Source organism: Actinoplanes couchii (assembly GCF_016862075.1).
GTDB lineage: Bacteria > Actinomycetota > Actinomycetes > Mycobacteriales > Micromonosporaceae > Actinoplanes > Actinoplanes couchii.
Genome location: NZ_BOMG01000126.1, coordinates 1 through 48,636, shown reverse-complemented (window position 1 = coordinate 48,636; position 48,636 = coordinate 1). Strand labels below are relative to the sequence as shown.

General features: G+C 69.2%; 38 protein-coding genes. 28 read left to right on the top strand and 10 right to left on the bottom strand.

Annotated elements, in window-relative coordinates:
* From Aco03nite_RS48870 to Aco03nite_RS48840, 7 genes are all read left to right on the top strand, one after another.
* A partial coding sequence (locus Aco03nite_RS48870) for a hypothetical protein (protein WP_203809401.1) occupies positions 1-197 on the top strand: 197 nt, incomplete at its 5' end.
* A gap of 394 nt (positions 198-591) precedes the next feature.
* Entirely contained in the window at positions 592-2,112 is a 1,521-nt protein-coding gene (locus tag Aco03nite_RS48865; protein WP_203809399.1) for a PEP-utilizing enzyme, read from the top strand.
* A 2-nt stretch (positions 2,113-2,114) separates the two neighbouring features.
* Complete coding sequence (locus tag Aco03nite_RS48860) at positions 2,115-3,329, top strand: ATP-grasp domain-containing protein (RefSeq protein WP_203809397.1); 1,215 nt, start codon at positions 2,115-2,117, stop codon at positions 3,327-3,329.
* Between the two features lie 28 nt (positions 3,330-3,357).
* Positions 3,358-4,509, top strand: a complete 1,152-nt coding sequence (locus tag Aco03nite_RS48855) for an ATP-grasp domain-containing protein (RefSeq protein WP_203809395.1) — start codon at positions 3,358-3,360, stop codon at positions 4,507-4,509.
* Positions 4,510-4,550: 41 nt separating this feature from the next.
* Entirely contained in the window at positions 4,551-5,519 is a 969-nt protein-coding gene (locus Aco03nite_RS48850; RefSeq protein ID WP_239146058.1) for an ABC transporter ATP-binding protein, read from the top strand.
* Entirely contained in the window at positions 5,516-6,310 is a 795-nt protein-coding gene (locus Aco03nite_RS48845) for an ABC transporter permease (protein ID WP_275415996.1), read from the top strand. The genes Aco03nite_RS48850 and Aco03nite_RS48845 overlap by 4 nt, the downstream gene beginning before the upstream one ends.
* Positions 6,311-6,318: 8 nt before the next feature.
* Complete coding sequence (locus Aco03nite_RS48840) at positions 6,319-7,104, top strand: ABC transporter permease (protein ID WP_203809391.1); 786 nt, start codon at positions 6,319-6,321, stop codon at positions 7,102-7,104.
* A 43-nt stretch (positions 7,105-7,147) separates the two neighbouring features.
* Here Aco03nite_RS48840 and Aco03nite_RS48835 read toward each other — a convergent pair whose 3' ends face one another.
* Positions 7,148-7,951, bottom strand: a complete 804-nt coding sequence (locus tag Aco03nite_RS48835) for a cupin domain-containing protein (RefSeq protein WP_203809389.1) — start codon at positions 7,949-7,951, stop codon at positions 7,148-7,150.
* A gap of 139 nt (positions 7,952-8,090) precedes the next feature.
* Between Aco03nite_RS48835 and Aco03nite_RS48830 the strand changes: the two genes are divergently transcribed.
* The 6 genes from Aco03nite_RS48830 to Aco03nite_RS48805 all read left to right on the top strand — a co-directional run bounded on the left by Aco03nite_RS48830 (position 8,091) and on the right by Aco03nite_RS48805 (position 12,674).
* Positions 8,091-8,825: a methyltransferase domain-containing protein gene (locus Aco03nite_RS48830; protein WP_203809387.1), complete on the top strand. Its 735-nt coding sequence runs from the start codon at positions 8,091-8,093 to the stop codon at positions 8,823-8,825.
* Between the two features lie 122 nt (positions 8,826-8,947).
* Positions 8,948-9,988, top strand: coding sequence for a hypothetical protein (locus Aco03nite_RS48825; protein WP_203809385.1), 1,041 nt, complete (start codon positions 8,948-8,950; stop codon positions 9,986-9,988).
* A gap of 1 nt (position 9,989) precedes the next feature.
* Positions 9,990-10,991 (top strand): PEP/pyruvate-binding domain-containing protein, encoded by a 1,002-nt coding sequence (locus Aco03nite_RS48820; protein ID WP_203809383.1) that lies wholly within the window; start codon positions 9,990-9,992, stop codon positions 10,989-10,991.
* The gene (locus Aco03nite_RS48815) at positions 10,988-11,311 is read left to right on the top strand and encodes a PEP-utilizing enzyme (protein WP_203809381.1); all 324 of its coding nucleotides are present in this window, start codon (positions 10,988-10,990) and stop codon (positions 11,309-11,311) included. Before Aco03nite_RS48820 ends, Aco03nite_RS48815 begins: the two co-directional genes overlap by 4 nt.
* A 17-nt stretch (positions 11,312-11,328) precedes the next feature.
* Entirely contained in the window at positions 11,329-12,276 is a 948-nt protein-coding gene (locus Aco03nite_RS48810) for a phytanoyl-CoA dioxygenase family protein (protein ID WP_203809379.1), read from the top strand.
* Complete coding sequence (locus Aco03nite_RS48805; RefSeq protein ID WP_203809377.1) at positions 12,270-12,674, top strand: hypothetical protein; 405 nt, start codon at positions 12,270-12,272, stop codon at positions 12,672-12,674. Before Aco03nite_RS48810 ends, Aco03nite_RS48805 begins: the two co-directional genes overlap by 7 nt.
* A 32-nt stretch (positions 12,675-12,706) precedes the next feature.
* Here Aco03nite_RS48805 and Aco03nite_RS48800 read toward each other — a convergent pair whose 3' ends face one another.
* Complete coding sequence (locus tag Aco03nite_RS48800) at positions 12,707-13,675, bottom strand: pyruvate kinase (protein ID WP_203809374.1); 969 nt, start codon at positions 13,673-13,675, stop codon at positions 12,707-12,709.
* A 203-nt stretch (positions 13,676-13,878) separates the two neighbouring features.
* On the opposite strand from Aco03nite_RS48800, the gene Aco03nite_RS48795 reads away from it, so the two are divergent.
* From Aco03nite_RS48795 to Aco03nite_RS48750, 10 genes are read left to right on the top strand one after another with little or no spacing between them, the layout of a single operon-like run.
* Positions 13,879-14,844 (top strand): aminotransferase class I/II-fold pyridoxal phosphate-dependent enzyme, encoded by a 966-nt coding sequence (locus tag Aco03nite_RS48795; protein WP_203809372.1) that lies wholly within the window; start codon positions 13,879-13,881, stop codon positions 14,842-14,844.
* A gap of 3 nt (positions 14,845-14,847) precedes the next feature.
* On the top strand, positions 14,848-15,618 hold the full coding sequence (locus Aco03nite_RS48790; protein ID WP_203809370.1) for a phytanoyl-CoA dioxygenase family protein: 771 nt from the start codon (positions 14,848-14,850) through the stop codon (positions 15,616-15,618).
* Positions 15,615-16,655, top strand: a complete 1,041-nt coding sequence (locus Aco03nite_RS48785) for a lipase family alpha/beta hydrolase (protein ID WP_203809368.1) — start codon at positions 15,615-15,617, stop codon at positions 16,653-16,655. The genes Aco03nite_RS48790 and Aco03nite_RS48785 overlap by 4 nt, the downstream gene beginning before the upstream one ends.
* Positions 16,652-17,692, top strand: a complete 1,041-nt coding sequence (locus tag Aco03nite_RS48780; protein ID WP_203809366.1) for a phosphotransferase family protein — start codon at positions 16,652-16,654, stop codon at positions 17,690-17,692. Before Aco03nite_RS48785 ends, Aco03nite_RS48780 begins: the two co-directional genes overlap by 4 nt.
* Positions 17,689-19,536, top strand: coding sequence for a B12-binding domain-containing radical SAM protein (locus Aco03nite_RS48775; RefSeq protein WP_203809365.1), 1,848 nt, complete (start codon positions 17,689-17,691; stop codon positions 19,534-19,536). Before Aco03nite_RS48780 ends, Aco03nite_RS48775 begins: the two co-directional genes overlap by 4 nt.
* Entirely contained in the window at positions 19,533-20,675 is a 1,143-nt protein-coding gene (locus Aco03nite_RS48770) for a nucleotidyltransferase family protein (RefSeq protein ID WP_203809363.1), read from the top strand. The genes Aco03nite_RS48775 and Aco03nite_RS48770 overlap by 4 nt, the downstream gene beginning before the upstream one ends.
* 30 nt (positions 20,676-20,705) lie before the next feature.
* Positions 20,706-21,584: a hypothetical protein gene (locus Aco03nite_RS48765; protein WP_203809361.1), complete on the top strand. Its 879-nt coding sequence runs from the start codon at positions 20,706-20,708 to the stop codon at positions 21,582-21,584.
* Positions 21,581-23,200, top strand: coding sequence for a class I adenylate-forming enzyme family protein (locus tag Aco03nite_RS48760; RefSeq protein ID WP_203809360.1), 1,620 nt, complete (start codon positions 21,581-21,583; stop codon positions 23,198-23,200). Before Aco03nite_RS48765 ends, Aco03nite_RS48760 begins: the two co-directional genes overlap by 4 nt.
* Positions 23,201-23,473: an acyl carrier protein gene (locus Aco03nite_RS48755; protein WP_203809358.1), complete on the top strand. Its 273-nt coding sequence runs from the start codon at positions 23,201-23,203 to the stop codon at positions 23,471-23,473.
* The gene (locus Aco03nite_RS48750; RefSeq protein ID WP_203809356.1) at positions 23,470-25,866 is read left to right on the top strand and encodes a RiPP maturation radical SAM C-methyltransferase; all 2,397 of its coding nucleotides are present in this window, start codon (positions 23,470-23,472) and stop codon (positions 25,864-25,866) included. The genes Aco03nite_RS48755 and Aco03nite_RS48750 overlap by 4 nt, the downstream gene beginning before the upstream one ends.
* Positions 25,867-25,884: 18 nt before the next feature.
* On the opposite strand, the gene Aco03nite_RS48745 is transcribed toward Aco03nite_RS48750, so the two are convergent.
* The 8 genes from Aco03nite_RS48745 to Aco03nite_RS48710 form a co-directional block, all read right to left on the bottom strand.
* Positions 25,885-26,676 (bottom strand): class I SAM-dependent methyltransferase, encoded by a 792-nt coding sequence (locus Aco03nite_RS48745; RefSeq protein ID WP_203809354.1) that lies wholly within the window; start codon positions 26,674-26,676, stop codon positions 25,885-25,887.
* Positions 26,673-27,512, bottom strand: a complete 840-nt coding sequence (locus Aco03nite_RS48740) for a class I SAM-dependent methyltransferase (protein WP_203809351.1) — start codon at positions 27,510-27,512, stop codon at positions 26,673-26,675. Before Aco03nite_RS48740 ends, Aco03nite_RS48745 begins: the two co-directional genes overlap by 4 nt.
* 47 nt (positions 27,513-27,559) lie before the next feature.
* Positions 27,560-28,537, bottom strand: coding sequence for a class I SAM-dependent methyltransferase (locus tag Aco03nite_RS48735; protein WP_203809349.1), 978 nt, complete (start codon positions 28,535-28,537; stop codon positions 27,560-27,562).
* Between the two features lie 74 nt (positions 28,538-28,611).
* Positions 28,612-29,946, bottom strand: coding sequence for an aldehyde dehydrogenase family protein (locus Aco03nite_RS48730; RefSeq protein WP_275415997.1), 1,335 nt, complete (start codon positions 29,944-29,946; stop codon positions 28,612-28,614).
* Positions 29,947-30,000: 54 nt separating this feature from the next.
* Positions 30,001-30,183 carry an MbtH family protein gene (locus Aco03nite_RS48725; protein WP_203809345.1) on the bottom strand — a complete coding sequence of 61 codons (183 nt, stop codon included), beginning with the start codon at positions 30,181-30,183 and terminating at the stop codon, positions 30,001-30,003.
* 17 nt (positions 30,184-30,200) lie between these two features.
* Positions 30,201-31,532 carry a crotonyl-CoA carboxylase/reductase gene (gene ccrA, locus Aco03nite_RS48720; RefSeq protein ID WP_203809343.1) on the bottom strand — a complete coding sequence of 444 codons (1,332 nt, stop codon included), beginning with the start codon at positions 31,530-31,532 and terminating at the stop codon, positions 30,201-30,203.
* Positions 31,529-32,287 carry a thioesterase II family protein gene (locus Aco03nite_RS48715; RefSeq protein WP_203809341.1) on the bottom strand — a complete coding sequence of 253 codons (759 nt, stop codon included), beginning with the start codon at positions 32,285-32,287 and terminating at the stop codon, positions 31,529-31,531. Before Aco03nite_RS48715 ends, ccrA begins: the two co-directional genes overlap by 4 nt.
* Positions 32,288-32,292: 5 nt before the next feature.
* On the bottom strand, positions 32,293-33,120 hold the full coding sequence (locus Aco03nite_RS48710; RefSeq protein ID WP_203809338.1) for an SAM-dependent methyltransferase: 828 nt from the start codon (positions 33,118-33,120) through the stop codon (positions 32,293-32,295).
* Positions 33,121-33,903: 783 nt separating this feature from the next.
* On the opposite strand from Aco03nite_RS48710, the gene Aco03nite_RS48705 reads away from it, so the two are divergent.
* The 5 genes from Aco03nite_RS48705 to Aco03nite_RS48685 all read left to right on the top strand — a co-directional run.
* Positions 33,904-35,004: a cytochrome P450 gene (locus Aco03nite_RS48705; protein WP_203809336.1), complete on the top strand. Its 1,101-nt coding sequence runs from the start codon at positions 33,904-33,906 to the stop codon at positions 35,002-35,004.
* A gap of 49 nt (positions 35,005-35,053) precedes the next feature.
* Positions 35,054-35,704, top strand: coding sequence for a hypothetical protein (locus Aco03nite_RS48700; RefSeq protein WP_203809334.1), 651 nt, complete (start codon positions 35,054-35,056; stop codon positions 35,702-35,704).
* Between the two features lie 27 nt (positions 35,705-35,731).
* Positions 35,732-36,382: an FMN-binding negative transcriptional regulator gene (locus Aco03nite_RS48695; protein ID WP_203809332.1), complete on the top strand. Its 651-nt coding sequence runs from the start codon at positions 35,732-35,734 to the stop codon at positions 36,380-36,382.
* The gene (locus Aco03nite_RS48690; protein ID WP_203809330.1) at positions 36,372-47,162 is read left to right on the top strand and encodes a non-ribosomal peptide synthetase; all 10,791 of its coding nucleotides are present in this window, start codon (positions 36,372-36,374) and stop codon (positions 47,160-47,162) included. Before Aco03nite_RS48695 ends, Aco03nite_RS48690 begins: the two co-directional genes overlap by 11 nt.
* On the top strand, positions 47,159-48,636 hold a 1,478-nt coding region (locus tag Aco03nite_RS48685), incomplete at its 3' end, for a beta-ketoacyl synthase N-terminal-like domain-containing protein (protein WP_239146056.1). The genes Aco03nite_RS48690 and Aco03nite_RS48685, both read left to right, overlap by 4 nt.

Below are 48,636 nucleotides of genomic sequence, written 5' to 3'. Positions count from 1 at the left end.
CCACCGATGAACGATCGCTGGTCGGTGCCGGTGGTGTCCATGGTGTGCTGACCGAACCCGGTGGGGTGGCGGCCGGCGGGCGATCGCATGCCGAGTACTGCCGGGCAGTGCAGGTCACACTCGCTGATGCCGCCGCCCCCGGGACGGCCCGGGCGGGCTACGCCGCCGACCTTGCCGAACCGGTCCCGAGCACCTGATCTCGTGGCCGCCGGGAGGCTGTGTGACTTCGACGGGAAACAGTGGTTCACGGCCGCTCCCGGCGAGTTGTTCCAGCGGATGGACCGCAGCCGGTACACAGACGCGCTTCGGCCGCCCCCACCGGCATCCTGGGTACCTACCGGCGGTTCATGGCCTACCGGTTCGCGCTGCCCGGCGTGATCGAGTCCGTGTTCCGCCCGGCCGGCGGCGACATCAGCTCGACACCACCGCCCGGCGACGACAGGCACCGGCAATCGTGACGGCGGCAGGTTTCTATCGGATGCCGCGAGGCGGTTCTCTGTTAAGGTCCCCTCTGGATATGACATCTCGTCGATGTCTGACGGGAGCGTGTGCCGTGCTGTGGGCGCATTCCGGACAGCGGGGGGTGTATCTGTGCTCGACGGCTGGCAGGTTCAGCTGCGTGGCCGCTCACGGTTCCATCTGCTGGAGTGCTGGCTGGACAGTTTCGGTTCCCACCTCGTTCCCGGTCTGCCGTCGTCCCGAGTGCAAGAGGTGCTGTCGATCGGCCGGGAGGCGGAATGGACGGTGCTTCTCCGTGACGAGGACGTGGCGCGAATCGCGCATGATGGACAGAGGTTCGTGGCTGACCGGGATGCCGTCGGACGTCTCGTCGCGGCCACGGCCACGGCTGCTGAGGCATGTCTCGCTGCTGCGCGAGTGTGCCGTGCCGCGGCAGCCGATGTTCCGTCCCCGGTTGCGGTCGCTGCCCTGACCGACTTCTTCGCCACGTACACCCGCCTGCAGAGTCTCTACCAAGGCACGAGCCCTCTCGTCACCGCCGACGCAGAGAACGAACTGGCGGCGGTGTTGACGGCGCATCCGCAGGCGCCTCCCGACGCCCTTGTCGTCTTGACCTCCGGCGATTCGCGGCGACTTCGATCGTTCCAGGAATCGATCGAGTGGCTGCGGCTGCTGTTGCCGGGTGGGCGGGAGCCGATCGGTCCCGGCGAGCGCGACCGCATACTCCGTCAGCATGCCGAAGCGTTCGAGTATGTGGGCGCCCTCAGTGATCGGCTGGGGGTGGATTCGCTGGCGATCTGTCAGGAGCGATGGCAACGTGACAGTAGTCGCTCCGTCGATGAACTCGCCGACGAACTGCGCCGTATCACCTCTGCCGCGCAGAAGGGTCTACAGGCCCGTGATCGCTTGCTCGAAGGGCTCGACCTCACCGAGCGGGCACGAGGGCTGGCCGACAACCTCGCCCTGCTCGGGGTGACACGCCTGGCTGTCCGTGAGGAGTTCACGCGCGCGGCGCATACCGCCTATCCGGCCTTCCAAGCCGTCTTCGAGACGGTGGGGGACCGGCTCGACGTCCCGGACGGAGTCCGGCAACTGTCCCGTGCCGAGGTGGTGGCGTTGGCCGCTGGAGCCCCGGTGGACCTGCAACGTGTCCGCATGCGCCTGCGGTTCGGGGTGTGCAGCATTCGTCGCGGCGGCAAGGAGCTGTCGGAGGGAGCGGCCGCGCGGGAACTGGTCACCACGCTGGCTCCCCGTCGCGGAGGGATCGACGTGAGCGATCCGCCGGGCACGCTCCTGCCGGGATTGGGTGTCAGCGGAAGTGACCCGGTGGTCGGGAAGGTTCGGGTGCTCCCACCCGGGCAGAGCCGGGAGGAGCAACTGGCCGAGGCCGAGCGGCTGGGCCACGACGAGATCCTGGTGGTCGGCATGACCTATCCGGCACTCGTCCCGTCGTGTGCCAGGGTGGCCGGGATCATCACCGACTTCGGCGGGCTCACCTGCCATGCCGCTGTGATCGCCCGAGCTTCCGGAGTGCCCTGCATCGTTGGCACCCGGGTCGCCACCGACCGCCTTCGAACGGGCGATCTCGTAAGGCTCGACCCGGTCCGGTCCGTGGTGGAGCTTCTCTCGTCAGTTCGTCCAGGTGGGGAGTAAAGATGTACACCGTTGTCCTGGGTGCCAACTTCCAGACCATGACGACGCTACGGAACGTTCCCGCGCCGGTCGTTGTGGTCGGCTCCGGGCGGTTCCCGCGGCTGACCGAGGTGCCGGAGTCTGCTCAGTGGCACGTCCCGGTCGACGACCACACGTCGACGGAATCCGTGCTCATGGGTCTCGCTCGCCTGCCGTCCAGCGTGGCGATCGGCTCCGTCTATACCCAGGACGAGTACGCGATGGTGACGGCGGCTGCGGTGGCGAGCGCTTTGGGGGTACGCGGCCCGGATCCCGCCGTGGCCTGCCGATTCCGCGACAAGACTCTTCAGAAGGCCACGGTACGCGCGACGGGGCTGCCTGTTGCGGATTGGTGCGAGCTGGAGGGCGATCTCGAGGAGATGGTCGCGCAATGTGACGTGCTGGAGTACCCCCTCGTGATCAAGCCGGTGGCAGGTGCCGGCACGGTCGACACCGAGCTGGTGTCCACCTCCGTGGAGGCGCGATCGACGATCTCGCGGGTGTGCGCGAGCCGGCCGGGGGTCCGCATCATGGCGGAGGCCTTCCAGGACGCAGCGGAGGGGTCACTCGACGGGCTCGTGGTGGACGGCCGCATCGCGTTTCTCGGTGTCGAACGCTACCTGTTCAATCTGCTCAAGCGCGGCTCCCGGGGGATGGGCGGGGTGGTGGCGGATCCGAAGCTCTCGCCCGAGTTGTACGCGAGGGCCAATGATTTCGCCGCTCGTGTGGTGGCCGCCCTCGGCATGCGCCGGGGATCGTTTCACATGGAGGTGTTCGACGGCCCTGACGGCTTCATCCTCGGTGAATGCGCAGCACGTCTGGGAGGGCTCTATATCCCGCTGGCCTATCGCCACAAGTTCGGGGTCGATCTGCACAGTGAGGCGTTTCGGCTCCATCTCGCGGGCGAAGCCGATCACGTCGTCGTGCCCACGAGACGCGACGAGGCCGTCGGATGGGCGTTGCTCGCGTGTCCGCTCGGTGAGATCAAAGCCGTCCCATCGTCCGAGGAGATGCGAACGCTTCCTGGGGTGGTCGATTGCGGCGTGTACGTCCATCCCGGTGAGCGGGCGCCTGACATGAGTCTGAGCAGCACCACACGAGCTGGACAGATCCTCGTCGAAGGCCCGGACGAGGAAGCGGTTGAAGAACGGCTCGAGTACGTGGCTCGATATTTCACTGAGGCTTGCCGGGTGGCTTGAGCAGGACTTCTGCCGACGAGAGGAAGTCATGAGCGTGGCGTCGCGACGGGTATTGATCTTGCCGCCATTCCGGGAGCACGCGCGGCGCTCGCTGCGTGAGATTCCGGAGACCGAGGTCATCGAGGCTCCCCGGGTCGCCGGAGGGCCTGGATCGGCGGACGCGCTCTTCGCCGCTGCCAGTGACGCGATCACCCGGTACGGCTGCACCCATGTGGTCGCCACGGCAGAACGCAACATGGCATTGGCGGGCCGGCTCCGCGACGCCCACGGCCTGACGGGTCTGAACTGGATTCAGTCGCTGGGTGTCACCGACAAACGCTGCATGCGGCTCTGGGCTGCGCCGCTGGTCCCGATGGCGGCGGCTTGGCCCTCGAACGAGGTTCTGGCGAACCCCTCGGTCTTGGACGGGGTTCGTGAGGTCGTGGTCAAGCCGGCCATCGGCGCGGCATGCCGTGATGTCGAGCGTCTGCCGGTGGGCGCGGCGATGTCGCGACTGCGAGCAGCGGCGGGGCCGTGGCAGGTGGAGGAGGCTCTGGACGTCGACGTCGAGCTGCATTGCGATGGCTACTTCACCGACGATGGCGCACTCACGATGGTGGTCTCCGCCTACGACCGCCCGTTGCTCGTTTCGATCGGAACGACGCAGGCGAGCTTTCATCTGCCACCGGAACACTCGTTGTCACAGCGCGCCGGGCAGCTCATGAATACCCTTCTGGCAGGAATACCGGTGTCGGGCGCAGTCTTCCACGCCGAACTGCTCGTGGTCGGTGAACGCACGCTGTTGGGCGAGATCGCGCTGCGCCCGGCCTCAGCGGGCATTCCCGAGTCGCTCCTCCTGCATCACGGTGTTGACATCTGGGGTGCTTTCGTCCGTCTGCAACTCGGATCGAGCCCACCTCCGGTGGTGCCGGCGCCCGCGAGCTGGTCCGGATTGGCCGGGGTGGTGTCCGACGAGGCCGGTGACCTCCGGTGGCAGGAGAGAAGGCTGTCCGGATTGGCCGGGGTGGAGAGAGTGGAGCGCGCCGGCGTGCGGTGGTCGGATCGGCCCGGCACCTCGTCAGCCTTCATGTGGCACATCTACTTCCGGGCCGTCTCGGAGGCCGAGGCAAGGGCGTTGCTCGGCAGGATCGCCGCGGTGTCCGCTGAGCTGCGTCACCAGGATGAGGCGTCACAAGCCTAAGAGGGGTATCAGTATGGCGACTTATTGTCTATTGTGTATATATGTCAGCAGTTGAGGCGATCGATCTCCGGCGCAGCTTCTCGTCACGGACCAGCGTGCTGCGCAGGGCGAAGGAGACGGTCGAGGCCGTGCGCGGAGTCAGCTTCGTGATCGAGCGCGGCGAGATCTTCGGGCTTCTCGGACCCAATGGTGCCGGCAAGACGACCACGATCAAGATGCTGATCACTCTGCTGCTGCCGTCCTCGGGTTCGGCGAAGGTGCTGGGATACGACGTCGCGCGCGACGCGGTGAAGGTGCGGCGGCGAATCGGTTACGCCTTCGGCGGCGATCGCGGGCTCTACGACCGTCTGTCCGCGCAGGACAACCTGCGCTACTTCGCGGAGCTTTACGCCGTCCCACCTCGTACGCAGCGAGCTCGCATCGGCGAACTACTCGAGTTGGTCGGCCTGCGCGGTCGTGAGAAGGAACGCGTGGAGGGCTATTCGCGCGGAATGAGACAGCGTCTGCATATCGCTCGAGCGCTGCTGCACGACCCGGCGGTCCTGTTCCTCGACGAACCGTCGATCGGCATCGATCCCGTTGGTGCCCGTGAACTGCGTGCCACCGTCGCGGCGTTGGCCGGCCAGGGTAAGACCATCCTCTTGACCACGCATTACATGTTCGAGGCCGACGAACTCTGCGACCGCATCGCGGTCATAGGTTCGGGTCGCATCCTCGCGGAGGGGACTCCGGCCGATCTGAAGAGCCGGGTGAGGGGCGGCCGGGTGCTCGAGGTGGAGACGTTCGGGGTCCTGGATGAGTCGGTCGACGACGTGCGGCGCCTCGACGGGGTTCGTTCGGTGACGGTCGAGGCACGTACGCAATCTCAAGTGCTGCACGTCAGCATGGACTCGGAAGCCGAACTCACCGCTGCGGTTCTGGGGCGGATCGGAGACGTCCGAGTAGGTCGGGTAGCGTCCCGCGAGCCGACGCTCGAGGATGCGTACGTCGAACTGATCGGTGAACGATGAGCCGATGGGGGCGGACTGCCCGCCGTATCCCCAGGCAATTTGCCGTTGTCTGGTGGTTGCAGTTGAAGATGTTGGCCGCGGACGCCTTCTCCGGCATCCTGCAGATAGTCTGGCCGCTGTTCTTCGCCACCACGGCGTTTCTCATGTTCCGTATCTCCGGTGACCATGAACTGGTGTTCTACGCCGGACTGGGAGCGACCGTGATGGGCATCTGGTCGTCGGTTGCGGCCAGTTCCAGCAGTGCGTTGCAGCGGGAGCGATGGCTGGGCACGCTGGAGCTGATCGTCTCCGCACCGATGCCGTTCGCCTTGGTGTTGTCATCGATCACCACGGCGATGGCCACGATCGGGCTCTACAGCATGGTGGCGACCTTGATCTGGGGATGGCTGGTCTTCGGGATGAGCCTGCACATCGTGCAGCCGATCGCCTTCGGCTGCGCGGTTGTCGTGCTGGTGTTCGCCATCGCGATGATCGGTTTCCTGCTCTCGGTCACGGTGGTCCGATATCGGTCGGCCTGGGCGATAGGTTCGCTACTGGAGTGCCCGGTCTGGTTGTTATGTGGCCTGCTGGTTCCCGTCGCGTTGCTCCCCGTCTGGGTTCGCCCGCTCTCGTACGTCCTACCGCCCACCTGGGGCGTGCGGGCCATGCGGGAGGCCGCCTCGGGCACGTCACCCTGGGTCTCGCTGCTCGTGTGCGCCGTACTCGGTGGCGCGTATGCCCTGATGGCAGCCCTCATCGGCCGATCGTTGCTGAAGTCGGCCCGCCGTCAGGCCACGCTCGCATTGACGTAGGAGGGTAGTTGTCGGCGATTCGCATCTTCTGGATCGGCGGGCTGATCAGTTTCCGCGCGCTGTTCCACTGGCTCAATCCATGGATCTATGTTCCCACGCTGCTGGTCGCGCCGCTCTTCCAGATTCTTCTCTTCGTCTATGTGGGACGTGCCGCTCGTATCGAATCGGACAGCTTCTTCCTCATCGGCAACGCATTGCAAGGTGCTGCGGTCCCGTGCCTGTTCGCGATGGGGCACACGATCGCAGGCGAGCGTTTCACGCAGACGCTGGGACTGCTCCTGACGACACCGGCGTCTCGCGTCCCGCTGTTCCTCGGGCGTGCTGCGCCGGTTGTGGCCAATGGCTGGATCGTCTCCATGTTCGGTCTGGGGGTGGGCGGTGTTCTGGTCGGCGTCGATATCCCGCCGGACCGATGGGTGCCGCTGGCCTTGGTCGTCGCACTGGCGTCGGCCTCGTGCACCGGCCTCGGGCTGATCAACGCGGCGCTCGGGCTGAAGGTTCGGCAGACGGCGACGTTCTCCAACATCATTGTCGGGATCCTGCTGGTCGTCTGTGGTGTGAACGTCCCGTTGGCTGCTCTGCCCACCTGGCTGCGGGCGGTGAGCGAATGGCTGCCCCTGACGCACGCGGTCGAAGCGGCCCGACTGCTCGCGGACGGCGATACCCTGCGTTCGGTTGTTCCGCTCCTCGGCCGTGAAGCCGGCCTCGCCGCCGGATTCATCGTCGTGGGACTGGTCATCCTCCGAGCGTTCGAACGCTCGAGCCGCCGGACGGCCAGTCTGGAGCGCCAATGAACCCATCGAGCGCTTGGCGGCGTACCGGCACCGAATCCGCAGATCACATGAAGCGGCTGGGGCAATGCGGGCAGCCCAGGTCGCCCAGTCTCTCCGGGGCTTCCGCCTTGATGCCGCAGATCTCGCACCGCAGTGAACCGAATTCGGCCAGGACGGACTCGTACTCACGGATAGTCTGCCGGTCGTCCGCGTCCACAGCTCGATGTGGGGTGCCGATTGACAGCAGCACGTGGTCGGTGATCGCTCCGACCGCATGGGGTACCGCGCCTTCCACGAAGTAGACCTGACCCGGGTTCGTGGGGTAGACGCGGCCGTCGTAGGTGATCGTGCCCTTGCCCGAGACGACGAAGAGCAAGTGATCGCCGATGTGGGTGTGTGGCGCGAAGCCTCCGCCGGCGGCGCAGCGGATGACGTCGGCGCCGAGATGGCCGTTTCCGACCAGCGGCTCGCCGGAAGCCAGGTGCCCCTGCATGGTCAGCGCGCGCGCTGAGGCCGGAACCCGCAGCGTCTCGTCGCCGGTCTGCTCGGCCCAGTTCACGATGCGGAGCGTTCCGTCCGGATCCAGGAAACCGGACCGGTGCGGATTCGGGCTGGAGGCCAGCATTCGGTTGGTCAACAGATCTCTGAGGCGTAGTGCCTCCTGGACATTCAGGTCGCCGGCGGCGATGCGCTCACGGAGCGCCTCGGCCGCCTCAAGCACCTCGGACTTCAGTTTCGCGTCGACCGACTCGGACCCGGAGACGGGCACCGGAGGGTCGTCGGATGGCATGGGACTCCCCGAAGACGCACGCATGACCGTTGAGGCTAGCTGCTTTCTCCGGAATGTGAAGAGATAGATCGAGATCATTTGTGTGGTTGCGAACCCATCCCGTGGATGCATATCATGGTCCATCGAATGCTGTAGATCGACTAGCTCGTGGGGTTTTTTGGCCTTCGAGTCGGTTCGGGTACCACCTGACGGGGCGTTTCTAGCGAAAAGGTGGCGGATGACTACTGGAGCTGAGCAAGATTTGACGGCGGTTGGCGACGGCATACATGCGCTGAACGCGGCCTGGTCCTTCGCGGGCGAGTCGAGCGTCAACTTCGATGATCACGTCTCCAAGAGCGTCCCGTTCTACCAGGCCGGACATGATCTGGTCGAGAAGCTGTCCGACTTCTTCGTCGGTCCCGCCAGCACCGTTTATGACCTCGGGTGCTCAACCGGTGCGCTGACTGAGCGCCTGGCCCGCCGCCACCAGGGCCGTGACGTGCGCATGGTGGGCGTGGATCGGGAGCCTGACATGGTGGGGCTGGCGCGGGACCGCTGCGGTGGCCTGCCGGGCGTGGAGATCGTGCAGGCTGACCTCCGGGACATGAAGTGGGAGAAGGCCGACCTGATCGTCATGTACTACGCGATGCAGTTCGTGCCGCCGCGATGGCGTCAGGAGGTTCTCGACCAGATCTACGAAGCGCTCAACTGGGGTGGCGCGTTGATCATATTCGAGAAGGTGCGCGGACCCGATGCGCGTTTCCAGGACGTCATGACTCAGTTGTATACCGAATACAAGCTCAGTCAGGGCTACACCCCGGACGATATTGTCGCCAAGAGCAGAAGTCTGAAGAATGTTCTGGAACCGTTTTCGACGCGGGGCAACATCGACCTTCTCTCCCGCGCCGGTTTCGTTGACTACATGACGGTTCAAAAGTATGTCTGCTTCGAAGGCTTCCTGGCTATCAAATGATGTTTTCAGTGCCTGCGAATGAGTGGGAGATTCAATTCCGCGGATCCCTTCGATTCCATATGTTGCAGTGCTGGATGGACAGTTTTCAGTCCGCGCACACTCGTGAGCTGCCGGGCTGCGGGGTGACCGACGCGTTCGCCGAGGGGCGCGACGCGGTCTGGACCATCTATGTGAGCCGAACCGACGCTGCCAGCGCGGCGGACCGCGGACGGATGTTCGTCGGCGACGAGGGTGCCGTCGCCGACTACGAGCGAGCGGCCGTCGCGGCGAGCGACAGGTGCCTGCGGGCGGCCGAGGCGTGCGCTGAGACCGCCCGGCGACATGGCGTCCCCCATCTCCGTACGGCTCAGGCGCTCGTCGCCTATTTCGACGCGTATACCGTCTTGCAGGGCTACTTCCAGGCGACCAGTCCGTTGTTCACCTCCGGCGCGGAGCAGGATCTCGATGCGGTCGTGCAGGCACGGATCCATGACGGTGCGGCCGGATCGCTGCCCCGCTATTCGGGCCACGGTGGCTTGAAGGCGGTCCAGGAGGCGAGCGAATGGTGGCTGACCCTCCTGGCCGCGCGGCGCCAGAGGTGGACCCCCGACGAGCGCGACGATGTCCTCCGCAGGCATTTGGATCGATTCGTGGAAACCGGAGCGATCGACGGGCATGTCGGCGCCGATCCGTTCGAGTCGATGCTCCGGCGGTGGGCACACGACGAGACCCTGTCCACGCCGGAACTGGAAACCCGGGCGATGCGCGCCACCAAGGACGTCCGGGACTGGCTGGACCGGCGGCGGAAGGCCGCACGTGAGCTGTCCCTGGACGAGCACAGCGTCACTGTCGCGGCCAACCTCGACACGCTGGGCCTGCGACGGATGGCGATCCGCAGCGCGACGTCGGAGACGACGCAGGTCGCCTATGAGGCGTTCACGCGAGTCTTCGCGCTGGTGCGGGATGAGATCGACCCGGTGGACGGCGTACGGCAGCTGTCGCGCGACGAGGTCCTGGCCCTAGCCCGCGGCGAGCACGTGGCCCTGGACTCCGCTCGCGAGCGCCTGCGCCGAGGGTTGTACCAGATCCACGGCGCCGAGCGGACGACCCTCTCCGGATCCAGGGCTGATGCGGCGATCGCTGGCTGTCACGGACGGCCGACCGTACGGTCCATGGGATTCTGACATGGCGGCCGAGATGATCACCTGGCTGAGCCGGGGCAGTCCCGTGTCCGGCGACAACTGGGGCGGCAAGAACAGGAGCCTGGTCGCTCTGACCGGAGCCGGCCTGCCGGTACCGCCCGGATTCGCCGTGTCGGCGGCGGCCTTTCGCGCGGCGCTCGAAGGTGACGGCGCCGTCGGCCGGTTGGCTACCTCGGTGTCGTCGGTCGATCCCGGCGATCCGGCCGCGCTGGCCCGATGCGGGACCGAATCACGGGCGTTGGTTCAGCGAGCTGGCCTGCCACGGGCTACGGCGGCTCAGCTGGACGACGCGTACGCGATCCTGTCGCGCGGATTCCACGTGGAGAACCTGCCGGTCGCGGTCCGGTCGTCGGCTGTCTGCGAGGACCTGCCCGGTCTCACCGCCGCCGGCGCCCACGACTCCTATCTGGGTGTGCGGACGCCGGAGGCGGTCCGGGACCGGGTGCTGCGCTGCTGGGCCAGCCTGTACAACGATCGGGCCATCGCCTATCGCCGGCACCACGCGGTCGTCGAGAACGACGTCGCGATGAGTGTCACGGTTCAGCGGTTGGTACCGGCCGAGGTGGCCGGCGTCGCGTTCACCGTCGATCCGATGACCGGCGACGACGGGCATGTCGTGGTGGAGGCCTCCTGGGGCCTGGGGGAGGCGGTCGTCAGTGGCGCCGTCGTACCTGACTACTACCTCGTCGGCAAGCACAGCGGGACGATCGTGGAACACCGGGTCGGCACCAAGGCTCGCGAATTCCGGCTGGGCGAGGACGGAGTCGTCGGTGACCGGGACGTGACCGCTGCTCGGCGCCGTGTCCCCTGCCTCGCTGACGACGAGGTGCGGGAGGTGGTGGAACTCGCATGCCGTGCAGAGAGGTTGTTCGACGCGGCGCAGGACGTGGAGTGGGCCGTCGAGCGGACGTCACCCGGCGAGCGCCGGGTCTGGCTGATGCAGAGCCGTCCGGAGTCGGTCTGGCAAGGGAGACGGCGCTCGTGACCACGGTGATCGGGACAGCGGCCTCGCCGGGCGTGGCGGAGGGACCGGCGAGGGTGGTCCACACCGCCGCCGACATCGCCGAAGTGAGGCCCGGCGAGGTGCTGGTGGCGCCGATGACGTCGCCGGAATGGCTCGCGGTCTTCAACCGTGTGATCGCGGTGGTCACCGACAGCGGCGGCGTGACGTGCCACGCCGCGATCGTGAGCCGTGAGTACGGCATTCCGGCGGTGACCGGGACGTCGATGGCGACCACGGCCATTGTGACCGGTGCCCGGATCCGAGTGGACGGCGACCAGGGCGAGATAACGGTCCTCCGATGAGTGTCACGGGAGGCGCGATGCGCACGGCGGAGTTCCAGGAACAGGGCTACATCGTCGTTCCCGGTCTGCTCACACAGGCCGACCTGAGACCGGTTCGCGACGAGTACGAGCAACTGCTGGACGATCTGGCCGAGAAGTGGCGTGGCGAAGGCCGGATCGGCGACACGTACGCCGGCCTGCCGTTCGAGAGCCGTCTGGCACGCATCGTGGCCGACGGAGACGTGCCGTACTACAAGCCCTTCGACATCAGCCTGCGGTTCGGCACGATCCGGCCGGACGATCCGATCCACCTCGGCCCCGCGGTCTTTCGGCTCTTGACCCATCCGGCGATCCTCGCGGTGGTGAGTGAGCTGATCGGGCCGGAGGTGTCGGCCAGCCCTATCCAGCACAATCGGATCAAGCTGCCCGAGCGCCTGCTCTCGGCCAAGAACCGAACGTCGCTGAGCGCGCGGGCCACTTGGCACCAGGACCAGGCGGCGGGCCTGCCGGACGCCGACGACACCGAGGTCATCACGGTCTGGGTCGCCGTGTCCGACGCCACCGTGGGAAACGGTTGCCTGATGGTCGTGCCACGCAGCCATGACGCGTTGATGCAGCACTGTTCCCGCGGAGCCGCTGGGCGCAATCTGTCCATTCCCGAGGATCTCCTCCCGGGCGAACCGGTGGACCTGGAGGTGAGCAGCGGATCGGTCATCTTGATGCATCGGCGGCTCATTCATCAGTCCCGGGTCAATGAGAGCGATGGGCTGCGCTGGAGTTTCGACTTCCGCTACCAGCCCGTCGGAACCCCCACCGGCCGGCCGCAGTTCCCCAGCTTCGTGGCGCACAGCGCCAGCGATCCGCACAGTGTGGTCGATGATCCGGCGGAGTGGGCACGGATGTGGCTGGCCACCCGGGCTCGATTGGCGGCCGCCGGTGCCGACGAGAAGTATCGCCGGTGGAACGGGCCGGAGGCGGCGTGCTGACCGGTGAGGCGCGCTCTCGACTCGAAGCCGGATATGCGACCTTCGCCGCGCTCAACATCGAGGTGAAGGAGATATGCACGCGATGGCAGGTCCGGGACACCGCCACGTTTCCGATGCGGGTCAACGACCATTCCGATGCGGCCTACGACTTCCAGGTGCTGTCCCGCTTGGCAGGGGTGCACGACCGAGCGCTGGCATGGCTGGCCGAAGCGTCCGGTCTCGTGCCGCGCTGGCGGGACTACGGCCTTCATCTGGACGCGGCCTTGCGTGCCACCCGTGCCGGTGACATCACGATGCTCACCGGCACGGCGGCGGAGTCGTACCACCATGTCTGGATGCATCTGCACGATGAGCTGCTCACCGAGCTCGGGCGGATGCGATCGGAGGAGGACGCATGAGTTCCCGCTCCGACTCAGCCGACCAATGCGGGTCAATCCCAGCCCTGGCAGAAGGAAACCGCGGCCTCGGTGATTTCCGCCCAGCGGGGGCTGAAGCCGGTCTCGTTGAGCATCAGATAGTCCGGCCTCAGCTTCGCCACCCAGTCGAGGGCACGTTGCTCCGCGTCGGTGAGCCGATACGGCGAGGTGAGCAGGCCGCGGAAGAAGTTCGAGGCGAACACGACGATCGTGCCGGAGTCACGTGCCACCGCGGTCATCCGGGTGGCGACTCGGTACATGTCGTCCTCGTCGAGGAACGCGGCGAGGTCGCCCCGGGCCAGCATGACACCGTCACAGGCCGGCGCGATCGCATCGAGCGCCTCGACGCCGCGCGGAGTCTCGATCTTGGCGATCACACCACGCCGCGACGGCAACGGGCCGGCCATCTCGACGGAGTCGGTGAACGACAGGCACAGATAGTCCACGTGCGCGCCGACGAGGGAGGCCAGCCGGCGGTCGCGGATCGTGAGCACACCCTGCGGCCCGCCCGGCGCGGCGACCACCACGCCGGTGTTACGGGGAATGCCCTCCCCCTGGAGGACCCGGCATCGCAGCCCCACAGCATCCACCCCGTCCACCCGCATCCGCACCCGGCCGTCGTCGAGCACCAGGACGTCACCGACGGCCGGAGGGGCGACGCCCTCCGGCATCTCCAGACGAATCCGCCGGTGGCCGGCCGGACCCGGCCAACCGAACTCGAGCACAGATCCGGGGCGTACCGGGAGCGGCGAGGGATCGACGTCACCGATGCGGCCCTTGATCCCGGGGAGGTCGGCGAAGAGCACGGGTGGCCGCGTCGGCCGATCGCCGGCCCGCCGCAGCAACGCGAGGTTCTCCGCCGGGTCACGACGGCCGAGGTTGACGCGGATCGCCGTCACGCCGCGGTCGAGCAGCCCGGTCAGCTTGGCCTCGTCGTCGGCGGGGGAGGAACCTGGCTTCACGGTTGCCAAGACCCGGGTCATGGGGTGACTCGCTTTCGTGGCGGGTTCGGGCGGACCGGACCGATCGTACTGACGGGCGGCGGGCAGGGCCGATGCTGAGGCCGAGACCGCATCTCACCGGCAAGGGGAACGTCCGTCCACAGCGCGCCGAGTCCGTCGAGGCCCGGCTGAGGCTGCATCGCAACGAGCGGACCATATCCTTTTCGGACGATGAACACACCGGCATGACGGTGGCGATCCGGCCGGAGGACATCGTCCGATACCCGGACGAGGGCAGCACCGTCGAACTGCTGGCCGAGTGCACAGGGTGGGATCGGAGCGAACTCACCGTCTTCGCCGGCGCCGAGTCGGCGGTACGCGCGGTCTTCGACCTGATGATCGACCCGGACGACGCGGTGGTGTGCCTGCATCCGTCCTATCACGGATACTTCCGGGAGGCCGATGCCCACCAGGCGCAGCTGCGCGCCGTTTCCTACGCGGACCTCCAGTTGGTCCCCGAGGCCGTACTCACTGCCGTCAGCGACGACACGCGGCTGGTCCTGTTGGGCAACCCGGACGGGCTGGGCCGGCCGCTGCCGGACAGCCTCGTGCGGTCGGTGCTGGAGCGGCTCTCCGGGAGCGGCGGCCTGCTCGTCGTCGACGAGGCCTATCACCACTTCGGTGCTCCGGCGATGCACGACCGCATCGGCCGCCATCCGCAGCTCGCGGTGTTGCGCAGTTTCTCGAAAGCCTGGGGTATGGCGGGCATCCGCTGCGGATATGCGACAGCTTCGGCGGACGTCTCGGCGATGCTGAGGCGGGTCCGGATGCGCAACGAGGTCAGCGGGCCGACGCTCGCTCTGGCCCGCTGGGCGCTCACCCATCCCGGCACACGTGACGCCTACACCGCCGCGCTCGCCGAGGGGACACGACTCGTCACGGCGGCACTGCGCGAGAGCGGGTTCGAGACGGTGCCCACGACGGCGAACTTCGTGGTGGGCCGTACCCCCGCCGGGATGTCCGCCGATGAGGTGCGCCGCCGCGCGGACAGTGCCGGAATCGCCATCGCGGTCCTGCCGGGAGACCTCGTGCGGATCACCGCCGCCCCGCCCGAACAGGCGGTCATGATCGCCGACGTGCTTCGGTCCATAACGGATGGGCGTGACGACGAGCAGGCTACGGCACAACCGAATCTCATCATGGGGAGCTGATCAGTGGACGTGCAGTTCTACCGGGAGCAGGGTTACACGCCGGGTATTCCGGTGATGGACCGCGACTTCGTCGATCGCAGTCTGGCCGAGTACGAGCGCCTTGCCGCCGCCGACCCGGAACGAGCCGGTTTCGGTTTCCAGAACATCCACTTCCAGCACCGCTTCGCGTGGGAGATCGCCACCAACCCGAGACTGCTCGATCTGATGGAACAGCTCCTGGGGCCGGACCTCGCACTGACGAATGTCCGCTTCCTATGCAAGGACGGCACCAAGCACGAGGACGCGTATTTCGCCTGGCACCAGGACGTCGCCTACTACGGCATCGAGCCACCGACCGCCGTGGTCGGGTGGGTGGCTCTGGACGACAGCACCATGGAGGCCGGGTGTCTGGAAGTCATCCCGGGATCGCATCGGCACGGGGTGGTGCGGCATGAGCTGTCCGCCCCGGCAGGCAACGTTCTCCGGGCCAATCAGGTCATCCCCGCTGAGCTGATCGATGAGGCGAAGGCCGTGCCGATCGAGCAACAGGCCGGCACGGTGTCGTTCCACGACGCCGCCCTGTTCCACTCCAGCCGCCCCAACCGATCAGGGCGCCGCCGGTGCGGGGTGCAGCTCGGGTTCGTCTCCCCCTCGGTCAGTGAGGCGGAGAAGTTCGTCGATCAACCGCGCCCGCCGGGGTGGAGGTGGCATCCGTTCCGCGCTGTTCTGGTACGCGGTGAGGACCGCTGGGGCCGTCTCTCGATGCGCGAGGCGCCATTCCCGGTGCCGGCATGACGTCAACCGCGGGCACGCCGGTGGTCGCTCGCGGCCCGGCGATCGCGCGAGCACTGGTCGACATCGGGCGGGAACTGGAATGGGCGCGGACCGGCTCGGTACCCGGCGTGTCGGTACAGCGGCACGCCCGGCCCCCAGGAGCGCCGGAGACAACCGCGCCACGGTGCCTCTTCGTGCCCGGACGTTTCGCCACCGCGCTCGGGTACACCGACGATCCGGACCGGGACATCCGCCTCTACCTGGCCGCACAGGGTGTCGAGGTCGGCTCGGTCGAGCACCCGACAGACACTCCGGCAGGCACGGGGCAGCTCCTTGTGCAGCTCGCGTCGGCGCTGGGCGGCCTCGGGGATCGCCGGATCGTGCTGATCGGCCACAGCATGGGCGGCTTCCTGTGTTACCTGGCCGCCATACTCTGGCCTCACCGGGTGGCCGGCATCGTCGCGCTCGACGGTGGCGTCATCTCGCCGTGCCGTGGTGCCCCGGAGACCATCGGCCGGGTGGCGGCCGAACTCGTTGACGAGCGTGCCCAGCGATGGGAGACCGTGTCGGCCCGTCCGTCCGTCCTCCGGTCGCTTGCCGCCGATGTGCTGGCCGGTGACTCAGGTGCCGTACGGTCCCTTGCCCGAGTGCTGGCGGTGGCGTCCGGCAGCGGGGACGGCTGCATGGTGGCGCCGGGCACCGATCCGGGCACGGTGAAGGTGGCGGCCGCCTATCTGACGGGCCTCCGGGACACGTGGTCGGCACTGCAGAGCCGGCAGGCACGGTTGCTGGCGCTGGCCGGGCCGGCCGAGTGGCCGCAACGGAGTGTCGCTGGCATCCAGCGCAGTGGCATACCGGTCTTCGCCGCTTTCGGCACAGAGAGCGGCACCCATCGTCGTGCGCGTGACCGGCACACCGCCGTGACGGCCGACCCGAACGCGGAGATCTGCGAGGTGCCTGGGTATGGCCACCTCGACGTGCTGTTCGGGCCGGACGTGCGCCGGCTGATCTTCCAGCCGGTGCTGCGCTGGTTGATCGCGAGAGGGCTCCCGGCATGACGACGGCACACGCCCTGCTCGAGGAGTTCTACGGTCCGGCCGCTGTCGTCTCCATCAGTGAGGTGACCACACCCGGCCGTGTCGGCTCGTTCAGTCAGGTCGAGCTGGCCGAGATCCGCCAGGACGGTGAGACCAGAAGGGTGATCGTGCGTGGCGGGGGCCGGCAGGGCCCGTTCCAGCAGCCGGAGGACGCCGCACGGCAACTGCTCTGGTACTCGCGGGTGTCCGGGCTGCCCCGGCATCCCCGCGTCCTGGCGACGGCGGTGATCGACGATGCCGGGCACTGGCGGCGGTTGTCCGGCACGGCGCGTATCGCGGTGATCGAGGAGTTCGTGGACGGTGTGCCGTACGCGAACGACTTGACCGATATCCGCGGCGGACGGTCCGTGACCGAGCATGACCACCGGCGTGCCGCCGACCTGGCCCGCTACCTGGCCGAGATACACCGGGACCGGCACGTGGATCGTGTGGCCCATCTGCGCGGCCTCCGGGAACTGGTGGGAGGCGCCGAAGGCATCATGAGCGTGATCGGGCTGTATCCGCCCGAGTTCCGCCAGCGCCATCGGACGTTGCTGGACCGCCTTCAGTCGGTGATCTTCGAGCGCGTCATCGAGTTGCAGTCGGTGGTTCGCCCGGTCGCCCAGGTGCACGGTGACTTCCATCCGGGAAACATCCTCTTCACCGCCGCGGACGAGCTGCACGTCATCGACCGGGGCCGGACCGAGCGCGACGAGCCGATGGTGGACATCGGGGCTCTGCTCGTCAACTACCTGGCCCTCGGCGTTCCGGGCACCGGGCTCGGACAGACGTTCCTGAACGAGTATCTGGCCGGGACCGGAGATCAGGACGCGTCGACGGTGCTGCCGGTGCACACCGCGATGCGGGTGGCCGCGGTGGCGTCACCGGCCTTCTACCCGGATCTCGACGAAGACCATCGCGTCGCGATCCTGGCGGGCGGGATCACCATCGCGCAGCGCCGCACGCTGACACCCGACGACCTGGACGGCTGTGCAGAGCGCATGAGGAGGTTGCCATGAAGGTCGCCCTAGTCGAGCCACCGGGCCAACGAGGCTACGTCCCGATCGCGGTGGCCTACCTCGCGGCCATCGTGCAGGCAGACCCGGAGCTGAGTACGCACGTCCAGCACCGGCTGCACCTGGGCCACATGAGCGAGTCGGTGGACGACGTGGTCAGCGCGATCTTCGTCGACGGCGCCCCGGACGTGCTCGGTCTGTCCTGTCAGGGCTGGAGCCTCGCGCATGCCGACGCCATCGCCGCTCGAGTGGCCGAGAAGAACCCCGATGTTCTGGTGATCTACGGCGGGAACCACGTCTCCAATGGCGGTATCGCACTGCTGCGCGAGCGCCCGTTCGTCGACGTCGTCGCCGACGGCGAGGGTGAGTTCCTGTTCCGGGAGCTGTTGCGCAGCTGGCGGCGAACCGGCCGGGTGGACGATCTCGCCGGAATACCCGGAGCGACGGTACGCAAGGAGGACGGCACGGTTGTCCAGGGAGCTGAGCGGCCACGCGCGACAGACCTCAGCCAGATTCCCTCGCCGTACCTGAACGGCTCTCTCGACGCGCTGTTGCGCCAGGATTGCACCGCCCTGCTCGAGACCAACCGTGGGTGCCCCTACTCCTGTTCGTTCTGCTACTGGGGTGAGGCGATCGGCGCGCGGGTGCAGCATTTTCCGACCGAGCGGGTGAAGGCGGAGATGCGCTATCTGGCCGAACGCCAGGTCGACTCCTGGTACATCTGCGATGCCAATTTCGGCATGTTCGACCGTGACCGCGAACTGGTCGACTACATGGTCGAGTTACGAGCGGAGTTCGGCTTCCCGCGCACCATGCACACCAACTGGGCCAAGAACGCGAACGAGCGTGTCGTGTCGCTGTGCGCGAAACTGAACAACGCCGGCATCCACAGCACCTACACCCTGGCATTGCAGAGCGCCACCCCGGAGGCGCTGCGCTTGGCCCATCGCAAGAACATGAAGATCAACCGCATCGAGGAGCTGGCCGCGATCTGCCGGCGTCACGGCGTGGTGCCGCGCGGCGAGCTGATCTGGGGTCTGCCGGGCGAGTCGTACGCCGAGTTCCTCGAGTCGTTCGAGGTGCTGGCGCCGCACACCGACGCGCTCAGCGTCTATCCGCACTATCTGCTGCCGAACACCGAGTTCTCCAGGCGAAAGCAGGAGTACGGGCTCGTCACCGAGAAAGCGGAAGTCGACACCGACTACGCCTACTGCGTCGAGCACCCCCTGATGTCGCGCTCGGAGTTCCTGGACGGCATGCGATTCATCATCTCCAACAACATCCTCCGGGTGGCCAGCGGCTTCTACCGGGTCTACCCGCGGGTCATGAAAGAGCTCGGGGTCTCCCTGGCGAGCACCACCGAGGCACTCGGCGGCTGGATCCGGCACAGCCCGGACGCGACGGCCAAGCGATTCGCTCGTTTCTACCGCATTCCGATGGCCACCCACCGCCTGTCGCTGGGCGAGGTCTGGGCGGCGATCCGCGACGACCGGGACGGCTTCGTCGACATGCTGCGCCAGTACACCGAGGAGACCTTTCACGTGAGTCTGCCCGCGGACCAGGCGGCTGTGGCACGAGTGGCATTCGAGTTCGACGCATTGACCTTCCCGGTCCTGCTGTCCGGTAGCGGATTTCACGAGGAGTTGGTGGACGTGGAGTACGACGTGGTGTCCGTACGGCTGGGGAAGACTCTCGTGCCGGAACGTTCGCCCCGGACGTATCGAGTTCGGTGGCCGCGTGGGCTACGCGACTACCCGGACGGGAAGTGGTACTTCGGCCTGCTCTCCTATGCCGCCGAGGTCGTCGACGTGACCGCCGACCGCTCCGTGGCGCGGGATGCCCGATGATGCCGGACGCCGCGTTCACACCGGAGGAGTCGTTGATTCTCCGGGTCTGCCGGCCCGGTCCTGACGCAGACCGGGCCGCCGAGGTCGAGAAGATGCTCTCGGCCCCGCTGGACTGGAATCGGATCGTGCCGCTGGTCGCCAAGCACAAGGTCCTGCCGCTGTTCTGGGACACGCTGTCCCGGCTGGACCTGATCCGCGCCGCCATGCGCACCGGCGGTCTCAGCAAGCTCTGGGCTCACTACCTGTCCCAGCTGTACGTGGCCAACCGGGAGCGCACCCAGTTGTTCCTCGACATGCTGGAGACGCAGGCGGACGAGTGGCGCACCGCCGGACTGGAACTGGTGGTGCTCAAGGGCGGCGCGCTGATCGGCTCGCTCTATCAGCCGGCCAACCGCATGCTGCACGACATCGACCTGGCGATGGATCGTGCGATCGCGCCGCAGGTGCGTCAGCACTTCTTCGCCGCCGGTTACCGGCACGGCGTGCTGGACGTCGCCTCCGGCCTGCTGGAGCCACTCGGGCGCAAGGCCGAACGGATGTGGTTGTTCTACAACCACACCCTGCCACCGTTCTACAAGGCAACCGGATCCGTCCTCACTCCGTACCACAAAGTGCAGGTCGGATTCGACTTCTTCGACACGGAGGACGAGTACGCCTTCGGTCTGGCCGCGGTCGCCGCCGAGGCGCTCGACAAGCCCGGATCTCGCCTGCGCGTGCCACGGCCGGAACACATGCTGCTGAACCTGTGCACCCACATCTATCGCGAGGGCATCTCGCTGGTCTACGCCGATGTCAACGACAACTGGCAGCTGATCAAATTCTGTGACCTCCTGGGCTATCTGCATCTGGCGGGAGCAGAACTCGACCGGGAGCGGTTCGCCGCTACGGTACAGGAGGCGGGGCTGGCACCCGTGTGCGCATTCGCCTTCCACTACACCGCCCGGGTGTTTCCGGACGAGGTGCTGGCCGAGTGGTGCACGCGCTATCCGATGCCGGTCGAAGCCATGACACCCCACCTGCGTGAGGGATCTCGTGAAGTGCCGGGTGAGGACACCTTCGAGCGGCAGCTCTTCTCGTTGCGGGCGCACCGGCCGGCGCGCAGCCGGTGGAATCAGAAACTCGGGCAGGAGGAGTGGTGACGTGAACATCCCGCAGTGTGTGGAGTGCCGATGATCTCGGCGACGGTGACGTTCGCTGGACGGCTCGTGCGGATCGACGGCCCGGAGCCGGTGATCGGTCTGGCCCGAGTGGTCCTCGCCCATCACGAGGTACCTCGCCCGGCGGCTCCGGACGCGACCCTGACGTGTGCGGTCGCCCCTGGCGGGGCGCCCGCGACGATGTCGGGCGAGGCGGGGCGCCGGACCTGGACGCTGCCGGCCGACATCCTGGACGGCGGCGCCAACTGGTTCTTCTACTACGGCTTCGCGAAGGCGCTGCACGTGGTGTGGGCAGATCTGGGACTGATCGCTGTGCACGGTGGCCTGTTGGTGGACTGCGACGACACCGCCGTCCTCGTCGTGGGTCACCGTCACGACGGGAAGTCGTCGACGGCCGCGGGCTGGCTCGACGAAGGTGGCCGGCTGGCCGGTGACGACACCGCCCTGATGGACATGCGCTGTGATCCGCCGCTGTTCAGCGGCCTGCTCCGCGAGATGCATCTGGACCGGGAGCTGGCCGCGCTGCTTCCAGGACTCGACGGTGTCGCCGATGCCGAGCCGTACCTACCGGGACGCCCCCGCGTCGGATACGACTGGGCCGGACGGTTTCCCGGACAGGTGATGGCGAAGCCGGTCTCGATCTCGGCGGTCGTCCGCACCCGGGTGGACCGCACCCGGGAGACGTCCGCCCGGCCCTTACCGGCAGGCTCGGGGTGGGACGTCGTCCGCAGCACCCTCGAGGCCGACCCGGGCGTTGCCGAGGCGATCCCGGCCGCGCGTCGTCACCTGGGTCGCTTGACCGCCTGGGAAGTGACGTGGGGCCCGGACATCTGGACGAGCCGGGGGAAGCATCTCGGATTTCTCCGGCGCCTGCTGGGGGCGGCCGGATGACTTCAGATCCGACGACTCTCGCGGACGTCGTCAAGCTGTTCCTGGCTCGCGGGGACAGCCCGGCGCTGAGCGAACCGGCGACGGGTGACGACACGATGACCTACGCCGAACTCGGGACAGCCGTACTCCGGGCCGCCGCGATCCTCCGCGACCGGCACCAGGTCCAGCCGGGCCAGCGGGTCGCGACAATCGGTCACAACGGCATCGATCTCGTCGTGGCCGACCTCGCCGTCATGGCGCTCGGTGCCGTCGTGGTCCCGATGGATCCCCGGGACACCCCCGAAGCACTGGGCTGGTCGGCCCGGCGGTTCGGGGCGGCCCTGTTGCTCGGTGACGCGCGCAGCGCGGATCTGGTGGCTGCGGTAGCCGACGCCGAGCGGATTCCGGCGGCTTCTCTGCTGTCCCTGCGCACCGGCGGACCGGTGGCGGACGCACCGATGCGCCGGCTCGCACCGCACGACGCGGCCGTGATCCTGTCCTCCTCGGGTTCCACCGCGCGTCCGAAGGGGATCGTCCTCACGCACGCCAACCTGGTCGCCAACGCGGCGTCGCTGAAGGCCGTGCACCGGATCGGGCCCGGTGACCGGCATCTCTGCGTGCTGCCGATGTTCCACGCGAACGCCTTCGGCTTCTCCGTCACGGCCGTGCTCGGGCACGGTGCACACCTGGTGATAATGGACGGCTTCCAGCCGATCGAGTTCGCCACGGTGGTCCTTCAGTACCGGGTTCACGTGGTGAGCCTCGTTCCCGAGTTGCTTCGAATCCTGGCGTCGCGGCCGAAGCTGCTGCGGGCCGGCGGATCGTTGCGGTATGTCGTTTCCGCGGCTGCGCCGCTCCCGCAGACCGTCGCCCGCCAGTTCACCGCTCGTACCGGTCTGGAGATCCACCAAGGTTACGGGCTCTCCGAGTGCACCAACTTCGCCACGGCGATCGGTGCGGACATCTCGGCCGAGACCTACGCCGAGGTGGTACTCGACGCGAATCCGCCGTCCATCGGTACGGCGATACCCGGGTGCTCGGTAGAGATACGGAGCGACGACGGCACCTTCGCCGCCGACGAGCAGGAGGGTGAGATCGTCGTCCGGGGCGACAATGTCATGACCGGGTACTGGAAGGATCCCGAAGCGACAGGGGCGGCCCTCACCGACGGCTGGCTGCGGACCGGCGACGAGGGCTTCGCCCGTACGGTGGCCGGGCAGAGGTTCTTCTTCGTCACCGGCCGGCGCAAGGATCTCATCATCCGGCTCGGCGAGAAGGTCAGCCCCAGCGCTGTCGAGCGTGAGCTGGCCGAGCGTGGAGTGGCCGGGCGCCTCGCGGTGGTCGGGTTCGGCAATACGGCGACCGGCGAGGAGGTCGGGCTGTACTTCGAGGACTCGGAGCCGGCGCACCGGGATCTCGTCGAGGCTGCCGTACGGGAGCTGCCGTTCGAGCGGCAGCCGAAAGTGATCCTGTACGGCGACCGGCCGATTCCGCGGACCAGCACCGGAAAGGTTCGCCGACGGGAGTTGCGCCGTGCGTTCGACGACTGGGGAGAAGCGAGATTTACCCCAGTCGTGTGCCCAGTCATTGCCGACCATCGGAAGCCGCCGGTTGTTCCGGCTGGACGAGGAGCTTGAATGCCTGCCAGTGAGAGCCATGCGGCTACGCGTGCCGCCGTCATCGCCGCCATCGTCAAGTTCACTGGCGACGAGACGTTGACCGACATCCCGGACAGTGCGTCGCTGGCCCAGTGCGGCATCGACTCGCTCGCTGTGCTGGAGTTCGTCGCGCTGATCGAGGACGAGTTCCGGATCGAGTTCGACGAGGCGACGTTCACCAGCGCGAACTTCCGTACAGTCGGGCAGATCGTCGAGGTGGTACAGCAGGTGCGCCGGGCGGAGCGGACATGACGGAGCGCTCGGGCGCGAGCGCCCCGTGGGAACGGCCCGGCGACGAACCGCCCCTCGACGTGTTGTGGCTCTGCCTGCCTTGGCAGGCGGTCAGCCGGGCGAATCTCGGCCTCGCGCTGATATCGGCGTTGACCCGGGACAGCGCCCGGGTGGGGACGAGGTACAGCAACATCGATTTCGCCCGCCGGATCGGACCGGGTCTGTACCAGCGGTTGCAGGCGTCGCGGTTGACCGCCGAGGGCCTCTTCGTGCCGGCGGCGTTCGATCTGCGCGATTCCGTGCGTGAGGACTGGGCGTCGCGTGCTTTCCCGCTGATGCAGCAGGAGACCGGGCTGGAGGCCGAGCAAGCCGAGCATGTGATCGGCGTCGAGGTGCCGCGGTTCCTCGATGCGATGGTGGACGAGATAGTCCGGCGGCGCCCGGCGATCGTCGGCTTCAGCCTCTTGGTGAGCCAGACGGTCCCGGCACTTGCTGTAGCTCGACGGCTGCGTGCCGTCTTGCCGGAAGTGCGGGTTCTGGTGGGGGGATCTGCCTGCGCCGGTCCGATGGGCGCCGCGCTGCTCCGCAACTTCCGGGACTTCGACGTTGCGGTGACCGGCGAGATCGGTCTCTCCATCACCTCGCTGGTACGTAAAATGCTGGCTCGGGAGGATCTGAGCGATGTTCCGGGAGTGGCGTACCGCGAGGACGGCGTGGTCCGCAGCAACGCCCCGGCCTCTTTGGACGCACTGGAGACACTGCCTCCGCCGGATTACTCCGACTTCGTCAGCCAGTTCCGGGCCAGTGGCCTGGACGAGGCCCTCTGGCTTCCCTTCGAATCCAGCCGGGGGTGCTGGTGGGGTGAGCGGGTGATCTGCTCCTTCTGCGGACTCAATGGCGAAAACGTCATCTATCGGCGTAAGCCGGCAGCTCGGGTTGCCGAGGAACTCCTGCTGCTGAGCGATCGGCACGGGGTGGACCAGTTCTGCGCAACGGACAACATCCTCCCGGCCGATGCCGACAAGGAGCTGCTGCCGGCCCTGGCCCGGGTACGAGAGCGGGTTCCCGGACTGCGCATCTACTACCAGATGAAGAGCAACTTCAGCCGCGCGCTGCTCGACCGGCTGGTGGCCGGTGGCGTCACGATGGTCCAGCCCGGCATCGAAAGCTTCGACGACTCGATCTTGCGGCTCATGCGCAAGGGCGCGACCGGCCTGTCACAGGTTCGTGCTATCAAGCTGACGACCGAAGCAGGCGTGGAAGCCATCTACGGCATTCTGCACGGTACCGTGGGGGAGACCGCCGACAATCTTCGTGATCAGACCGAACTGCTGCCAGCCCTGCATCACCTCCAGCCGCCCTCGTACTACAGCCCGATCAGCCTGGACCGCTTCAGCCCGTACGCGGAGGAGTCGGAGAGGTTCGGCATAGAACTGCTTCCCAGTGAGTACTCGGAGCTGCTCTACCCGGACCCGGATGTGGACCGGATGGGAATCACCGGTGTCTTCCAGACCAGGCGTCAGGTCACCGACCCGGAACTCGAAGCGGCCGTCGATGAACTGGGCCGGGCGGTGGTGGATTGGCAGCAGTCTCACGACCGGTCCACCTGCGACTACGCGATGCTGCCCGGTCCGATCGTGCAGGTTCGTGAGGGACGCGATGGGAACGACGAGACGATCCGGCTCGATGGCGCTTTGGCTGAGGTGCTTGCGCTCACCGACGAGGTCACGTCATTGCGTGCGGTGGCTCGTCAGGCCGGCCGGCCCTTCGAGGAGGTCTCCGCGGCCGCGGATGAGCTGCACGCCGCGCGGCTGATCGTGCGTCGGCGCGACCGCGCGGTCGCGCTGCCGCTGAGGCGCCGCCGTGGCGCGATCATCGGGCTCGCCGGGCTTCCCTGCGCGGGTAAGTCGACGCTGGTCGGTATCGCGCGGGAGATGGGCATCGCATGCTTCGACGTGGGGGAGTCGATCCGGCGCAAGTTCGGGACCGAGGCATACGAACTCTCCCCAGCTGACAAGATTCGGCTGCTCGGCAAGTCCGACTCGGTGTTCCGTTCCCTGGGCCCCGAGCTTCGTGAGGCTTTCGTCCCGGGCGAGGTGCTTCTCGTGGACAGCTTCAAGGCCGTTGCGGACCTGGCCGTCGTCCGCGAGGAGGTACCGGAGGCGATGGTCGAGTCCTGGCATGTCACCGCCGACGAAGGTCTGCGAGGGGCGCGGTTCGTCACCCGGGCCCGGCCGGATGACGGACCGTCGCTCACCGCCAAGGAGGAAAAGCTTCGCGCCATCGACATCGACGGTGCGGTGCAGGCCTCAGCCTGGACCATCGTCAACGATGGCAGCCGCGAGGAGCTGGCAACTCGTGGTCGTGAGTTCCTGACGTCGGTGCTGGCGGCTCTGCATTGGAACGCTGGCTGAGCCGCCGTACGCCCCGACTCACCGCCCCGACGGGCTGCCCCACACGACCGAGGCGACAGTTGTCACGAGGAGTGTGCCGTCCGCAGCCGCGTATCCGTCGACGACCGCGGTGACCTCGTCGGCGAATCGTGTCGCTTCTGCGTCCGTCATCAGCTCGCGTGCCAGAGAGGCGGTGGAGAAGAACTGCTCGACGTAATCGTGCACGGATTGGCGTAAGACCATCGGGGCGGTGTGATGCTGACCCCGGATATCCAGCAGATGCTGTTCGCTCAACCTGTCGGTGACGGAGAAACCAGGATTGTAGGCCGGGTTACGGGAATACCTGCCGATCACCGGTGTGAGTTCCGCAGCCCAGGGCAGATCGTGGTACTTCTGGTCCACGACGGCAAGCACACCACGTGGACTCAAGACTTGCGCGAGGCGACGGAGTGTGACCTGACCGTTCATCCAGTGCAGGCTCGCGCCAGCGGTGACCAGGGAGTACGGGCCCGTCACGGTCATCGTCTCGGCAGCCTGCGCCAGCCACCGGAGATTCTCTCGGTCGCCACCCGGTCGTTGCTTCCCGGCGGCGATCATCGCCGGGGAGATCTCCACGGCGTCGACGTGTTCGACGCGCTCGGCCAGCGGCCGGGCGATTTCTCCGTCACCGGCACCGATGTCGAGCACCCGTCCCGATTCGCCGGCCAGTGAGGTGAGCAGGTCGAAGACCTCCGCCGGATACGGTGGGCGGAAGACGTATGCCGCGGCGACTCCGGGATGGCGGAAGCTGTCGGCGAGTTCCGTCCGGCCCGCCCGCGCGGGCGTGATCATGGCGCCGTCTCCACGACCCGATAGATGCTCTGGCATCCCCACCACTTCTCCCAGATGCCGGGTAACGAGAAGCTGGCGACGAGTTCGGCGGGAAAGCTCAGCGGCCCGGACTTCTCGATGCGCACATACCGGTCGTCCGCGGCCTGACCCACTGACACGCTTCGTTGGGATTGCAGCCAATCGAAGACGTCCACCGCCGTGCCGCGATCCCAGATCTCCATACGCTGACGATAGTGGTCCGGAACCGGGAGCCCGGCCATGTCGTTCACCGCGGTGGGGAATTCGATCAGCGCCACACCCTCCGGCCGGAGCGTGCGCGACACCTCTTCCAGCAGACGCAGCTTGTCGCGGATCGAGTGCAGCGTCGCAACGCTGAAGATCAGGTCGAACGTCTCGTCAGCGAACGGCACACCGTTGTCAGCGTCGTGGACGTGGATGGTGGGGGGTGCGATGCCGGGGATGTCCAGCCCTTGGTCCCGGGCGAACTCCTCGATCAACTGTTGGTTGTAACCGGGTTCCACGTTGATGCCGTGCAGTTCGAGGCGATCGGAAGCCATCATGCGGAGGTCCAGAAGGACGTGCGCGTATCCCGTGCCGATCTCGAGGATCGTGAGCGACTCCCGGTCTTGCAGCAGCTGAGCGAACGTGGCACTCAGCGCGCCACCGAGACGCTTGTCTGCCTTCTGCAAGCCCCGCGAGCGACCGGCGTTCCACAGGCGTCTCCGGTCGCCGTCCTCCTCGGTCCACCAGTAGGTGGCCCGCGCCTCGGTCGGATTGTGTGCCCGGTACTTGCCCCCCGTCTGCGGGATCTGCACCGAAGTGTCGAAGTCCTCCACGACAGTTCCGTTCCTTCCTGTTCGCTGTCCGGGCCGCCGGCCGCGGCTCACGGATGTCGGCGGGCGATCACGAGTGAGCCGATGATCTGCGAGGTGCTGTGGCCGATCGCAAGCGTCACGGACGTGGCCCCGGGTAGTCGGCCGACCAAGGCAGACCACTCATCCGGGCGCAGGAAGCCGATGTCGGCGCGGTGCGGGCCGAGGGATACCTGCCCCCAGCCGGGAAGCAGAGCGAAAATCAGCTCCGGTCGCCACACGCGGCCGTCCGCAGGACGCGCTCCCTCCGTGAGAACCAGGTAGCCGCCCGGTGCGACCAGGCTCCAGCTGTGCAGGAGAGCCGCTTCGACGTCCGCCGCACAGTGCATCGCATTGGCGCCTGCCACGATGTCGAACCTCCCGGGGGGCAGCGACTGCTCCGCTGCCGGACGGGTGAAATCGAACGGCGCATACGCCATCCACCCGGGAGTGAACCGTCGGCGTGCGTCGCGAAGGAAGGTGGGGCTGATGTCGGTCATCACGTATCTGGACGGCGCGGCGTTTTCGGCCCGGCGGACGTATTCGGCCGTGAGGGCGCCGCTGCCCGCGCCGAGCTCCAGGATCCGTGCTCCGGCCGGTGCCAGCCGCAACATGGCTTCCACTGCCAGCCGCGCATAGGAACTCATGTGGTGCGAATGCGCTTGCAGGTCCGCCCACAATCGGCGATCCCCCTGCGGGAACACGAGGTCGACACCGGTACGGCGTCCGGATACGAAATCCGGTAGTGCGACCCAGCAGCGTTCGAGCATGCGGAACATGGGATCCTCGATGGCGGGCGCCGATCGTTCATTGACTCCGGCGGCCCGACCGGAAGACTCGTCCTCGGCGAGGATCCGGTCGATCAGGGCCAGGCCAGGCGCCGCCTGTGGCGCTGCTGACCGTCGCAGTGCGGTCATCGCGGCGCTCAGTCCCGGTTCCGGGCTGCCGGGACAGGCGGTCCGGGCGAACTCCCGGCAGAGCTCTCCCGCCCTGATGTCGAACTCGGCCATCACCTGTCGCGTCCTTGGCGGAACGGCCTCGCCGGAGAGCCGCGCCAGATCCGCGATAGGCGCCGGCATAGCCGTCACGAGATGTTGACCGTGATGGTCTTGGGTCGTTGATACTCGGCCAGTGCCAGGACGCTGAGGTCCGTGCCGTTTCCGGACTGCTTCCGCCCACCGTGCGGTAGGTCGCCGGTCTGCTCCAGATGGCAGTTCACCCAGACCTCGCCGGCGGAGAGCACGCGGGCGATTCTCATGATCTGACCCACGTCGCGTCCCCAGACGCTGGCTGCCAAAGCCTGTGAAACCCCGTTAGCGAGCGCGACGGCGTCCTCCAGCGATTCGGCCCGCTGCACGGTCAGAACCGGGCCGAAGACCTCCTCACGCACTGCCGGGTCCTCAGGGTCCAGGTCGGCCAGGACGATCGACGGGCGCCAGTACCCCTCGGACTCATCGGGGCTGACTGCCGTCGGCCCGCAATGGCGAATCTTGGCAGTACTCCGGTCCAGGATCGCGTCGAACCTAGCTGCCTGGTCGGTGTTGTTCAGTGGCCCGAAATCGACGCCGGCGCGACGTTCCCGCATCGCGTCGCCGAGCCGGCTCACCACCGTGTCGTACTGATCGGGCAGGGTGATGACTCGGGCGGGTGCCGCGCAGCTCTGGCCGGCATTGAGCGTGCTGGCCCGGGCCAGAGACACGTAGGTCTCGTCCGGTGCGTCCGGCAGAACGATGGCCGGGCAGTTGCCGCCGAGTTCGAGGCTCACCCGCCGCAGCCCGCCCCGGGATGCCACGTCGAGACCACCCACGGGGCTGCCGGTGAAGGCGACGGCATCGACAGCGGCCTCGACCAGGATGCGCCCGGTGTCGCGGTCCCCGGTCGCCACCGTGAGCACCCCCGGCCCGAGGGCCTCCGCGGCGCACTCGGCGGCCAGGAGCACGCTGTCGGGAGTGGTCTCGGCCGGCTTCAGCACCACAGTGTTGCCCGCGGCGAGCGCGGGTGCGCACCGCCACACCGCCATCAGCAGCGGATAGTTCCACGGGACGATCGCCGCCACGACGCCGAGAGGCTCCCACCGGACCCAGCTCTCCCGGTCGGCCAGCCGGTGCCCGCTGCCTGGGGTCAGATCACCGCGGACCACGCCCGCATAGAACCGGAGCAGATCGATGCACTCCGCGATCTCCGCCTCGGCCTCGTGCCGGGGTTTCCCGGTACCCGCCTGCTCGGCGGCGACGAAAACGTCTGCCCGATCCTCGATCGCGGCGGCGAGGTGCCAGATCCGCCGCGAGCGGTCGGCAGTGGCCAGACCGGCCCATCCAGTCGTCGCCCGGCGGGCTGCCGCGACGACCTCGGTCACTCTGTCTGCCCCCATGATCTCGAACGAGGAGCGGTGCCGAGCCGTTCGTGGATTGGTCAGCATCGACTTCATGAGCTCAAGACTATCGATCTATGGGGAATCGGCAATCCGTATCCGTCAATCCTGGCGCAGAGAGAGGGGGCGCATGTCCGTCCACACCCGGTCGATGTGGGCCAGGCACTCCTCCTTGCTGCCGTGGACGCCGGTGTCGTGCCAGCCTGGTGGGAGTTCGGCGGACTCCGGCCAGAGCGAGTACTGCTCCTCGTGGTTGATCAGGACGGCGTGACGGGTGTTCGGCACGAGCAGCGCCTCCGGTGTCAGCGAAAACGGTTGATGGCGGTCAGGTGGTGATCGCGCGTGGCGGGATCGGTGACGCCGCGGTCCTCAGTGGGGGACAGGCACAGGACCCCCACCTTTCCCTTGTGGCGGTTGTGGTGCAGGTCGTCGACGGCCCGGCCGACGTCGTCCAGGGCGTACACCGTGGACAGGGTGGGATGCACGCGGCCGCGGAGGATGAGGCGGTTGGCCTGCCAGGCCTCGTGGTAGTTGGCGAAGTGCGAGCCGAGGATGCGCTTCACGTTCATCCAGAGGTAGCGGTTGTCGAACTGGTGCTGATAGCCGCTCGTGGACGCACAGGTGACGACGGTGCCGCCGCGGCGGGCGACGTAGACGGAGGCGCCGAAGGTCTCCCGGCCCGGGTGCTCGAAGACGATGTCGACGTCCTCCCCGCCGGTCAGGTCGCGGATGCGGGAACCGAAGCGGCGCCATTCGCGGGTGTTCGGGGTGTGTTCATCGCTCCAGAAGCGGTAGCCCTCGGCCTCGCGGTCGATGACGGCCTCGGCGCCCATGCGCCGGCACACCTCGGCCTTGCTTTCGCTGGAGACCACACAGATCGGAGTCGCGCCGGCGGCCAAGGCGTACTGGACGGCGTACGAGCCCAGGCCGCCGGCGGCGCCCCAGATCAGCACGTTGTCGCCCAGCTTCATGCCGGCGCCGTGGTGGGAGACGAGCTGGCGGTACACCGTCGAGTTGACCAGGCCGGGCGAGGCGGCCTCGACCCAGGTCAGGTGGGCTGCCTTCGGCATGAGCTGGTTGGCCTTGACGAGGGCCAACTCGGCCAGGCCGCCGAAATTCGTCTCGTAGCCCCAGATGCGCTGCTCGGGATCGAGCATGCTGTCGTCGTGACCGGCAGCATCCTCCAGCTCCACCGACAGACAGTGCGCGACCACCCTGTCGCCGGCCCGCCAGCGCCGCACCCCGGGGCCGGTCCGCAGCACGACTCCGGCGAGGTCCGAGCCGACCACGTGGTACGGCAGGTCGTGCCGGGCCGCCGAACCCCCTGTGCGTGCGTATCGTTCGAGCATCGCGAAGGTGGGCACCGGGGTGAACAGCGCGCTCCACACGGTGTTGTAGTTGACCGCGCTGGCCATCACTGCGATCAGCGCCTCGCCCGGGCCCGGATCCGGTGTCGGAACCTGCCGGACGTGCAGGGAGTCGGCAGGCTTGCGGTCCCGGACCGGGACACCGTCGAACATCGTCTGCTCGTCCTTGAGCAGGACGGCGGCGCGGTAGCTGCCGGGCACCGGCAGCGCGGCGACCTCGCCGGGTGACGTGGCCTGCTCGAGTGTCTCCGCGAACCCGGGGATCATGGAGAGACGCCGGCGGTGATGACCCGGCCGATCGCTTCGGTGATCTGTGCTGCGTGATCGTTCAAAAAGAAGTGCCCGCCGCTGTACGGGGTCAGCGAGAAGCCCGCCGTCGTGTGCTCGCGCCAGGCCGAGGCCTCGTCGAGGGTCACCCGCGGGTCCGAACGCCCGGTGTAGACGTGGATCGGTGTCCGCAACGGCGGGCCCGGCACCCACCGGTACGTCTCGGCGGCTGTGTAGTCACCCCGGATCGCCGGCAGCGCCATCCGGATCAACTCGTCGTCGACGAGCAGCGACGCATGGGTGCCGCCGAGTGCCCGCATCTCGCGGAGTAGGCCCTCGTCGTCGAGTTGGTGAGTGGTCTCGACGTGGTGACGGGAGGGTGCCCGCCGGCCGCTGACGAACAGGGCCAGCGGTATGACGGCCCGGTCCTCGAGCCGCTGGGCGAGCTCGAAGGCGAGCGAGGCGCCCATGCTGTGGCCGAAGAGCGCCAGCGGCCGGTCGGCTTGGGCCAGCACGTAAGGGACGAGGGCGTCGGCCAGTTCGGCGATCGATTTGATGCACCGCTCGCCGCGACGGTCCTGACGCCCGGGGTATTGCACCGCCAGTACCTGCACCGCCGGGCTCAGCCGGGCTGAGACGGGGAAGAAGTAGCTGGCGGAGCCGCCGGCGTGCGGCAGACAGACCAGCTTCGTGGTAGCCGTGGCGGCCGGGTGGTAGGAACGGATCCACAGGTCCGCATCGGAGATGCGCGGCACACCGGTCACGATCGGCCCCCGGCCGGTGCGGCGGTGGCGACGAACAGCAGGCAGCCCAGGTCGGCGGCGGCACTGAGCGGCATGTTGGCCGCGGCGACGGCCTGCTGCTCAGCCGGGGCCATGGCGGTCGCGAAGGCCGCTTGGTCCTCCGGGGAGGCGTTCATCATCCGGGCCAGGGAGAGATGCACCGTGTTGGCGGTCAGATCCAGCAGCTCGACCGGCTCTAGCCCGGTGTCCTTCAGTAGCCGCCGATACTGCGCCAGCAACGGCAGCGGGGTGAACGTGGCGTTCGCCGGCGCCGTCACCTGATCGGGATCGGCACGCTCCACCAGGTCGGTCGCGACCAGCCGGCCGCCCGGCCGCAGCACCCGGCTCACCTCACGCAGTGCCCGGTCGCGGTCCATGTGCAGGATCGACTCGAATGCCAGGACGGCGTCGAACGAGTCGTCGGCGAACGGCATGCCGGTGCCGTCGGCCACCTGGAAGCTCACCCGATCGGCCAGGCCCTCCCGCCGGGCCCGGTCGTTGGCTTGCTCTACCTGACCGGCGCTGATGGTGATGCCGACGACCTCGACCTCAACGGCGCGAGCCAGGCGCAAGGCCGGCTTGCCGATGCCGCAGCCCAGGTCTAGGACGCGGCTGCCGGGGGCGGCCTCGAGCCGGCCGATCACCAGGTCGGTGAATCGGTCGGTCGCCGCCGCGACGGAGCTGGTGTCGCCGGGGCCGTCCCAGTACCCGAAATGGAAATTGTCGTCCCACAGTTTCTGCATGACGGGGCCGACAATGTCGTAGTAGTCGACTACGGCCAGGTCGTCATGATGAGGATCGGCCAACGATTTCACGCTCCCCCGGGATGGCGCACGGATTCTCTTATTCATGTAACGCTACGTATACGAAGAGTTTTACCGCGGCCTCGGCGCCAACGGTGAATGCATATTCATTCGACGAATGCGGGAGCTTCCTGGAGCCGCCTCCGTGAGTGGTGGCCGTCTCTGGCGAACCGCTCGGCGGGTAGATGATCGTCTCCCTGCGCTTCAGTCACGATAGACCATCGATGCCTTCCGGGTGCAACCCCTTGATCGTCAAGGATCGATCATCGGCTGCTTTAAGGGGTTGCCCCTAGCGGCTTCGACCTGCTTAGACGTTAACCACGAGCGGACTCGTGTTTTGGTCCACTTCGGGTGATGGTCATCTTGAGGGCGGTGTGACCGTGGTTGCGGTGGTGCCTGCCGGCGCGACTTCCATCTGGTCGTTCCGGTCTGCCGGGCTTCCGGTGCCGCACCCCGCACTCGCCGGCTATGGATCACGCGCGTCGATCTCTCTTGACGTTTCGGATGCCGGGCCGGGCGGGAGAATTTATGTGATCTGGGTCACATTGACATCCGTGTCATGCAACTTGCAGTCTCGGTTGCATGGCGTGGGGGGCGGCCGGAATGGCCACGAAGATGTTCATTTCTCGCTCGATGTTGGGGTTGCTTTCCCGGACCGGAGATCCGGTTGCCCGTCTTATTTCGAGGCGACCCGAGGAAGATCCGTACCCCATTTATGAACGCATCAGATTTGGTGGCGAGATAGTGAAAGGCAGCATCGGTGCCTTCGCCACCTGCGATCACGCCATGGCGTCCGCGATCCTCTCCGACAGTAAGCGGTTCGGCTCCTTCGCGGTGGCCAAGCACAAGCCGATCGACACCACCGTCCACGACGACGAGGGCCGGAGGCTCATCGTGCCGATGGACGACTCGTTCCTGTCGATGGACCCGCCCGACCACACCCGCCTGCGCCGCATGGTGGCGCCGTGGTTCTCGCCCCGGGCCATCCGGCAGCGCACCGAGACGATCGAGGCCATGCTCGAGGAACTCCTCGACGACCTCGGCCGCCGGGGCAGCTGGGACGCGGTCAACGATCTGTCCGTCCGGGTGCCGATCCGGGTGATCGCCGCCTTCTTCGGTATCGGCGAGGACAACTACGAGGACTTCCGGCGCTGGGGTGGCATCATCGGCACCTCGGTCGACGGCATTCGGACGATGAGCGACCTGCGCGACTTCCGGCAGATGCTGATCGAGATGCGCGACTTCTTCAACGATTTGATCGACAAGCGCACCACGGATCCGGGCGACGACCTGGTCAGCTTCATGGTGCAGGCCGCGCCCGAAGGCGAGCCGCTCACCGGCGACGAGATGATCGCCACCTGCGGTGTACTGCTCGGCGCGGGGTTCGAGACGACTGTCAACCTCATCGGCAACTGCGTCCTGACCGTGCTCGGCAACGAGGGCGTGCGGCAGCGGCTGTTGGCCGACCCAGAGCTGATCTCTGGTGCCGTCGAGGAAGTACTGCGCTGGGACGCTCCCGTCCAGTACCTGCTGCGAGTCACCACCGAGCCGGTGACCATGGGCGGCGTCGAGATCCCGGCCGATGCGCCGGTGTTCGTCGTGGTCGCCGGGGCCAACCGGGATCCCCGCGTTTTCGGCGACGATGCCGCCGAGCTCGACATCACCCGGCCCAACAGCCGTAAACACCTGACCTTCGGCGACGGTATCCACCTCTGCGTCGGCGCCGGTCTGGCCCGCATCGAGGCCGCGGCGACGCTGCGAGTGCTGCTGCGGAAGTTCCCCGATCTACAGCTCGCCGAAGGTGCGCAGCGCCGGCCGACGCGGGTGGTCCGGGGCATGACCACGCTGCCCGTCCGGCAGCCCGTCGCCGGAGCGGCCATGGCCTGACCGCCCGCACGACAGCACCACGGAACAACAAACGGGGGAAGGAAACACCATGACGGACCATGTGCGGCAGATGCTTGCGGCCGCCACCGACCAGTTCGTGCCAGCTCCGGGCGACAACACCTTCGTCGAACTGGCCACCCGGGGTGAACTCGCCCGGCCCACGATGCTCGCCTACGTCGCCGCCGAGACCGTCATCTTCACCAGCGATCAGGGCAGCTTCCTCACTCTGGCCGGCCGCTCGGCCGCGGAGCGCCAGTTTTTTCTCGGCCTCGCGATGGGCGAGACGATGGGCCTGGCCGCCCTTCCGGCGCTCGCGAGCGCGTACCGGGAGACCGCGCCGCCGTTGAGCGCCGAGGCTGACGCACTGTGCCGCGCCTACCCGTCGTACGTCGGCTGGCTCGCGCTCAACGCCGACCCGGCGGACGTCGTCTTCGGCCTGCTCGCCAACCTCCCCCACTGGTGCCAGGGGTTCGCCGGGCTGGCCAAGGCGCTGCGACAGCACCATGGCCTGGATGATGCGTCCGCCGCCTTCCTCGACGCGCTCAGCGTGCCGAACGCCCAGCTGCTGGAGCAGGGCGCGGCCCTCCTCGCCGACCGCCTCGCCGGTGGCTGGCGACCTGACACGGCGCAGTCCTACGCCCGCCTGCTGCGGAGCTACGACCTGCTGTTCTGGAACACCCTTGCCGCCTCGCAGCGCTGAGATCACGCTCCACGGATCGGACGCCACATGCTTGTGCCCCGAAATTTCGCGATCGAGAACGCCGGCCCCGTCGTCGAGCTGATGCGATCGAATCCTCTGGCCTGTCTCATCCTCGCCGGGAATACCCCGTCGGCGTCCCATCTGCCGGTGGTCCTCGCCGACGAGGAGCACGACGACCTCGCTGGAATCACCCTCCTCACGCACATGAACCGGAAGAACCCGCTGTGGGCGTCGCTCCGCGACGGTGTCCGGGTTCTGGTGATCTTCCAGGGACCGCGCGGCTACGTGTCACCGACCGTCTACGGCGTCAGTCCCGCCGCGCCGACGTGGAACTTCACCGTCGTCCACGCGCACGGCGTGGTGCGGCTGATCGAGGCCGGTGAGCCCACGCTGCGCGTGGTGAAGCACACGGTGCAGGTTCTCGAGCGCCGCTTCGGGGCGGGCTGGGACATGACCGGTTCGATCGGATACTTCGAGCGCATCGTGCCAGCCGTCGGCGCACTGGAGATCCACGTCGACGCGGTGGAGAGCATGTTCAAGCTGTCCCAGGACCAGCCGGCCGAGTTGCAGGCCAAAGTGGCGGCCGCGTTCGCCGGCAGCGGCCGCGGTACGCACCGCGAGCTCGCCGAGCAGATGTACACGCACCTTGACCTGAAGGTGGACGTCGATGGCTCCTGAACCGCTGACCGGCTTGCAGAACGCGCTGCGCCGCCTCAGGGAGCACACTCGGGACGCCGGCCCGGACGCCATTCCGCGTGCCGACCGTAATGCCACCCTGCCGCTCTCCTTCGCGCAGCAGCGGCTGTGGCTGGTGGATCGGCTCGCCCCGGGTGCGGCGTACAACGTGCCCCTGACGCTGCGCATGCGCGGTTCGCTCGACCCGGCTCGGCTCGGCGCGGCGCTGGCCGCCGTGGCCGAGCGCCACGAGGTGTTGCGCACGGTCATCCCCGACGAGGGTGGCCAGCCGGCGCAGCTGATCCAGCCGCCGGGCCCGGTGCCGGTGGCCGTCGCCGTCGCAGCCGGCGAGGACGCCGCGGCACGCCTGGTCGCCGCCGAGATCGCCCGGCCGTTCGACCTGGCCCGCGGGCCGTTGATCCGGGCGCTGGTGGTCCGGCTGGCCGACGACGACGACCAGATCCTGGCGCTGACCATGCACCACGTGGTCACCGACGCATGGTCGCAGGCGATTCTGTGGACCGAGCTGTGCACGGCGTACGCCGCGCTGGCGGACGGGAGCGAGCCGGCCTGGGCGCCGCTGCCGGTGCAGTACGCGGACTTCGCCGCCTGGCAGCGGCAGTGGCTGGCCGGCCCGGTCCTCGACCGCCAGTGGACATACTGGCGGCGTCAACTGGCCGGCCTGCCGGCCGCCCTCGAACTGCCCACCGACCGGCCGCGCGCGGCAGTGACGGCGTACGAAGGCGGCTCGTGCGAATGGAAGATCTCCCCGGCGGCGGCTCGCGCCGTCCGTCTGCTCGGCGAGCAGGAGAACGCGACACCGTTCATGGTGTTGCTGGGCCTGTTCCAGTTGGTGCTGGGCCGCTACGCCGGTACCGACGACGTGGCGGTGGGCTCGCCGGTGGCGAACCGGTCGCGGGCCGAGCTGGAGGGCCTGATCGGTTTCTTCGTCAACACGGTGGTGCTGCGGACGGATCTGTCGGGTGACCCGTCGTTCCGGGAGCTGGTGGTCCGGGTCCGTGAGACGGCGCTGGGTGCGTTCGCGCATCAGGAGCTGCCGTTCGAGCATCTGGTGGAACGGCTGGCCCCGGAGCGCGACCTGTCCCGCAACCCGCTGGTCCAGGTCGTCTTCCAGCTCGCCGGCAGCGTTCCCGACCTCGCGGCGTGGCCCGGCGCCACCGCGTCGATGTTCCCGGCCGGCCGTGAGTTCACCCGGATGGACCTTGAGGTCTACCTGTTCCCGGCGCCGGATGGTGGCCTGTACGGGCGGATCGTCCACAGTCGTGCGCTGTTCGACGACGCCACCGTCGAACGCCTCGCCGATCACCTCGGTCGCGCCCTCGACCAAGTCCTCGCCGACCCGGACCGGCCGACCTCGGCGGTCGAACTGCTCGGCACGAGGGAACGGGACCAGGTCCTGCGTGCCCGCAACGACACGGATCGGCCGCTGCCCGAGGCGTCACTGCCCGATCTGCTCGACGACGTGGCGACTCGCGTCCCGCAAGCCGTCGCGCTGGACCTGCCCGGCGGTGGCCGCGTCACCTACGCCGAGCTCGCCGCGCGTGCCTACCGGCTCGCCCACCGCCTGCGAGCGGCCGGGGTCTCGGCCGAGGAACCGGTCGGGCTGTACCTCGACCGTGGGGCGGGCATGATCGTGGCGATCCTCGGCGTGCTCGCCGCGGGCGGCGCCTACCTGCCCCTCGATCGCCGGGATCCGCGCGCTCGTACCCAGCAGATCCTCGCCGGATCGGGTGCGCGACTGGTGCTCAGCGACCGGCCGGACTCGTTCGACGGCGTCGCCGTGCTGCCGGTCGAGATGCCCGGCGGCCTGTCGGCCCGGCCCGCCGTGCGGCCGCACCCGGACGCCCCGGCCTACGTGATGTCGACGTCCGGGTCGACCGGCGAACCCAAGGGCGTCGTGGTGACCCATCGCAACGTGATCGCGCTCGCGCTGGACGAACGGTGGCGCAACGGCAACCACGACCGAGTCCTGCTGCATTCGCCGTACGTCTTCGACGCCTCGACCTATGAGATCTGGGCACCGCTGCTGGCCGGCGGCTGCGTCGTGGTGGCGCCGCCCGGCGATCTCGGGCTGCACGAGCTCGGCCGGGCCATCGTGGACGGGCGGGTCGGTGGTCTGTGGCTGACCGCGGGCTTGTTCTCCGCGCTGGTAGCCGAGAATCCCGGATGCTTCCGCGAGGGCCGGGTACGTGAGGTCTGGACCGGCGGCGAGGCGGTGCCGCCCGAGGCGGTGGCCGCGCTGCTGGCCGAGAACCAGGCGATCACCGTCGTCGACGGGTACGGACCGACCGAGACCACGACTTTCGCGACCTCGTACGCGATGACCGCCGACCGGTCGCCGCACGGTCCCGTCCCGATCGGCCGTCCCATCGACAACAGCCGGGTGTACGTACTCGACCGTCGGATGCGGCCGGTGCCGGACGGCGTGGCGGGTGAGCTGTTCATCGGCGGTGCCGGTGTCGCACGCGGATACCACCGCCGGCCCGGCCTGACCGCCGAGCGGTTCCTCGCCGACCCGTACGGTGCACCCGGTAGCCGGATGTATCGCACCGGTGACCGGGCGCGATGGACCGCAGAGGGCGTCCTCGAGTACCTCGGCCGGGCCGACGACCAGGTCAAACTCCGGGGTCTGCGGATCGAGCCCGGCGAGGCCGCCGCCGTCCTGGAGCGCCAGGAGCCGGTGACCGCCGCGGCCGTCATCGTCCGTGAGGACCGGCCGGGTGACAAGCGACTGGTCGCGTACGTGGTACCGGCCGTGCCCGGCGACGACCCGTCCGCCCGGCTGCGCGCCGCTCTGGAGGACCGCCTGCCCGGTTACCTCGTACCGTCGGCCTTCGTCATGGTCGATGCTCTGCCGCGTACCGCCAACGGCAAGCTCGACCGCCGTGCCCTGCCCGCCCCCGGCCGGCCGGAGACGGAGGCCGGCGCAACCGCCCCCGCGACCGACCGGGAGAGGGCCATCTGCGCGGTCTTCGCCGAGGTGCTCGACCGGCCCGCGGTCGGACCCGATGACGGCTTCTTCGCCCTCGGCGGCCACTCGCTCATGGCTGCCCGGGCAGCGGCGCGATTGCAAGAGCGGCTCGGTGTCGAGGTCCCGCTGGGGCAGATGTTCCGGCATCCCACCGCGCGGGCGCTGGCGACCGCCCTGCCATCGGGCGGGACGCAGACCTGCCGCATCACTCCGGCCCGCCGGGACCGGCCGCTGCCGCTCTCGTCCGGGCAGCAGCGGCTGTGGTTCGTCGACCAGCTCGCGCCCGGCGGCAGCGCGTACAACGTACCCTTCGCGGTTCGCGTGCGCGGCCCGGTCGACGCCGGCGTACTCGCTGCCGCTCTGTCCGCTGTGGTGGCACGGCATGAGGTGCTGCGCACCGTCTTCCGCGAGGACGGCGACGAGCCGGTCCAGGTGATCCGGCCGGCAGCGCCGGTGCCGGTACCCCTCGTCGACGCCGCGGACGAGGCGGAGGCCCGCCGCCGGGTGGGCGAGGACGCCGGGCGCGGCTTCGATCTGGCGACCGGCCCCCTGGTCCGGGCCCTGCTCGTGCGGCTCGCCCCCGACGACCACGTCGTCGCGGTGACCATGCACCACGCGGTGACCGACGCCTGGTCGCAGGGCGTTCTCGGCGCCGAGCTGTCGGCGGCGTACGCCGCGCTGGCGACGGGTTCACCGCCGGCGCCGGAACCTCTTCCGGTGCAGTACGCCGACTTCGCCGTCTGGCAACGTGACAGGCTCTCCACCGAGCGCGTGGCGGATCTGGCCGGTTACTGGCAACACGTCCTGGCCGGCCTGGTCCCGCTGGAGCTGCCGGCCGACCGGCCACGGCAGCCGGTCGCCGCGCCCGAGGCCGGCTGGTACGACTTCCGGCTGCCGGCCGATGTGGTGACCACGGCGCGAGCGCTGGCCGAGCGTGCGGACGCGACGCTGTTCATGGTGTTTCTGGCCCTCTTCCAGATGGTGTTGGGCCGCACCGCGGACACCGATGACGTCGCCGTCGGTTCGCCGGTCGCCAACCGGCCGCGCCCGGAGCTGGAGGGCTTGATCGGTTTCTTCGTCAACACGGTGGTGCTGCGGACGGATCTGTCGGGTGACCCGTCGTTCCGGGAGCTGGTGGTCCGGGTCCGTGAGACGGCGCTGGGTGCGTTCGCGCATCAGGAGCTGCCGTTCGAGCATCTGGTGGAACGGCTGGCCCCGGAGCGCGACCTGTCCCGGCATCCGCTGGTGCAGGTGGTGTTCCAGATCGTCAACACGCCGTCGTTCGGCCGGCTGGACGACGCGACCGGGCCGGTGGAGATGTTCACGCCCGACCGGATGTCCACCCGGGTCGATCTGGAACTGCACCTGGTCGAGCAGGATGACGGGTCGATGGCCGGGCGTGCGGTGTTCAGCGCCGCCCTGTTCGACCGGCCGACCGTGACGCGGCTACTCGACCGGTTCACCGAGGCCGCCCGCGAGGTCCTGCCTGATCCCGACCGGCGGATCGGTGCCTATCGGCTGCTCGGCCCGGCTGAGTTCGACGCGGTCCTGCACGGCTGGCAGGGCGCGGAACCGGAGGTTCCGGACGCCACGCTCACCGAGCTCTTCGCCGAGCAGGCCCGGCGGACGCCGGACGCGGTGGCCGCCTGTCAGGACGACCACACGGTGACGTACGCGGAACTCGACCGCGCCTCGAACCGTCTGGCTCACCGGCTCGTGGAACTCGGCCTGACCGCCGAGGGTGTGGTGGGCCTGGACCTCGGCCGCTCGCCCGACGTGGTGACGGCGGTGCTGGCGGTGCTCAAGGCCGGGGGTGCCTACCTGCCGCTGGATGCGCGCAACCCGGCTGCCCGCCGGCTCACGATGCTCACCGAGGCCGGCGCGCGCCTGGTCCTCACGGACTGGCCGGAGCGGACGGCCGAAGCCGTACGGGGTACCGGGATCGTGGCCGTGGACGTACGCGAGAGCGTCGCCGGCCACCCCGGCACGCCACTGGAGCCGCGGGCACGGCCCGGCTCACTGGCATACGTCATCTACACCTCCGGGTCGACCGGCCGGCCCAAGGGCGTCGGAGTGACCCACCGCAACGTCGCGGGCTTCGCGCTCGACGAGCTGTTCACCGGTGGCCACTACGAACGGGTGCTGGTGCACTCCTCGTACGCCTTCGACGTGTCCACCGCGGAGACGTGGCCTGCGCTGCTCGGTGGCGGGACGCTCGTCTTCGCGCCTCCCGGCGACCTGGACGCGTCGACGTACCACGACATCGTCCGCCGGCACGGGGTCACCGCGCTGTTTCTCACCCCGGGTCTGCTCGACCTGCTGGCCGACGAGTGCCCGGAGACGTTCGCCTCGGTGCGCGAGGTACAGGCCGGCGGTGACAAGGTCTCCGCGGCCACCGTCTCCGGCCTGCTCGACCTGCATCCCGGCCTGGAGGTCGTCGACGTGTACGGGCCGACCGAGGCCACCGTGATCGCCACCGGGTTCCGGATGAACGCCCGGTCCCGCCCGGCCGCCGGCGCCGTCCCGATCGGCCGGCCGCTGCCCAATCGTCGGGTGCTCGTCCTCGACCGGCAGCTGCGGCCGGTACCGGTCGGTGTGCCCGGCGACCTGTACGTCTCGGGCATCGGCCTGTCCCGCGGCTACCTGAACCGCCCCGGCCTGACCGCGGAGCTGTTCCGGCCCGACCCGTACGGCCCGCCCGGCAGCCGCATGTACCGCACCGGCGACCTCGGCCGCTGGCGCCCCGACGGCAACCTCGAATACCTGGGCCGCGCCGACGAACAGGTGAAGATCCGTGGCTTCCGGGTCGAGCCCGGTGAGGTCGAGGCCGTACTGCGCGACCACGAGCGGGTGGCACAGGCGCTCGTCGTCGCGCGGGACGGCGGTCCGGCCGGCCTCAGCCTGATCGGCTACATCGTGGCCGGCGCCCCCGTGAGCGAGGAGGAACTGCGCGCCCACGCGGTCGCCGCCCTGCCGGACTACATGGTGCCGTCCGCGTTCGTGGTGCTGCCCGCGCTTCCGTTGACCAGCACCGGAAAGGTCGACCGGCGGGCGCTGCCGGACCCCGGCCCGGCCGTGCGCCCCGGCCTGGTCGCGCCCCGCACACCGGACGAGGAACTGCTCTGCGGCATCTTCGCGGACGTTCTCGGCGCGGCGGAGGTGGGCATCGACGACGGTTTCTTCGCCCTGGGCGGCCACTCCCTGCTGGCCACCCGGATCGTCTCCCGGATCCGTGCCGCCACCGGACTGGCCGTGTCCCTCGAAGCACTGTTCCGCAACCCGACCCCGCGCACGCTCGCCGAGACCCTGCCGCGCCGGCGGCCCGGCGCGGCGGAGTCCGGCACGATCCGGCCGGTGGGCCGCGACCGGCCGCTCCCACTCTCGTCCGGACAGCGGCGGCTCTGGTTCCTGGACCGGCTCGCCCCCGGCACCGATTCCTGGAACGCCACCTCGGCGATCCGCCTCCGCGGTGCGCTGAACGTCAGCGCCCTGCGCACCGCGGTGTCCGCCGTGGTGTCCCGGCACGAGGTGCTGCGCACCGTCTTCGACGCCTCCGGCGGTGAACCGCGCCAGGTCGTACAGCCGGCCGGGCCGGTGCCGTTCGAGGTCGTCACCGGCGACCCGGCGACGGCGGTGGCGGCCCTCGCCGCCCGCGGCTTCGACCTGACCACCGGCCCGCTGCTGCGCGTGCTGGTGGTGGCGCTCGCCGACGACGACCACGTGGTCGCGTTCGGCATGCACCACGTGGTCACCGACGCCTGGTCACTGGGGGTGCTCTGGCGGGATCTGGTGCGGGCGTACGACGCCGCGCTCACCGGGGCCGCGCCGGACTTCGCGCCCCTGCCGATCCAGTACGCGGACTTCGCGGTCTGGCAGCGTGACCGGACGAGTGGCCCGGAGCACGAGCGGGAGTGGGCGTACTGGCGTGAGCGGCTCAGCGGCTGCTCGTTCGTGCTCGACCTGCCGGCCGACCGTGCCCGGCCCGCGGTGGCCGCCCATGACGCCGGCACCGTCGAATGGGTCATCCCGGCCGAGGTGGCGAACGCGGTGCGCGCACTGGCCGAGTGCTCGAACGCGACCGTGTTCATGGTCCTGCTCGCCGTCTTTCAGCTGGTCCTCGGCCGGCACGCCGGAGCCGACGACGTTGCGGTCGGCTCGCCGGTCGCCAACCGGCCGCGCCCCGAGGTCGAGGACCTGCTCGGGTTCTTCGTCAACACCGTGGTGCTGCGCACCGACCTGTCCGGCGATCCGTCGTTCCGTACCCTCGTCGGCCAGGTACGCGAGACCGCGCTCGGCGCGTTCGCGCACCAGAGCCTGCCGTTCGAGCATCTGGTGGAGCGGCTGGCCCCGGAGCGCGATCTGTCCCGGCATCCGCTGGTGCAGGCGGTCTTCCAGATCGTCAACACGCCGTTCGACCGGATGCCGTGGCCGGGAGCCGACGCCGAGGTGTTCGAGTCCGGCACCGCCGGCACACGCCTCGACCTCGAACTGCACCTGGTCGAACGGGACGACGGGATGATCAGCGGCCCGTTGGTCTACAGCAGCTCGCTCTTCGGCCCCGCGACCGCGGCCCGCCTCGTCGGCCACCTCGGCACCGCGCTGGCCGCCGCGGTCGCCGACCCGGACCTGCCGCTGTCCGGCATCCCGCTCAGTGACTCCGCCGAACGGACCGCCCTGCTCGCCCTGGGCACCGGCGCCCGGAGCGACATCCCGGCGACGCCGCTGCCGGTCCTGCTCATGGAGCAGGCGCGCCGCACGCCCGAGCTGACCGCGGTCGAGTACGAGGGCGACAAGCTCACCTACGCCCAGCTGCTGAGCCGTGCCAACGGCCTCGCCCACCGGCTCCGCGCGGCCGGGGCCGGACCCGACCGGCTGGTCGGGCTCTGCCTGCCCCGCGGCCTCGACATGATCGTCGGACTGGTCGGCATCCTTCAGGCCGGCGCCGCGTACGTGCCGGTCAACGCCGATCACCCGGCCGAGCGCGTCCGCTACGTCATCGCGAACGCACGGATGGACGTGGTGGTCACCGAACCCGGCGCGCGTGGCCTGTTCGACGGGCCGGTCCGCACGGTCGTCGAGCTGGACGGCGCGGTCACCGAGACGCCACCGGACACCGGCGTCACGATCGACCACCTCGCCTACGTCGTCTACACCTCGGGCTCGACAGGCACGCCGAAGGGCATCGCGATGCCCGGCCGGTGTGTGGTCAACATGCTCGAGTGGCAGAAGCGGGCCGTGCCGGGCGGTCCGGGCACCCGCACTGCGCAGTTCACCGAGCTCACCTTCGACGTGCACGTCCAGGAGGTGCTGTCGGCGTTGCTGTACGGCGAGACGCTGGTGGTGCCGCCGGCGGCGATCCGGCGTGACCCGGTGGCGTTCGTCGGCTGGCTGAGCCGTACGGCGGTCAACCAGATGTTCGTGCCGAACGTCATGATCCGGGCGGTCGCCGGGGCCGCCCGCCGTACCGGTGCCGACCTGAGCGCGCTGCGGCACATCAGCCAGGCCGGCGAGGCGCTCTCGCTCGACGACGACCTGCGCGCGCTGGCCGGACGTCGCCCGCGCCCGCGGATCCACAACCACTACGGCTCCACCGAGGTGCAGGTGGTTACGGCGTACACAGCGCCGGAGGATCCGGTGGAGTGGCCCGGCGTGGCGCCGGTCGGCGCGCCGACGTGGAACCACAGCATCTACGTCGTCGACGAGCTGATGCGGCTCGTCCCGACCGGGGTGGCCGGCGAGATCTGCGTGGCCGGGCCCGGACTGGCCCGCGGCTACGTGGACCGGCCGGGGCTGACGGCCGAGCGGTTCGTCGCCGACCCGTACAGCGAGCCCGGCGCCCGGATGTATCGCACCGGCGACGTCGGCCGATGGCGCACCGACGGTCTGCTGGAATACCTGGGCCGTGCCGACGACCAGGTGAAGATCCGTGGCTTCCGGGTGGAGCCCGGTGAGGTCGAGACGGTGCTGCGCCGGCACGACGCGGTGTCGGCGGCCGCGGTCGTCGCGCGGCCCGACGGCGCCGGCGGCCGCCGGTTGGTGGCCTACGTGGTGCCGGTGGCCGGTGCCGACACCGGTTCGCTGCGGGCGCACGTGGCCGCGGCCGTGCCGGAGTACATGGTGCCGTCGGCGTTCGTGACCGTGGCCGAGTTCCCGCTCACCTCGACCGGCAAGATCGACCGGCGTGCGCTGCCCGATCCGGGCGTGCGCGGCGAGGTCACCGCCGGATATGTGGCGCCCCGCACAGCCGAGGAGATCGCCGTCTGCGCGGTCTTCGCCGAGTTGTTCGGCGGCGGGCGGATCGGCGTGGACGACGACTTCTTCGCACTCGGCGGCCACTCGCTGCTGGCCACCCAGGTGGTGACCCGCCTCGAAGGCGCCACCGGCGTGCCGCTTCCCCTGGCGGACGTCTTCCGGCTGCGCACCCCGCGCGCGGTGGCGGCCGCGCTCGCCGAGGCCCCACGGGCGGCGGCCGGACGCGTCGAGCCAGCTGGCCGGGAGCGGCCGCTGCCGCTGTCCTACGCCCAGGAGGGCTACCTACTGATGGAAGGACGGCAACCCGGGAGTCCCCTGTGGAATGTGCCGTTCATGATGCTGGCGGCCGGGCCGCTCGACCTCGGCGCGCTCGGTCACGCCGTGACGCTGCTGCTGAGCCGGCACGAGGCGCTGCGAACGACCGTCACCGGGACGGCCCAGCACATCGGCCCGGTGACCCCGGTGACGCTGGTGGCCGAGCCGGTGCCCGGCCGCACGCCGGAGGAGCGCGAGCGGGCCGCCCGGGATCTCGCCGCGGAGGAGGCGGCCCGGTCGTTCGACCTGGCTCGGGGGCCGATCCTGCGGGCTCGGGTGCTGCGGCTCGAACCGGATCGCCACGTGATCATGCTGACCACCCATCACATCGCCACCGACGCCTGGTCACAGGAGTTGCTCTGGGGCGAGCTCGCGACCGCGTACGCGGCCCGGCTCGAAGACCGGAAACCCGGGCTGTCCCCGCTGCCCGTGCAGTACGCCGACTTCGCGGTGTGGCAGCGCCGGGCCCTCGACATCGAACGCCTGTGGTCGTACTGGTCGGAGACGCTGTCCGGGCGGGCGCCGTTCGCGCTGCCCACCGACCGCGCGCGGACCGTCGCCGACGACCCCGGCGGCGACTCGGTCGTGTGGCCGATCGACGCGGACCTGGTGCGCGCGGCCACCCGGTGGGGCGCCGAGCAGGACACCACGCTGTTTACGACGCTGCTCGCCGCCTTTCAGCTCACCCTCGCCGCGGCCGCCGGCAACGACGACGTCGTGGTGGCGTCGCCGGTCGCCGGTCGCACCCGCGCCGAGATCGAGCCGCTGGTCGGCGGCTTCGCCAACATGCTGCTGCTGCGTACCCGCGTCGGCGGTGACCCGACCGGCCGCGAGCTGCTGGACCGGGCCTCGGCTACGGCCACCGGCGCGTACGCGCATCAGGCCATGCCCTACCACCTGCTGGTCGAGCGCCTCGGCGACGACCAGCCGGCCCGCGTGATGTTCCAGCTGATCAACGCCTCACCCACGCGGGTGTCGCTGGCCGGCGCGCGGCTGGAGCCGTTCGACTACCGCCGGGTGACGGTCCGGATGGAGCTGGAGGTGACCCTGATGTCCCACGACGGTGAACTCACCGCGCACGCGCTGTACCGGACGTCGCTGTTCGACCGGACCACCGTCGAACGGCTGCTCAGTGACTTCACCGCGGTGCTGGGCGCGCTGGCGGCCGACCCCGAACGGCCCGTCTCCACCGTGCTCCCGGCGGCCGTCGAGGCTCGGCGATGACCGCGATCGCCCTGGTCGGGATCGGCTGCCGGCTGCCCGGCGCGCACGGCCCGGACGCCTTCTGGCGCCTGCTGCGCGACGGCCGCAGCGCGGTCACCCGCTCCGATCGGCCCGGCACGCCGGCCTGGGGTGGCTTTCTCGACGGCCCGGACCTGTTCGACGCCGCGTACTTCGGGATAACACCGCGCGAGGCGGCCGCCATGGATCCCCGGCAGCGGCTGCTGCTGGAGGTGTGCGTCGAGGCGCTGGAGGACGCCGGCCTGCCGCTCGATCGTCTGCGGGGTACCGATGCCGCGGTCCTCGCCGGCGCCATGTGGGACGACTGGTCGAGCGTCACCGCGGCTGCCGGGCCGGCCGCGCTCGGCCCGCACACCATGACCGGCGTGCACCGCGGCCTGCTGGCCAACCGGGTGTCGTACGCGCTGGGCCTGCGCGGGCCGAGCCTGACGGTCGACACGGGGCAGTCGTCGTCGCTGGTGGCGGTCCACCTGGCGGCCGAGAGCCTGCGCCGTGGTGAGACCGGGCTGGCCCTGGTCGCCGGTGTGAACCTGATGGTGGCGCCCGAGTCCACAGCGATCACCGAGAGCTTCGGCGGGCTCTCACCGGACGGGCGCTGTTTCACGTTCGACGCGCGGGCCAACGGTTTCGTCCGCGGCGAGGGCGCCACGGTGGTGGTGCTGAAGACGCTGGACGCCGCGATGGCGGCCGGCGACCCGATCTACTGCGTGATCCGCGGCAGCGCGGTGAACAACGACGGCGCCACCGACGGCCTCACCGTGCCCAGCTCTGCCGCGCAGGCGTCGGTGGTGCGGGCCGCGCAGGAATCGGCCGGCGTGCGCGCCGGGGAGGTGCAGTACGTCGAGCTTCACGGCACCGGCACCGCGGTCGGCGACCCGATCGAAGCGGCCGGCCTCGGCGAGGTGTTCCGCGGTGGCGCCCGTCCGGTCCGGGTGGGCTCGGTCAAGACCAACATCGGTCACCTCGAGGGCGCGGCCGGTCTGGCCGGCCTCATCAAGACCGCCCTGGCCGTACGCCATCGCGAGGTGCCGCCCAGCCTCAACTTCGCCACGCCGAACCCGCGGATCCCGCTGACCGAACTCAACCTCGAAGTCGGGCGGGAACGGTCGGCCTGGCCGGACGGCGACCGTCCACTCGTCGCCGGGGTGAGCGCGTTCGGCATGGGCGGGACGAACTGCCACGTGATCGTCGGCGAGGCGCCGGCGGCACCGCCCGCGCCCACCGGCGAGGCAGCCGGGCCGTTCCCCGTGCTGCTCTCCGCCCGCACGCGGGAAGGACTGGCCGCTCAGGCCGGGCGCCTGGCCGCATTCCTGGACTCGCGGCCCGGCCTCAGCGCGGTCGACGTGGCGTACTCGCTGGCCACCACGCGGACCGCTCATCCGCACCGGGCGGCGTTCCTGGCGGCCGACCGCGCCGAGTTGGCGGAGCGGCTGGCGACGTGCGCCGACGGTGCGGG

Coding starts and splice junctions, on each gene's coding strand:
- Aco03nite_RS48760 (WP_203809360.1), top strand. CDS start 21,581: ATGACTTCAGATCCGACGACTCTCGCGGACGTCGTCAAGCTGTTCCTG.
- Aco03nite_RS48775 (WP_203809365.1), top strand. CDS start 17,689: ATGAAGGTCGCCCTAGTCGAGCCACCGGGCCAACGAGGCTACGTCCCG.
- Aco03nite_RS48820 (WP_203809383.1), top strand. CDS start 9,990: ATGGCGGCCGAGATGATCACCTGGCTGAGCCGGGGCAGTCCCGTGTCC.
- Aco03nite_RS48845 (WP_275415996.1), top strand. CDS start 5,516: ATGAGCCGATGGGGGCGGACTGCCCGCCGTATCCCCAGGCAATTTGCC.
- Aco03nite_RS48755 (WP_203809358.1), top strand. CDS start 23,201: ATGCCTGCCAGTGAGAGCCATGCGGCTACGCGTGCCGCCGTCATCGCC.
- Aco03nite_RS48830 (WP_203809387.1), top strand. CDS start 8,091: ATGACTACTGGAGCTGAGCAAGATTTGACGGCGGTTGGCGACGGCATA.
- Aco03nite_RS48800 (WP_203809374.1), bottom strand. CDS start 13,675: ATGACCCGGGTCTTGGCAACCGTGAAGCCAGGTTCCTCCCCCGCCGAC.
- Aco03nite_RS48770 (WP_203809363.1), top strand. CDS start 19,533: ATGATGCCGGACGCCGCGTTCACACCGGAGGAGTCGTTGATTCTCCGG.
- Aco03nite_RS48700 (WP_203809334.1), top strand. CDS start 35,054: ATGACGGACCATGTGCGGCAGATGCTTGCGGCCGCCACCGACCAGTTC.
- Aco03nite_RS48855 (WP_203809395.1), top strand. CDS start 3,358: ATGAGCGTGGCGTCGCGACGGGTATTGATCTTGCCGCCATTCCGGGAG.
- Aco03nite_RS48780 (WP_203809366.1), top strand. CDS start 16,652: ATGACGACGGCACACGCCCTGCTCGAGGAGTTCTACGGTCCGGCCGCT.
- Aco03nite_RS48795 (WP_203809372.1), top strand. CDS start 13,879: ATGACGGTGGCGATCCGGCCGGAGGACATCGTCCGATACCCGGACGAG.
- Aco03nite_RS48730 (WP_275415997.1), bottom strand. CDS start 29,946: ATGCTGACCAATCCACGAACGGCTCGGCACCGCTCCTCGTTCGAGATC.
- Aco03nite_RS48835 (WP_203809389.1), bottom strand. CDS start 7,951: ATGATCTCGATCTATCTCTTCACATTCCGGAGAAAGCAGCTAGCCTCA.
- Aco03nite_RS48810 (WP_203809379.1), top strand. CDS start 11,329: ATGCGCACGGCGGAGTTCCAGGAACAGGGCTACATCGTCGTTCCCGGT.
- ccrA (WP_203809343.1), bottom strand. CDS start 31,532: ATGATCCCCGGGTTCGCGGAGACACTCGAGCAGGCCACGTCACCCGGC.
- Aco03nite_RS48750 (WP_203809356.1), top strand. CDS start 23,470: ATGACGGAGCGCTCGGGCGCGAGCGCCCCGTGGGAACGGCCCGGCGAC.
- Aco03nite_RS48785 (WP_203809368.1), top strand. CDS start 15,615: ATGACGTCAACCGCGGGCACGCCGGTGGTCGCTCGCGGCCCGGCGATC.
- Aco03nite_RS48765 (WP_203809361.1), top strand. CDS start 20,706: ATGATCTCGGCGACGGTGACGTTCGCTGGACGGCTCGTGCGGATCGAC.
- Aco03nite_RS48850 (WP_239146058.1), top strand. CDS start 4,551: ATGTCAGCAGTTGAGGCGATCGATCTCCGGCGCAGCTTCTCGTCACGG.
- Aco03nite_RS48860 (WP_203809397.1), top strand. CDS start 2,115: ATGTACACCGTTGTCCTGGGTGCCAACTTCCAGACCATGACGACGCTA.
- Aco03nite_RS48705 (WP_203809336.1), top strand. CDS start 33,904: ATGGCGTCCGCGATCCTCTCCGACAGTAAGCGGTTCGGCTCCTTCGCG.
- Aco03nite_RS48690 (WP_203809330.1), top strand. CDS start 36,372: ATGGCTCCTGAACCGCTGACCGGCTTGCAGAACGCGCTGCGCCGCCTC.
- Aco03nite_RS48735 (WP_203809349.1), bottom strand. CDS start 28,537: ATGGCCGAGTTCGACATCAGGGCGGGAGAGCTCTGCCGGGAGTTCGCC.
- Aco03nite_RS48695 (WP_203809332.1), top strand. CDS start 35,732: ATGCTTGTGCCCCGAAATTTCGCGATCGAGAACGCCGGCCCCGTCGTC.
- Aco03nite_RS48745 (WP_203809354.1), bottom strand. CDS start 26,676: ATGATCACGCCCGCGCGGGCGGGCCGGACGGAACTCGCCGACAGCTTC.